This window comes from uncultured Microbacterium sp. (assembly GCF_937927635.1).
In the GTDB taxonomy this organism is placed as follows: Bacteria; Actinomycetota; Actinomycetes; order Actinomycetales; family Microbacteriaceae; genus Microbacterium.
Genome location: NZ_CALBRW010000007.1, coordinates 1 through 55,884, shown reverse-complemented (window position 1 = coordinate 55,884; position 55,884 = coordinate 1). Strand labels below are relative to the sequence as shown.

At 69.0% G+C, this 55,884-nt stretch carries 56 protein-coding genes and 1 tRNA gene (1 of these 57 only partly in view); 19 read left to right on the top strand and 38 right to left on the bottom strand.

What is annotated here, in order from left to right:
• The 9 genes in view from Q0568_RS02040 to Q0568_RS02000 are tightly spaced (at most 52 nt apart) and all read left to right on the top strand, a layout consistent with a single transcriptional unit that may run on beyond the window.
• Window positions 1-695, top strand: the 3' portion of a protein-coding gene (locus Q0568_RS02040; RefSeq protein ID WP_298861430.1) for an MFS transporter. It extends 607 nt beyond the left edge of the window; 695 of the gene's 1,302 nt are visible here — the last part of the coding sequence; its start codon lies beyond the left edge, outside the window; the stop codon is at window positions 693-695.
• A gap of 8 nt (window positions 696-703) precedes the next feature.
• Entirely contained in the window at window positions 704-2,065 is a 1,362-nt protein-coding gene (locus Q0568_RS02035) for an FAD-dependent oxidoreductase (protein ID WP_298861426.1), read from the top strand.
• Window positions 2,062-3,252, top strand: coding sequence for a CoA transferase (locus Q0568_RS02030; RefSeq protein WP_298861424.1), 1,191 nt, complete (start codon window positions 2,062-2,064; stop codon window positions 3,250-3,252). The genes Q0568_RS02035 and Q0568_RS02030 overlap by 4 nt, the downstream gene beginning before the upstream one ends.
• The gene (locus tag Q0568_RS02025; protein WP_298861419.1) at window positions 3,249-4,076 is read left to right on the top strand and encodes an enoyl-CoA hydratase-related protein; all 828 of its coding nucleotides are present in this window, start codon (window positions 3,249-3,251) and stop codon (window positions 4,074-4,076) included. Before Q0568_RS02030 ends, Q0568_RS02025 begins: the two co-directional genes overlap by 4 nt.
• Complete coding sequence (locus tag Q0568_RS02020) at window positions 4,073-4,984, top strand: dihydrodipicolinate synthase family protein (RefSeq protein ID WP_298861416.1); 912 nt, start codon at window positions 4,073-4,075, stop codon at window positions 4,982-4,984. Before Q0568_RS02025 ends, Q0568_RS02020 begins: the two co-directional genes overlap by 4 nt.
• 1 nt (window position 4,985) lies before the next feature.
• On the top strand, window positions 4,986-5,759 hold the full coding sequence (locus tag Q0568_RS02015) for an SDR family oxidoreductase (protein ID WP_298861413.1): 774 nt from the start codon (window positions 4,986-4,988) through the stop codon (window positions 5,757-5,759).
• A 16-nt stretch (window positions 5,760-5,775) separates the two neighbouring features.
• A complete protein-coding gene (locus Q0568_RS02010) occupies window positions 5,776-7,227 on the top strand; it encodes an aldehyde dehydrogenase family protein (protein WP_298861410.1) in 1,452 nt (483 codons plus the stop codon).
• An 11-nt stretch (window positions 7,228-7,238) separates the two neighbouring features.
• On the top strand, window positions 7,239-7,646 hold the full coding sequence (locus Q0568_RS02005; RefSeq protein WP_298861407.1) for a hypothetical protein: 408 nt from the start codon (window positions 7,239-7,241) through the stop codon (window positions 7,644-7,646).
• A gap of 52 nt (window positions 7,647-7,698) precedes the next feature.
• Window positions 7,699-8,283: a hypothetical protein gene (locus tag Q0568_RS02000; protein ID WP_298861404.1), complete on the top strand. Its 585-nt coding sequence runs from the start codon at window positions 7,699-7,701 to the stop codon at window positions 8,281-8,283.
• A gap of 30 nt (window positions 8,284-8,313) precedes the next feature.
• Here the strand turns inward: Q0568_RS02000 and Q0568_RS01995 are convergent, their stop codons facing one another.
• On the bottom strand, window positions 8,314-8,784 hold the full coding sequence (locus Q0568_RS01995; RefSeq protein WP_366941314.1) for a nuclear transport factor 2 family protein: 471 nt from the start codon (window positions 8,782-8,784) through the stop codon (window positions 8,314-8,316).
• A 354-nt stretch (window positions 8,785-9,138) separates the two neighbouring features.
• On the opposite strand from Q0568_RS01995, the gene mgtE reads away from it, so the two are divergent.
• The gene (gene mgtE / locus Q0568_RS01990; RefSeq protein ID WP_298861398.1) at window positions 9,139-10,494 is read left to right on the top strand and encodes a magnesium transporter; all 1,356 of its coding nucleotides are present in this window, start codon (window positions 9,139-9,141) and stop codon (window positions 10,492-10,494) included.
• 55 nt (window positions 10,495-10,549) lie between these two features.
• Here the strand turns inward: mgtE and Q0568_RS01985 are convergent, their stop codons facing one another.
• The 5 genes from Q0568_RS01985 to dnaK form a co-directional block, all read right to left on the bottom strand.
• The gene (locus Q0568_RS01985; protein ID WP_298861394.1) at window positions 10,550-10,984 is read right to left on the bottom strand and encodes a hypothetical protein; all 435 of its coding nucleotides are present in this window, start codon (window positions 10,982-10,984) and stop codon (window positions 10,550-10,552) included.
• A gap of 90 nt (window positions 10,985-11,074) precedes the next feature.
• Window positions 11,075-11,554 carry a MerR family transcriptional regulator gene (locus Q0568_RS01980; RefSeq protein ID WP_298861391.1) on the bottom strand — a complete coding sequence of 160 codons (480 nt, stop codon included), beginning with the start codon at window positions 11,552-11,554 and terminating at the stop codon, window positions 11,075-11,077.
• Window position 11,555: 1 nt separating this feature from the next.
• Window positions 11,556-12,524, bottom strand: a complete 969-nt coding sequence (locus Q0568_RS01975) for a DnaJ C-terminal domain-containing protein (protein ID WP_298861388.1) — start codon at window positions 12,522-12,524, stop codon at window positions 11,556-11,558.
• A gap of 7 nt (window positions 12,525-12,531) precedes the next feature.
• The gene (locus tag Q0568_RS01970; RefSeq protein ID WP_298861385.1) at window positions 12,532-13,152 is read right to left on the bottom strand and encodes a nucleotide exchange factor GrpE; all 621 of its coding nucleotides are present in this window, start codon (window positions 13,150-13,152) and stop codon (window positions 12,532-12,534) included.
• A gap of 2 nt (window positions 13,153-13,154) precedes the next feature.
• Window positions 13,155-15,014: a molecular chaperone DnaK gene (gene dnaK, locus Q0568_RS01965; protein ID WP_298861382.1), complete on the bottom strand. Its 1,860-nt coding sequence runs from the start codon at window positions 15,012-15,014 to the stop codon at window positions 13,155-13,157.
• 197 nt (window positions 15,015-15,211) lie between these two features.
• On the opposite strand from dnaK, the gene Q0568_RS01960 reads away from it, so the two are divergent.
• Window positions 15,212-16,591, top strand: a complete 1,380-nt coding sequence (locus Q0568_RS01960) for a nucleobase:cation symporter-2 family protein (RefSeq protein WP_298861375.1) — start codon at window positions 15,212-15,214, stop codon at window positions 16,589-16,591.
• 1 nt (window position 16,592) lies between these two features.
• On the opposite strand, the gene Q0568_RS01955 is transcribed toward Q0568_RS01960, so the two are convergent.
• The gene (locus Q0568_RS01955) at window positions 16,593-17,054 is read right to left on the bottom strand and encodes a DUF3817 domain-containing protein (protein ID WP_298861373.1); all 462 of its coding nucleotides are present in this window, start codon (window positions 17,052-17,054) and stop codon (window positions 16,593-16,595) included.
• A 186-nt stretch (window positions 17,055-17,240) separates the two neighbouring features.
• Here Q0568_RS01955 and Q0568_RS01950 point away from each other — a divergent pair, with 186 nt between their 5' ends.
• Window positions 17,241-18,677, top strand: a complete 1,437-nt coding sequence (locus Q0568_RS01950) for an MFS transporter (RefSeq protein WP_298861370.1) — start codon at window positions 17,241-17,243, stop codon at window positions 18,675-18,677.
• Here Q0568_RS01950 and Q0568_RS01945 read toward each other — a convergent pair whose 3' ends face one another.
• Entirely contained in the window at window positions 18,678-19,193 is a 516-nt protein-coding gene (locus Q0568_RS01945; RefSeq protein WP_298861364.1) for a MarR family transcriptional regulator, read from the bottom strand. It abuts the gene before it with no gap.
• A gap of 85 nt (window positions 19,194-19,278) precedes the next feature.
• Between Q0568_RS01945 and Q0568_RS01940 the strand changes: the two genes are divergently transcribed.
• Complete coding sequence (locus Q0568_RS01940; RefSeq protein WP_298861361.1) at window positions 19,279-20,043, top strand: hypothetical protein; 765 nt, start codon at window positions 19,279-19,281, stop codon at window positions 20,041-20,043.
• Window positions 20,044-20,249: 206 nt separating this feature from the next.
• On the opposite strand, the gene Q0568_RS01935 is transcribed toward Q0568_RS01940, so the two are convergent.
• From Q0568_RS01935 to Q0568_RS01910, 6 genes are read right to left on the bottom strand one after another with little or no spacing between them, the layout of a single operon-like run.
• Window positions 20,250-20,960, bottom strand: coding sequence for a hypothetical protein (locus Q0568_RS01935; protein WP_298861358.1), 711 nt, complete (start codon window positions 20,958-20,960; stop codon window positions 20,250-20,252).
• A 1-nt stretch (window position 20,961) separates the two neighbouring features.
• Window positions 20,962-21,567: a dCTP deaminase gene (gene dcd / locus Q0568_RS01930; RefSeq protein ID WP_298861355.1), complete on the bottom strand. Its 606-nt coding sequence runs from the start codon at window positions 21,565-21,567 to the stop codon at window positions 20,962-20,964.
• A gap of 60 nt (window positions 21,568-21,627) precedes the next feature.
• Window positions 21,628-22,290, bottom strand: coding sequence for a response regulator transcription factor (locus Q0568_RS01925; RefSeq protein ID WP_298861353.1), 663 nt, complete (start codon window positions 22,288-22,290; stop codon window positions 21,628-21,630).
• Window positions 22,287-23,678 carry a histidine kinase gene (locus Q0568_RS01920; RefSeq protein ID WP_298861350.1) on the bottom strand — a complete coding sequence of 464 codons (1,392 nt, stop codon included), beginning with the start codon at window positions 23,676-23,678 and terminating at the stop codon, window positions 22,287-22,289. The genes Q0568_RS01925 and Q0568_RS01920 overlap by 4 nt, the downstream gene beginning before the upstream one ends.
• A 46-nt stretch (window positions 23,679-23,724) precedes the next feature.
• Window positions 23,725-24,534, bottom strand: a complete 810-nt coding sequence (locus Q0568_RS01915; protein ID WP_298861347.1) for an ABC transporter permease — start codon at window positions 24,532-24,534, stop codon at window positions 23,725-23,727.
• Window positions 24,531-25,475: an ABC transporter ATP-binding protein gene (locus Q0568_RS01910; protein ID WP_298861344.1), complete on the bottom strand. Its 945-nt coding sequence runs from the start codon at window positions 25,473-25,475 to the stop codon at window positions 24,531-24,533. Before Q0568_RS01910 ends, Q0568_RS01915 begins: the two co-directional genes overlap by 4 nt.
• Before the next feature lie 190 nt (window positions 25,476-25,665).
• Here Q0568_RS01910 and Q0568_RS01905 point away from each other — a divergent pair.
• Window positions 25,666-25,739 (top strand) — tRNA-Gly (locus tag Q0568_RS01905).
• Complete coding sequence (locus Q0568_RS01900) at window positions 25,739-26,209, top strand: ASCH domain-containing protein (protein ID WP_298861342.1); 471 nt, start codon at window positions 25,739-25,741, stop codon at window positions 26,207-26,209. The genes Q0568_RS01905 and Q0568_RS01900 overlap by 1 nt, the downstream gene beginning before the upstream one ends.
• A gap of 26 nt (window positions 26,210-26,235) precedes the next feature.
• Here Q0568_RS01900 and Q0568_RS01895 read toward each other — a convergent pair whose 3' ends face one another.
• Window positions 26,236-26,700 carry a LysE family translocator gene (locus Q0568_RS01895; protein WP_298861636.1) on the bottom strand — a complete coding sequence of 155 codons (465 nt, stop codon included), beginning with the start codon at window positions 26,698-26,700 and terminating at the stop codon, window positions 26,236-26,238.
• A gap of 38 nt (window positions 26,701-26,738) precedes the next feature.
• Between Q0568_RS01895 and Q0568_RS01890 the strand changes: the two genes are divergently transcribed.
• A complete protein-coding gene (locus tag Q0568_RS01890; RefSeq protein ID WP_298861339.1) occupies window positions 26,739-27,197 on the top strand; it encodes a phage tail protein in 459 nt (152 codons plus the stop codon).
• Here Q0568_RS01890 and Q0568_RS01885 read toward each other — a convergent pair.
• Window positions 27,181-27,666 (bottom strand): MarR family transcriptional regulator, encoded by a 486-nt coding sequence (locus Q0568_RS01885; RefSeq protein WP_298861336.1) that lies wholly within the window; start codon window positions 27,664-27,666, stop codon window positions 27,181-27,183. The genes Q0568_RS01890 and Q0568_RS01885 overlap by 17 nt on opposite strands.
• A gap of 84 nt (window positions 27,667-27,750) precedes the next feature.
• Here Q0568_RS01885 and Q0568_RS01880 point away from each other — a divergent pair, with 84 nt between their 5' ends.
• Complete coding sequence (locus Q0568_RS01880) at window positions 27,751-28,326, top strand: NAD(P)-binding domain-containing protein (RefSeq protein WP_298861332.1); 576 nt, start codon at window positions 27,751-27,753, stop codon at window positions 28,324-28,326.
• A gap of 46 nt (window positions 28,327-28,372) precedes the next feature.
• On the opposite strand, the gene Q0568_RS01875 is transcribed toward Q0568_RS01880, so the two are convergent.
• The 15 genes from Q0568_RS01875 to Q0568_RS01805 form a co-directional block, all read right to left on the bottom strand.
• Window positions 28,373-29,146 (bottom strand): aspartate dehydrogenase domain-containing protein, encoded by a 774-nt coding sequence (locus tag Q0568_RS01875; RefSeq protein WP_298861329.1) that lies wholly within the window; start codon window positions 29,144-29,146, stop codon window positions 28,373-28,375.
• Window positions 29,147-29,153: 7 nt separating this feature from the next.
• The gene (locus Q0568_RS01870; protein ID WP_298861326.1) at window positions 29,154-29,930 is read right to left on the bottom strand and encodes a DeoR/GlpR family DNA-binding transcription regulator; all 777 of its coding nucleotides are present in this window, start codon (window positions 29,928-29,930) and stop codon (window positions 29,154-29,156) included.
• Between the two features lie 84 nt (window positions 29,931-30,014).
• A complete protein-coding gene (locus tag Q0568_RS01865) occupies window positions 30,015-30,761 on the bottom strand; it encodes a sulfite exporter TauE/SafE family protein (protein WP_298861324.1) in 747 nt (248 codons plus the stop codon).
• 25 nt (window positions 30,762-30,786) lie between these two features.
• On the bottom strand, window positions 30,787-32,211 hold the full coding sequence (locus Q0568_RS01860) for an NAD-dependent succinate-semialdehyde dehydrogenase (RefSeq protein ID WP_298861322.1): 1,425 nt from the start codon (window positions 32,209-32,211) through the stop codon (window positions 30,787-30,789).
• Between the two features lie 29 nt (window positions 32,212-32,240).
• A complete protein-coding gene (locus tag Q0568_RS01855) occupies window positions 32,241-33,056 on the bottom strand; it encodes a carbohydrate ABC transporter permease (RefSeq protein ID WP_298861320.1) in 816 nt (271 codons plus the stop codon).
• Window positions 33,053-33,991, bottom strand: a complete 939-nt coding sequence (locus Q0568_RS01850; protein WP_298861317.1) for a carbohydrate ABC transporter permease — start codon at window positions 33,989-33,991, stop codon at window positions 33,053-33,055. Before Q0568_RS01850 ends, Q0568_RS01855 begins: the two co-directional genes overlap by 4 nt.
• A 4-nt stretch (window positions 33,992-33,995) precedes the next feature.
• The gene (locus tag Q0568_RS01845) at window positions 33,996-35,315 is read right to left on the bottom strand and encodes an extracellular solute-binding protein (protein ID WP_298861314.1); all 1,320 of its coding nucleotides are present in this window, start codon (window positions 35,313-35,315) and stop codon (window positions 33,996-33,998) included.
• A 40-nt stretch (window positions 35,316-35,355) separates the two neighbouring features.
• Complete coding sequence (locus tag Q0568_RS01840; protein ID WP_298861311.1) at window positions 35,356-36,240, bottom strand: aldolase; 885 nt, start codon at window positions 36,238-36,240, stop codon at window positions 35,356-35,358.
• A gap of 14 nt (window positions 36,241-36,254) precedes the next feature.
• Window positions 36,255-37,202, bottom strand: a complete 948-nt coding sequence (locus tag Q0568_RS01835; RefSeq protein WP_298861305.1) for a PfkB family carbohydrate kinase — start codon at window positions 37,200-37,202, stop codon at window positions 36,255-36,257.
• On the bottom strand, window positions 37,199-38,440 hold the full coding sequence (locus Q0568_RS01830) for an AGE family epimerase/isomerase (protein ID WP_298861302.1): 1,242 nt from the start codon (window positions 38,438-38,440) through the stop codon (window positions 37,199-37,201). Before Q0568_RS01830 ends, Q0568_RS01835 begins: the two co-directional genes overlap by 4 nt.
• A complete protein-coding gene (locus Q0568_RS01825) occupies window positions 38,437-39,588 on the bottom strand; it encodes a Gfo/Idh/MocA family oxidoreductase (protein WP_298861299.1) in 1,152 nt (383 codons plus the stop codon). Before Q0568_RS01825 ends, Q0568_RS01830 begins: the two co-directional genes overlap by 4 nt.
• A gap of 152 nt (window positions 39,589-39,740) precedes the next feature.
• Window positions 39,741-40,430 (bottom strand): GntR family transcriptional regulator, encoded by a 690-nt coding sequence (locus tag Q0568_RS01820; protein WP_298861296.1) that lies wholly within the window; start codon window positions 40,428-40,430, stop codon window positions 39,741-39,743.
• Between the two features lie 22 nt (window positions 40,431-40,452).
• A complete protein-coding gene (locus tag Q0568_RS01815) occupies window positions 40,453-41,685 on the bottom strand; it encodes a threonine synthase (RefSeq protein WP_298861293.1) in 1,233 nt (410 codons plus the stop codon).
• Window positions 41,686-41,791: 106 nt separating this feature from the next.
• Window positions 41,792-44,596, bottom strand: a complete 2,805-nt coding sequence (locus Q0568_RS01810; protein WP_298861290.1) for an FAD-binding and (Fe-S)-binding domain-containing protein — start codon at window positions 44,594-44,596, stop codon at window positions 41,792-41,794.
• A gap of 122 nt (window positions 44,597-44,718) precedes the next feature.
• Window positions 44,719-45,684: a LysR family transcriptional regulator gene (locus tag Q0568_RS01805; RefSeq protein WP_298861287.1), complete on the bottom strand. Its 966-nt coding sequence runs from the start codon at window positions 45,682-45,684 to the stop codon at window positions 44,719-44,721.
• Between the two features lie 82 nt (window positions 45,685-45,766).
• On the opposite strand from Q0568_RS01805, the gene Q0568_RS01800 reads away from it, so the two are divergent.
• Complete coding sequence (locus Q0568_RS01800; RefSeq protein WP_298861284.1) at window positions 45,767-46,834, top strand: putative sulfate exporter family transporter; 1,068 nt, start codon at window positions 45,767-45,769, stop codon at window positions 46,832-46,834.
• Here the strand turns inward: Q0568_RS01800 and corA are convergent, their stop codons facing one another.
• The 5 genes from corA to Q0568_RS01775 form a co-directional block, all read right to left on the bottom strand.
• Entirely contained in the window at window positions 46,835-47,851 is a 1,017-nt protein-coding gene (gene corA, locus Q0568_RS01795) for a magnesium/cobalt transporter CorA (RefSeq protein WP_298861281.1), read from the bottom strand.
• A 57-nt stretch (window positions 47,852-47,908) separates the two neighbouring features.
• Entirely contained in the window at window positions 47,909-48,481 is a 573-nt protein-coding gene (locus tag Q0568_RS01790; protein WP_298861278.1) for a copper resistance CopC family protein, read from the bottom strand.
• Window positions 48,482-48,598: 117 nt separating this feature from the next.
• On the bottom strand, window positions 48,599-49,189 hold the full coding sequence (locus Q0568_RS01785; protein WP_298861274.1) for a hypothetical protein: 591 nt from the start codon (window positions 49,187-49,189) through the stop codon (window positions 48,599-48,601).
• A gap of 26 nt (window positions 49,190-49,215) precedes the next feature.
• Window positions 49,216-50,502, bottom strand: a complete 1,287-nt coding sequence (locus Q0568_RS01780; RefSeq protein ID WP_298861271.1) for a serine hydrolase — start codon at window positions 50,500-50,502, stop codon at window positions 49,216-49,218.
• Window positions 50,503-50,565: 63 nt separating this feature from the next.
• Window positions 50,566-51,960 (bottom strand): AAA family ATPase, encoded by a 1,395-nt coding sequence (locus tag Q0568_RS01775; RefSeq protein WP_298861268.1) that lies wholly within the window; start codon window positions 51,958-51,960, stop codon window positions 50,566-50,568.
• Window positions 51,961-52,029: 69 nt separating this feature from the next.
• Here Q0568_RS01775 and Q0568_RS01770 point away from each other — a divergent pair, with 69 nt between their 5' ends.
• Window positions 52,030-53,103, top strand: coding sequence for a hypothetical protein (locus Q0568_RS01770; RefSeq protein WP_298861265.1), 1,074 nt, complete (start codon window positions 52,030-52,032; stop codon window positions 53,101-53,103).
• Window positions 53,104-53,118: 15 nt separating this feature from the next.
• Here Q0568_RS01770 and Q0568_RS01765 read toward each other — a convergent pair whose 3' ends face one another.
• Window positions 53,119-55,146, bottom strand: coding sequence for a cytochrome c oxidase assembly protein (locus Q0568_RS01765; RefSeq protein WP_298861262.1), 2,028 nt, complete (start codon window positions 55,144-55,146; stop codon window positions 53,119-53,121).
• A gap of 69 nt (window positions 55,147-55,215) precedes the next feature.
• Window positions 55,216-55,503 carry an HU family DNA-binding protein gene (locus Q0568_RS01760; protein WP_285638350.1) on the bottom strand — a complete coding sequence of 96 codons (288 nt, stop codon included), beginning with the start codon at window positions 55,501-55,503 and terminating at the stop codon, window positions 55,216-55,218.
• Window positions 55,504-55,884 lie beyond the last annotated feature (381 nt).

Below are 55,884 nucleotides of genomic sequence, written 5' to 3'. Positions count from 1 at the left end.
TCGTGGGCGCACTGCTCAGCGTCGTCATCATCTACCTGCGCAGCACACTCCCTGAGACCATGACCAAGGAGGAGCTCACCGAGACGACCACCGGATCCGTGTGGACGGGCGTGCGTCGCAGCTGGATCAGCGTTCTCGCGATCGTCTTCGTCGTCGGTGCTGTCCAGGCGTACAACTACGCCTGGAACGTCGGGCTGCCCAACGTCGCGAGGAGCACCATGAAGGAGGATTCGACCGCGGTCTTCGGCCTCACCACGCTGCTCGGTCTCATCATGGTCATCGGCAGCCTGATCGTCGGCAAGCTCGTCGACGGCCGCAGTCTGTCGCGCTGGTTCATCGTCACCAGGCTCCTGGCGATCCCTGCCGTGTTCATCATGCTGCTGTACGTCCAGCCCGGCATCGGAGGATTCGCCGCCGTCCTGCTGGGAGGATCCGTCGTGCTGGTCCTGAACATGACGCTCTACAACGTCGTCTCCGCATCCCTCATGCCCAAGGTCTACCGCGGCGCCGGCGCGTCGCTCGGCTACGGGCTCGGCGTCGCGATCTTCGGCGGAACCGCCTCCTTCCTCCTCGTCTGGTTCCAGAGCATCGGCCTGAACTGGCTGTTCCCCGCTTATGTCGCCGCCCTCTGCGCCATCAGCGTCGTCCTCTACCTCGTCGCCCGCCGTGTCAACGGCATCCACCTCGGAAAGTGATCCCGCCCATGTCGAACAGCACAGAACTCGCCGTCGCCAGCGACGCACTGCAGGCGCCCGTCGTCTCCCGCTCCGACGTCATCGTCGTGGGCGGGGGCCCCGCCGGAGTCGCCGCCGCGGTCACCGCAGCCCGCTCGGGGGTGTCGGTCACCCTCATCGAGCGGTACCCGGCCCTCGGCGGACTCGCCGCAGGAGGCATGGTCCTCGTCCTGGACGACATGATCAACGGACAGGAGATCACCGTCACCGGCATCGTGTCCGAGTACGTCGAGCGCCTGCAGAGGCTGGGCCTGGCGATCGTCCCGCCCAAGGAGGACCGCCGCCAGTCCGAGGAGCTGTGGAACAAGTGGGGCCGCTGGGGCACGTTCGACTTCCACAGCCATACGCAGCCCAAGCCGATCTGCTATGCCGCGGCGTTCGACCCGGATGGCTGGAAGCGCGTGTCGAACGATCTCGTCCGCGAGGCGGGCGTGAAGGTCGCCCTGCACTCCGTGTTCTCCCGCCCCATCGTGGACGACGGGGTCATGAAGGGCGTCATCGTCGAGACCAAGTCCGGGCCTCAGGCCCACCTCGGCGACATCGTGATCGACACCACCGGCGACATCGACGTGGCATCCCGCGCCGGCGCCGACTACACCCAGGGCAGCTACCTGACCACGCTCGTGTTCCGCCTCGGCGGCGTGGACACGGCGCGAGCCGAGGAGTTCGAGCAGCAGGATCCGAAGACGGCACGAGCCGTCAACCGGAAGATCAAGCGGATCCTCGGCGGGGCGTGGGAGCTGTGGTGGCTGAAGACGCCGCTCCCCGGGGTGGTGTGGTGCAACGCCCCGCACATGCGCGGGTTCGACGGCACCGACCCCCTCTCCCTCACCGAGGCGGAGTTCACCGCACGCGACCGGATCGCCGAGGCCGTCGACTACGTGCGTGAGAACCTCCCCGGCTTCGAGAGCGCCTACGTCCTCGACACCGCGCCGCAGATGGGCGTCCGCCAGACCCGCCTGCTTCAGGGGGAGTACGTGATGACCAAGGATGACGTCGTGCAGCGCCGCCACTTCGCCGACAGCGTCGCCCGAGGCCGCGACTACTACTACCCCTACCGCTCGCTGCTGCCCACGAAGGTGGACCAGCTGCTGGTCGCAGGACGCCACTACTCCGCGACATCCGAAGCGCAGAAGTCGTCGCGCGAGATCCCGCCGTGCATGGCGATGGGCCAGGCCACCGGCATCGCCGCGGCCCTCGCGCTTTCGCAGAACAAGCTGGTGCGGGATGTGGATGCCGTCGACATCCAGGCGGGGATGCGCCGACACAACGCCGACCCCGGCGACCACCCGTCCGCCAACGCCACGATCGACGCTGCGGTGCTGGTATGACGTCGGCCGCGCTCCCCCTCGACGGGATCACCGTCGTCGATTTCACTCAGGTGTTCATGGGCCCCAGTTGCACGCAGCTGCTGGGCGACTTCGGCGCCGACGTCATCAAGATCGAGCGCCCGCACACCGGCGACTCATCGCGTAACTCGTACCCGGATCGGGACGGTCAGGACAACCCGATCTTCCAGTCGATCAACCGCAACAAGCGCGGACTGTCCATCGACACCAAGAGCGAGGACGGCCGCGACGTCCTCCGCCGTCTCATCGCCGATGCCGACGTGGTCGTGAGCAACTTCCGTGCCGGCGTGATGGAGCGGATGGGCTTCGGCTACGACGAGCTCCACGAGCTGAACCCCCGGCTCGTGTGGGCATCGGGAACCGGCTTCGGCACCACGGGCCCCTATGCGTCGCTCGGCGGGCAGGATGTCGTCAATCAGGCCTACTCGGGCGTGATGTGGCGGCGCAGCGGCACGGACGACCCCCTGTCGATCTACCCCACGACCCTGTGCGACTACACGACGGGCATGCACCTGTTCCAGGGCATCCTGCTCGCCCTCCGCGCCCGTGAGAAGACCGGCCAGGGGCAGAAGGTCGAGGTGGCGATGTACGACTCCATGCTGCACATGCAGATGCAGGAGGCGTGCATGCAGCTCAATCGCGGCTACGAGGTCAACTGGGGGCGGATGCCGCTGTCGGCCGTCTTCCCCACCCTCGACGGCGCGGTGTGCATGGTGGGCGGCTTCACCCCCGATCCCCTCACCCACATCTCCCGCGCGCTCGAGTTCGACGAGAACCTCACGGACCGTCCGGAGTTCGCGACCTTCGACGATCAGATGGCCAACCGCGTCCACCTGCACGAGGTGCTGGCCGCGCAGGTCGCCACGGGCACCACCGCGCACTGGACGCAGCGCCTCGAAGCGGAGGGCGTTCTCAACGCACCGGTCCGCACGCTCGCCGAGGCACTCGATGACCCGCAGACGCAGGCGAACGGCATGGTCGTGGAGGCCGAGCATCCGACCGCCGGGCGCTTCCGCATGCTGAACGCGCCGATCCATCTGTCCGACACGCCCGCCTCCGTGCGTCGCGTGGCTCCCCGCCTGGGCGAGCACAACGTCGAGGTGCTGCGTGAGAACGGCTTCGACGACGACACGATCTCACGACTCCAGGAACTGGGAGTGCTGCGATGACACCCGAGAACACCACAACGTCCGGAGCCCCCCGCGTCGACGAGGTCCGCCTCGTCATCGACGAGCGCAGGGTTGCGACGGTCACGATCGACCGACAGCACGTGCTCAACGCGGTGGACGGCCGCACCCTCGCCCGTCTCAACGAGATCTGGGCCCAGCTGGAGGCCGACGACACCATCCGCGCGGTGATCATTACCGGCGCCGGCGATCGGGCGTTCTGCGCAGGCGCCGACATGACGCCGGACGGTGTGGAGAAGACCGGGGTCGAGTACTGGGCGGACGGCGATCCGAACGGATTCGGCGGTCTCAGTCTGCGCTCCACCCTGGATGTGCCTGTGATCGCGCGCGTCAACGGCTACGCGCTCGGAGGCGGCATGGAGATGGTTCTCGGCGCCGATATCGTCATCGCCTCCGAGAACGCGCAGTTCGCGCTGCCCGAGCCCCGCGTCGGTCGGCTGGCGCTCGACGGCGGGATCCCGCGTCTGGTGCGCCGCATCCCCTACTCCCAGGCCATGGGCATGCTCCTGACGGGAAGGAAGGCGAGCGCCGCGGAGCTGGCAGGGTTCGGCCTCGTCAACGAAGTCGTCGCCCTCCCCGACCTCTCAGAGGCGATCGAGCGCTGGGTCTCGCAGATCCTGCTGTGCGCTCCCACCTCCGTGCGGGCCGTCAAGCAGATCGTGAACCGCACAGCGCATCTCAGCGCATCCGAGGCGCGCGGTGCGCGACTTCCCGCTCTGATGGCCTCGCTGGAATCGTCCGAGCAGCACGAGGGCGTCCGCGCCTTCCAGGAGAAGCGCTCCCCCGCCTGGGCGGTGCTCTCATGACGACCGTCGAACCGCTCACACCCGGAGTGTGGGGCGTCGTCGCCACGCCGTTCCACGGTGACGAGCAGAAGGTGGACACTCGGAGCCTGGCGAAGCTCGTCGAGCACTACGAGCGCATCGGGGCGACCGGCCTGACCGTTCTCGGCGTCTTCGGCGAAGCTCGGGCACTCACCGGTCGCGAGCGGGCGACCGTGCTCGCGACCGCTGCCGCGTACACCCGGTTGCCGATCGTCGTCGGCGTCACGTCGACGGCCACCGCACCCGCGATCGATGAGGTCAAGGTCGCGCGGCTGGCGGTCGACGACCGCATGGTCGCCGCGATGGTGCAGGTGAACTCGCCGGTCCCCGACGTGGTGGTGCGCCATCTCCACTCGATCCACGACGCCACGGGAGTCCCCGTGGTGCTGCAGGACTACCCGGTGGCCAGCGGTGTGACGATCTCGGCCGACGCCCTGCTGCGCGTAGTCGAGGAGTGCCCGTTCGTCAGCGCGGTGAAGGCCGAGGCCCCGCCGACGGCGGCGGCCATCGCCCGGATCTCGGCAGGTACGACTGCTTCCGTGTTCGGCGGCCTGGGCGGGCAGAGCCTGCTCGATGAGCTCGCCGCGGGTTCGGCAGGAGCGATGACCGGATTCTCCATCCCGGAAGCACTGATCGCGTGCGTCACGGCCTGGCTCTCAGGGGATGCCGACGGTGCACGCCTCGCGCTGACGCCCTACCTGCCCCTCGTGAACTACGAGCAGCAGCCGAAGGTCGCGCTGGCGCTGCGCAAGGACCTGTTCACCCGGCGGGGGTTCTTCGCCGAGCGGACCGTGCGCGCACCGGCGACGCCTTTCCCCGAGCAGATGGCCCCGATCGCCGCTTCCCATCTCGCACGCGCTGAGGCGCTGCTCGCCGGGGCGGAGCACTGAGATGGATCTGGGAATCGAAGGGCGAACGGCGTTCGTCGCCGCGTCGACGGCGGGACTCGGTCGCGCCGTCGCCGAGGCACTCGGACGCGAAGGGGCGAACGTCGTCGTGACGGGCCGGCGCGGGGAGGAGGCCGCGACGGTCGCTGCCGCTCTCCCGTCCGCCATCGGCGTGCAGGTCGACATCCTCGACGCCGTCTCCCGTACGGACGCGATCGCCGCTGCCGAGAGCGCCTTCGGATCCATCGACATCATGGTCGTCAACGGTCCGGGGCCGAAGCCCGCTGCGGCATCCGCACTCTCCCCCTCGGATGCCGAAGCGGCATTCACCCGGCTCGTCGCTCCGGGCCAGGATCTGATCGCCCGCACACTGCCCGGCATGCGGGAGCGCAGGTGGGGGCGGATCCTCGCCATCGGCTCCAGCGGCATCGTCGCACCGCTTCAGAACCTGGCGTCCTCCAATCTCGGGCGCGCAGCGCTGGCCGGCTACCTGAAGACGCTGGCAGGAGAAGTGGCCGCAGACGGAGTGACCGTGAACCTCCTGCTCCCGGGCCGGATCGCCACCGATCGGGTCGCAGCCCTGGATGCCGCGACCGCTGAGCGCACGGGCGCGGACGTCGACGACGTCCGCAGGGCCTCTGCGCAGAGCATCCCGGCGGGGCGCTACGGAGATCCCGGGGAATTCGGCGCCGCCGGCGCGTTCCTCTGCAGCGCTCCAGCCTCATACATCACCGGCATCGCGATGCGATGCGACGGCGGACTCGTCCGTTCGCTGTGAGATCGGAAGGACACTCATGACCACTCCCGCACCGACCGCTCCTGCACTGGCCAGGCACCTCATCGCCGGGGAACTCCTCGGCGCACCCGAGAAGGAGCGACGCAATCCCGCGCATCCAGGCGAGGTGGCGGTGCTCTCCCCTGCCGGCACCGCCCAGGATGCCGACGCCGCGATCAGCGCGGCCGTCGCCGCACAGCCCTCCTGGGCGAGCACGCCCCTTCCCGCACGCGGAGCAGTGCTGCTGAAGGCGGCGGAGATCCTCCGCACTCGAACACCGCAGGTCGCGGGCGACCTGGTGCGCGAGGAGGGGAAGACGATCGCCGAGGCGACCGGCGAGGTCGGCCGCGCCATCGGTGTGCTGCAGTTCTTCGGCTCGCTCGGTTGGAACTCCACCGGCAGCGTCTACGCGAGCGCCCTCCCCGGCACCACCATCTCCACTCGGCGCGAGCCCATCGGGGTGGTCGGGCTGATCACGCCGTGGAACTTCCCGATCGCGATCCCCGCCTGGAAGGCAGCGCCCGCGCTGATCAGCGGCAACGCCGTCGTCCTCAAGCCCGCGGAGCTCACCCCGATGTCGGCGACTCATCTCGCCGTCGCACTGCACGATGCGGGGCTGCCGGACGGCGTCTTCAACGTCGTGCACGGCAGCGGTCGGATCGTCGGCGATGCGATCGCGCGGGATCCGCGTGTCGGCGCGCTGTCCTTCACGGGATCCACCGCCGTCGGGCTGGGACTGGAGAAGACCCTGCAGGCGCGCCGCGCACGCGTGCAGCTGGAGATGGGCGGGAAGAACGGCGTGCTCGTCGTCGACGACGCCGACCCTCGGCGCGCCGCCCAGGTGGTCGCCGCCGGAGGCTTCTCGCTCACCGGTCAGGCGTGCACCGCCACCTCACGCGTCTACGTCACGCCGGGCATCCGCGAGGCGTTCCTCGCCGAGCTCGCCGGCCTCGCCTGCTCGTACGTGCCCGGAGACGGCCTCGACTCTGCGACGACGATGGGCCCTGTCGTCAGCGAGGACCAGCTGCACCGCGACATCTCGGCGGTCCAGCAGGCCGTCGACGGCGGGGCGCGCCTGCTCACCGGCTCTGCGGATGCCGACGGGCTGCGCTTCTCCCCCGTGGTCGCGGTGGATGTCGAGCACTCCGCTCCGCTGGCCACCGAAGAGATCTTCGGACCGGTGGTGGCCGTCATCGACGTCCCCGACTACGAGGCAGGTCTCGCGGCGCTCAACGACTCGCCCTACGGCCTCACAGCCGGGATCTGCACGACCAGCCTGAAGCACTCCACCGATTTCGCGGAGCGCGTGCAGGCCGGAGTCGTGAAGGTGAACCGGCCCACCTCGGGCCTGGATCTGCACGTGCCGTTCGGCGGCATCAAGGAGTCCTCGTCGAACACGTTCCGCGAGCAGGGGCACAACGCCACCCAGTTCTACACCTGGGAGAAGACGACCTACACCGGGGCGGAGTGAGCATCGTGGACATGCTGACACCCGACGACCACGAGCTGGTGCGCGCGGCATCCGAGCTGCTGCTGCGCGCGTACGACGAACGGGACCACCGCGTGGCCGCGGCGGTGCGCGGCGGTTCGGGGCGGGTGCACCTCGGACTGCATCTGTCCTCGAACCGGGTGGACATCTGTGCGGAGCCGAGCGCGATCGCGGCCGCCCGGATCGCCGGCGAGGAGCAGGTGACGACGATCGTCGCCGTCGGCATGGACGCGGCGGGCACACCGCGCGTGATCAATCCGTGCGGCGTGTGCCGGGAACTGGTGCCGAACTACGGGAAGGACACCCGGGTCATCGTCGACGACCGAGGCGAGGTCGGGGTGGTCTCGCCCGCCGACCTTCTCCCGATCCCCTGGGTGCGCGCGCAGCCGTACGATTCGTGAGCCGCGGCCCCGCTCCCAGCCCATCCCCCGCGACCGGCCGTACGGTGGTGGCATGCGCCTGATCTCCTCCGCCGACCCGTCGCTGTGGATCCCCGTCACCGGCTCGCTGGGCTTCACCGGCCGCCGGCACCGCAAGGCCGCCATCCGGATGCTGATGGCGCAGGCCGGCGCGGCTCTCGGCGGCGAAGGCAGGCCGGGGTCGCGGATGGGTGCGTGGCTCGCCAGCCAGGCGATCCCGCTGGCCATGCGCAGGGCCGACGGCCGTGTGCTCGCGTGGATGTGGAAGGCCGAACCCGAGCTGGTCGTCGCGATGGCGACCGTGCAGGAGCTGACCCCGCAGCTGCGCACCATGCGGGCGATGATGCCCATCGAGTACGACGACACCATCAGCTTCCCCACCGCGCTGGGCGTGGGAGAGAAACTGCTCATGCCGGTGCCGCCGACCCCGGCATCCCCGCCGTCGGCGACCTACACGTGGGACACCGGCACGCATCTGATCACGCTGACCGCCGTCAGCCGCGATCGCGAGCGCTTCGGCACGCTGGAGAAGCCGCTGGATGACCTGGCCCGCAGCATCCGCATCGCCGACGACCTGACCGGCGGCGAATCGAACACCCTGCGGCTGCCGCCGGCCTGATGCGCCGGCTCCAGCCCCCGGGAACGCGGGCTACAGCCCGAGGTCGGTCAGACCGGGGTGCCCCTCCGGTCGCGGCCCCGGAGCCTCCCAGTGATACAGCCGTTCATCCTCGCCGATCTGCAGGTCGTTGATGCTCGCGTGCCGGAACAGGCAGCGTCCGTTCTCGTCGAACTCCCACTGCTCGTTGCCGTATGAGCGGTACCAGAGTCCGTCCTTGCCCATCGACTCCGAGGCGAACCGCACGGCGATTCGGTTGCCGCCGTACGACCACATCTCCTTGATGAGGCGGTAGTCGCGCTCCCGATCCCACTTCTGCGTCAGGAAGGCGACGATCTCGTCGTGCCCGCGCACCCAGGTGGTGCGATTTCGCCACCGGCTGTCCGGAGCGTAGGCGGCTGCGACCTTCTCGGGGTCTCGCGTGTTCCACAGGTCTTCAGCGGCGCGCACCTTGGCCACGGCATCCGCTTCGCTGAACGGTGGGACGATCGGCTTTCCTGCCATCGTCATCTCCTTCGTCGACGGCTGTGCGCGTCCGCGGCCGCACCGATGCGACAGCGCTGTCGGCGGCGACAGCCCTATCGCCAGGGTAGACCCGGCGCACGCTGCCGCGGCCGGTCGCCGGATCCTCCTGGCCGAACGTCACCGCGAGTCAGGAACGCCGTGCACCCGGGTAGAATCTCCCTTTGGAGTCCTTCCCCGAGCACCAGGAAGCGAGGTGGTTCATCATGTCGAGTGACAGTCATAGTCGCAGACACGTCATCCCCTCCGCTTCCGCACCGCTCGGCTGAGCGGCGGCGTCTGCTGCGACGCGCGCCCCGCTCCGGCGTTCCGGCGGTGCCCTGATAAGGCACGCCCATGACCCCCATTCAGATCCAGACCGTCTCCGAGGCCGCTGACGACATCCGTCGGCTCATCGCCCAGGGCGATCTGCCCGGCGCATCCGCCGCGCTGACCCCGCTGACCGTCCCCGAGGTGGTCGAGCTCATCGACCGGCTCGGCATCGAGGACGCCGCGATCGTCTACCGCCTGCTGGCGAAGTCGCGCGCGCTCGACGTGTTCGAGGCGCTCTCACCCGGCACCCGGGGCGAGCTGGTGCAGGCGCTGCGCAACGTGGAGATCACCGCACTGTTCGCCGAGATGGACCCCGACGACCGGGTGTGGCTGCTCGACGAGCTGCCGGCATCCGTCGCCCCTCAGCTGCTGCGCGGGCTGACCCGCCAGGAGCGCGACCTCACCTCGAGCATGCTCGGCTACCCGCAGGACTCGATCGGCCGCCGCATGAGCCCGGAGTTCATCACCACGCATCCTGACCTCTCCGTCGCGCAGACGCTCACCCGCATCCGGGGCGCCCTCGACAGCGCCGAGACCGTCTACACGATCCCTGTGACCGTGCACCGCCGCATCGTGGGCGTGGTCAGCCTGCGCGAGCTGATGGCGGCATCCGAGGACGACGTCATCGCCGATCTGATGAGCGAGGCGCACGTCGCCGAGGTGACGGAGGATGCCGAGACCGCAGCCCGCCGCACCACCGACTTCGGCCTGCTCGCGCTGCCCATCGTGGACAGCGAGCAGCGGTTGGTCGGCATGCTCACCGTCGACGACGCGGCGCGCATCCTCAAGCAGGAGGAGAGCGAGGATGCCGCACGACAGGGCGGTGTGGAGCCGCTGCGCCGCTCGTACCTCTCCACCCCGATCCGTCGCCTGGTGCGCTCGCGCGTGGTGTGGCTGCTGGTGCTGGCGGTGGGCGCGAGCCTGACCGTGCAGGTGCTGGATGCGTTCCAGGCCACGCTCGCACAGCTGACGGTGCTGGCGCTGTTCGTGCCGCTGCTGATCGGCACCGGCGGCAACACGGGCAACCAGGCAGCCACCACCGTCACCCGCTCCCTGGCGCTCGGCGAGGTCACCCCGCGCGATGTGCTGCGCGTGCTCTCCCGAGAGATCCGCGTGGGATTCTGCCTGGGCCTGCTGCTGGGATCGTTGGGACTCCTGTTCGCCGGACTGGTCTACGAGTGGCAGATCGGCCTGGTGATCGCGCTGACGCTGGTCGCGGTGTGCACGGTGGCGGCATCCGTCGGCGGGATGATGCCGCTGATCGCCCGCGCCATCCACGTGGACCCCGCGGTGTTCTCCAACCCGTTCATCTCGACGTTCACCGACGCGACGGGACTGGTCATCTACTTCCTCATCGCCAAGGCCGTGCTGGGCATCTGAGGCCGGTACGCAGAACGGCCCGCCTCCGAGGAGACGGGCCGTTCGTGAAGCGCGATCACTTGCAGAGCTTGTCGAGCGCGTTGCCCTTCTCCGTCAGCGTCTTGGCGGAGTCCTGCACCTTCGTGCTGAAGTCGGCGGCCTTGTCCTGGTCCGTCAGGATGCTGGGGTCGCCGGCCACGGTGTCGATGAGCTCGCTGAAGCCGTCGTACGAGGTGACCAGTCCGTCCCACGCCTTCTTGACGTCGGCGTTGGTGACCTTCTTGCCGAGGTCCTTCATCTGACCCGAGATCGACTTGAGCGTCTTGGCTGCGGCGGACGGGTCGGAAGCGACGTCGCCCATCGCGCTGTTCGAGTCGCTGATGATCTTCTGGCCCTCGGTGTTGATGACCTTGCAGGCGTCGACGACGGACTGGCCGCCCGAGCATGCCGACAGGCCGACAGCCAGGGCGATGGTGGTGATGGCGACGGCCATCTTGGATGCTGTGCGCATGGGTTCCCCTCCGGTGGGCGCGGAGAGAAGAACGTCCCCCCGACACCATCGATCCTATCCGACACCTGGGAACGGCCTGAGCACGAGCTGTCAGTCGGCGTCGCCCGACGCGCCGCCGGCCGACGCGTCATCGTCTGACGCATCACCATCCGAGGCGGATGCCCGGCGCGGATGCCACAGCACCACCTCGGTGGACCGGCGGATGCGCCGGCCCGACGACAGCGTGACGACCTGGCCGCTGGCACCGGCGGCGAACACCCGCACACCGGGGCGGCTGGCGCGCTCAGCGCGCAGCGCGCCCTCCAGCTCGGAGACACGGCTGCGCAGCATCCGCACCTCATCCTCCAGATCCAGCAGCCGCGCGATGGCCGGCAGGCTCATCCCCTCGCTGGAGAGCTGCGACACCTCCCGGAGCTGCTCGATGTCGCGCATCGAGTAGCGCCGCGAGCCCCCGCGCGTGCGCCCGGGCACCACCAGGCCGATGCGGTCGTACTGCCGCAGGGTCTGGGGGTGCATGCCCGAGAGCTCGGCCGCGACCGCGATCGCGAACAGCGGGGATCCGGCATCCATGTCAGGCCTTCGCCTTCGCCATCATCTCGGCGCGCGGGTTCTCGGCGGGCTCCAGCTCGTGGAAGCGCTCCAGCGCCTCGCGCGCGGCAGCGTCCAGGTGCGCGGGTACCGCCACCTGCAGCTCCGCCAGCAGATCACCGGTGCCCTTCTTGGCCGAGACGATTCCCCGACCCTTGACCCGCAGCACGCGGCCCGAGGGTGTGCCGGGGGCGACCCTCAGCTTGACGGTGTCGCCACCCAGCGTGGGCACCTCGATGGTGGCGCCCAGGGTCGCCTCGGTGAACGTGACGGGCACGGTGAGTCGCAGGTTCAGCCCGTCGCGGGTGAACACCGGATGCGGCCGAACCGTCACCTGCACGACGATGTCACCGGGCTCCCCGCCGTCCGGCGAGGGGCGGCCGCGACCGCGCAGGCGGATCTTCTGCCCGTCGGCGACGCCCGCGGGGACCTTGATCTTGAACGGCTTGCCCTCACCGGACTGCAGGGTGATGGTGTCGCCCTTCGCAGCCGTGGCGAAGTCCAGCGTGGTGCGGGCGGTGACGTCGGCGCCTTTGCGCGGCCCGCCGTAGCCCTGCTGCCCGAACCGGCCGCCGCCGAACGAGGAGCCCCCGCCCTGCGTGAACATCGAGAAGATGTCGTCGAAGTTCGCGGACTGACCGCCCTGCCCGAATCGGCTGAACACGTCCTCGAAGCCGCCCGCCCCGCCGGAGCCGGGCGCGGTGAAGCGCGCGCCCGATCCCATGGCGCGGATCTCGTCGTACTCGCGACGCTGCTCGGCGTCGCTGAGCACGCTGTACGCCTCGCTGATCTCCTTGAACTTCGCCTCGGCCTTGGCATCACCCGGGTTGGAGTCCGGGTGGTACTTGCGAGCGAGCTTGCGGTACGTCTTCTTCAGTTCCGCATCGGAGATGTCCTTCGAGACGCCGAGCGTCTTGTAGAAGTCCTTGTCGAACCAATCCTGACTGGCCATACGCCTCCTACTCGGCCGGAACCGCGACGACGACCTTCGCCGGGCGAAGCTCGACGTCGCCCAGCCGGTAGCCGACCTCGACCACCTCGAGGATGGTGGAGCTCGTGGCACCCGGAGTGGGCTGCTGGAAGACCGCCTCGTGCTGCTGCGGGTCGAACTCCTCGCCCTTCTCACCGTACGAGACGACACCGAGGCGCTCGACGACGCCGCGCAGCTTCTCGGCGATCACGGCGAAGGCGGAGCCCTCTTCGAGATCCCCGTGCGCACGCGCGCGATCCAGATCGTCCAGCACCGGCAGCAGTCCCTTGGCGACCTCGCCCTTGGCTCGAGCGATCTCGACGTGCCGCTGCTCCTCGGTGCGCCGACGGTAGTTGGCGTACTCGGCGGTCAGGCGCTTCAGGTCGTTCAGCAGCGCGTGCTCGGCGTTCACGAGCCCGGCATCCGATCCGTCCTCGCTGGACGCCTCGGGCGTCTGCTCGGCGTTCAGGATGTCATCGACCGTGAAGTCGTCGTCGGAGCCCTCGGCAGCAGCGGCTTCCGTGGAGTCCTGATCCTGCGGCGCGGGGCCGGATGCCGCAGCATCCGACCCCTCGTCCTCAGGAACCTCATCGAAGTTCTTGTCCGTCATGGTTACTTGCCTTCGTCCTCGTCGTCCACGACCTCGGCGTCGACCACGTCCTCATCGGAGGCGGTGTCACCGGTGGGCGCGTCGCCCTGAGCGGCGCCGGCTGCGGCATCCGCCTGGGACTGAGCGTAGATGGCCTCGCCCAGCTTGGTCTGCGATGCGTTGAGCTTGTCGAACGCGGCCTTGACGGCGTCGTCGTCCTCGCCGGCGAGGGCCGTCTTCAGAGCGTCGACATCCGCCTGCACCTCGGTCTTGACGTCCTCGGGCAGCTTGTCCTCGTTCTCCTTGATGAGCTTCTCGATGGAGTACGACAGCGACTCGGCCTGGTTGCGCTGCTCGAGGGCCTCGGCGCGCTTCTTGTCCTCGGCGGCATTCTCCTCTGCCTCGCGCACCATGCGCTCGATGTCGTCCTTCGACAGCGACGAGCCGCCGGTGATGGTCATCGACTGCTCCTTGCCGGTGCCCTTGTCCTTGGCGGACACGTGCACGATGCCGTTGGCGTCGATGTCGAAGGTGACCTCGATCTGCGGGATGCCGCGGGGAGCCGGTGCGATGCCGGTCAGCTCGAAGGTGCCCAGCGGCTTGTTGTCGCGGGTGAACTCGCGCTCGCCCTGGAAGACCTGGATCGCGACCGACGGCTGGTTGTCGTCGGCGGTGGTGAAGGTCTCGCTGCGCTTGGTCGGGATGGCGGTGTTGCGGTCGATGAGCTTGGTCATGCGGCCGCCCTTGGTCTCGATGCCGAGACTCAGCGGGGTGACGTCGATCAGCAGCACATCCTTGCGCTCGCCCTTCAGGACGCCGGCCTGCAGGGCGGCGCCGACGGCGACGACCTCGTCGGGGTTCACGCCCTTGTTGGCGTCCTTGCCGGTCTCGCGCTTGACGAGCTCGGCGACGGCGGGCATGCGTGTGGAACCGCCGACCAGCACGATGTGGTCGATGTCGGCGACCTTGACGCCGGCCTCGCGGATGACGTCGTCGAACGGCTTCTTGGTGCGGGCCAGCAGGTCCTTGGTGAGGTCCTCGAACTTCGCGCGCGTCAAGGTCTCGGACAGGGACACCGGTCCCGACTCGGTCAGCGACAGGTACGGGAGGTTGACGCTGGTGCTGGTGGAGGAGCTGAGCTCCTTCTTGGCCTGCTCCGCAGCCTCCTTCAGGCGCTGCAGGGCGATCTTGTCACCCGAGACGTCGACGCCGGTGGAGTCCTTGAACTGCTTGATCAGGTAGTCCACGACGCGCTGGTCCCAGTCGTCGCCGCCGAGGCGGTTGTCACCGGCGGTGGCGCGCACCTGGATGGTGGAGAAGTCGTCGTCCTTGCCCACCTCGAGCAGGGACACGTCGAAGGTTCCGCCACCGAGGTCGAAGACCAGGATGAGCTCGTCCTCCTTGCCCTTGTCCAGTCCGTAGGCCAGGGCCGCGGCGGTGGGCTCGTTGATGATGCGCAGCACGTTCAGGCCGGAGATCTCGCCGGCCTCCTTGGTGGCCTGGCGCTCGGCGTCGTTGAAGTATGCGGGCACGGTGATGACGGCATCCGTCACGGTGTCGCCGAGGTAGGACTCGGCGTCGCGCTTGAGCTTCATGAGGATGCGCGCGGAGATCTCCTGCGGCGTCCACTTCTTGCCGTCCACGTCGAACGACCAGTCGGTGCCCATGTGGCGCTTGACCGACGAGATCGTGCGGTCGACGTTGGTGACGGCCTGGCGCTTGGCTGTCTCGCCGACCAGCACCTCGCCGTCCTTGGTGAATGCCACCACCGAGGGGGTGGTGCGGAAGCCCTCGGCGTTGGCGATGACCTTGGGCTCGCCGCCCTCGAGGACGCTGACGACGGAGTTGGTGGTTCCGAGGTCGATTCCGACAGCACGTGCCATGTGATTCTCCTTGTTCATGGTTGAGGAAGTCTGATTGCGGATCAGTAAACCTGAGTCGCGATGACTCAAGTGTAAACACGAGATCGGATGCTGTCAAGAAAGTTGATAGGAGACGACTCAGGTTTGCGTTCGCGAAGGTTCACCCAGTCAGAGGGATACCCTGGATTCCTCCCCTTCTCCCGCAGAAATCCGAGGGCATGAGCGCGACCGCATCCTCCACCATCCGCCCCGAAGACGCCCGGCTCGGCCTGGGCCCGAACCTCGCCTACGGCTTCCAGCACGTGCTCACCATGTACGGCGGCATCATCGCACCGCCGCTGGTGATGGGTCAGGCGGCAGGGATGTCGCAGACCGACCTGGGGATGCTGGTGGCCTGCTCCCTGTTCATGGGCGGGCTGGCCACGCTGCTGCAGACGCTCGGCATCCCGTTCTTCGGGTCCAAGCTGCCGCTGGTGCAGGGGGTCTCGTTCTCGGGCATCGCCACCATGCTCGCGATCCAGGGAGACGGCGGCATCCAGGCCGTGATGGGAGCCGTGATCGCGTCATCGGTGATCGGCATCTTCCTCGTGCCGCTGTTCGCGATGGTGCTGCGGTTCTTCCCGCCGGTCGTGACCGGCACCGTGATCACCTCGATCGGGCTCTCACTGCTACCGGTGGCCGCCGGCTGGGCGATGGGGCCGGATGCGAAGGATCCGTCGTTCGGGTCCATGGGGAACGTGGGCCTGGCCGCGGCGACCGTGGTGATCATCATCATCCTGACCAAGCTCGGCACGCCCTCGATCGCTCGTCTGAGCGTGCTGCTGTCGCTGGGGATCGGCACGGTGCTGGCGGTGTTCCTGGGCGTCGCGGACTTCTCCAGCGTGGGCGACGGGCCGATCTTCGCGCTGCCGACGCCGTTCGCGTTCGGCCTGCCGACGTTCGACGTCGCGTCGATCCTGTCGATGCTGATCGTGATCCTGGTGACCTTCACCGAGACCACCGCCGACATCCTCGCGGTCGGCGAGGTGGTGGGCACGAAGACGGATGCCAAGCGCGTCGCCGACGGTCTGCGCGCCGACATGGTGGCCAGCGCCGTCTCCCCGATCTTCAACTCGTTCACGCAGAGCGCGTTCGCGCAGAACGTCGGCCTGGTCGCGATCACCGGCGTGAAGAGCCGCTTCGTGGTGGCCACCGGCGGCGTGTTCCTGATCGTCCTCGGCGTGCTGCCGGTGCTGGGCCGCGTGATCGCCGCCGTGCCCACCCCCGTGCTGGGAGGCGTGGGCATCTTCCTGTTCGGGTCGGTGGCCGCCAGCGGCATCGCGACCCTGGCGAAGGTGGACTACCGCAACAACCTCAACCTGATGATCGTGGCGGGGTCGCTCGGCGTCGGCCTGCTGCCGCTGATGCGCCCGGACTTCTACGCGGGCTTCCCGGACTGGTTCTCGGTGATCTTCAACTCGGCGATCAGCTCGACGACTCTCACCGCGGTGCTGCTGAACATCGTCTTCAACCACTGGGTGCGCCGCTCGAAGAACGACGGCCGCAGCGAGTTCGCCGCAGCCGCCGAGCATCCGAAGGCCGTGGCCGCGGAGGACTGACTCACTTCCCGCCGGGAGGGCCGATCAGCAGCAGGATGCTGAAGATCGCGACGATCAGGACGAGGATCAGCACCGCGAGCACCCAGGGACGGTGCAGGAACCAGCGCATGGTGCGGTCGTACCAGGTGCGATCGCGCGGGTCGTCGGTCTCGGTCATGCGCCAGGCACCCTCGAGGCGCCCGGTGCGGTGCAGCCAGATCTCGACCGGGATGGTCATGTACGGCACGATCGCGCTGGCGATGGTCGTGACGGCCACGCCGACGTGCCAGCGCTGATGGAAGGCCAGCAGCACGGCCGTCGCACCATAGGAGAGGAACACGAAGCCGTGGATGCCGCCGGCGATCGTCACCACGATCGGGTTGACGCCGACGGCACGGGCGATGAGTCCGCCGATCAGCAGGGTCCACGTGATCGCCTCAGCGATCGCGAGCACGCGGAACAGTCGGGCAGGGCTGCGGAACATGCGTCTCCTCGGGTAGGACTTCCTCAACGCTAGGCGACGGCTTCCCAGGATCCGCTGGATTTCCGGCTCACAAGGCCCCTCAGAGAGGAAGATCAATCGAAAGGTGGAGATGCCCGTGCACCCTCTGAGCATCGGCCCACGGCGCGCCGTCACCCGTCGTTCACCGTGCCCGGCCAGACTTCGAGCATGAGCGACGATCACTCAGCATCCTCGGCAGAGCGGCCGATCAACACGGCCGCGATGACCGCGTTCGGCGGCGAGGGCGACGGGCCCGGGGCGCACGCCACCAAGAAGCAGGTGGTCTCGTGGGCCATGTGGGACTGGGCGCTGCAGCCGTTCAACACCGTGATCCTCACGTTCGTGTGGATCGCGCTGTATCTGACGTCACGGATGTTCCTCGACCCGACGGTGCGCGAGTCGGGCCTGATCGGCCCCGACACCTACATGAGCTGCACCGACAAGCAGTACATCGACTCCGCGTACTGTCAGGGGCTCACCGACCTGTCGGAGTGGTGGGGCTGGGCCAACTTCGCCGCCGGCATCCTGATCCTGCTGCTGGCACCCGTGCTGGGTCAGCAGGCCGACGCTCGCGGCAACAAGAAGAAGTGGGTCATCGGCGCGACCATCGCGATCGCGCTGTTCCAGTTCGCGCTGTTCTTCGTCGAGGCCGACCCGAAGTACTTCTGGTTCGGCGCGCTGGCCGTCGCGATCGGCGCGGTGGTCAGCGAGATCGGCAACGTGAGCTACTACGCGATGCTGTCCGAGGTGTCCACGCCGAAGAACGTCGGCCGCATCTCGGGGCTCGGCTGGGGCCTGGGCTACATCGGCGGCGTGGTCGCGCTGATCGTCTGCATCCCGGTGCTGTTCCTGGTCGGCCAGGACAATCCGCTCTCGTTCAAGCTGGTCGCGGTCATCTGTGCGGTGTGGACGCTGGTGTTCTCGATCCCCATGTTCCGCAACGTGCCGGAGTCGCCGGCGTATGAGACGTCGGAGAAGGTCGGCTTCCTCCGCTCGTACGTGGTGCTGTTCCACAACATCGTCAAGCTGTTCCGCACCAATCGCCCGACGTTCTGGTTCATGCTGGCGGCGGCCGTGTACCGCGACGGACTGGCCGGCGTCTTCGCGTTCGGCGCGGTGCTGGCCGCCCAGGGCTTCGGGTTCTCGTTCCTCGAGGTGATCGTCTTCGGCCTGGCGGCGAACCTGGTCGCCGGCGTGTCCACGCTGCTGGCCGGGCGGGTGGACGACGCCATCGGGCCTCGACGCCTGATCACGATCACGCTCGCGGGCCTGGTGGCGATGGCGTTCGTCGTGTTCGCGCTGCGTGACCTGGGCACGATCGTATTCTGGATCTGCGGGCTCGCGCTGTGCGCGTTCGTCGGCCCCACGCAGGCCGCCAGTCGCAGCCTGCTCACCCGCCTCACGCCCCCGGATCAGCAGGGCGAGATCTTCGGCCTGTACGCCACGACGGGCCGGGTCGCGTCGTTCCTGTCGCCGCTGGCGTGGTCGCTTTTCCTGGCCTGGTTCGGCGCCATCATCTACGGCGTCCTGGGGATCGGGCTGATCCTGCTGATCGGCCTGGTGCTGCTGCTGTTCGTGCGGTTCCCGAAGAACGTCGGGGTCTGATCAGCCCCAGTTGTCGGCGAGCTTGGTCAGCAGTCGGGCGAGTTCGGCGCTCTCCTCGTCGGTGAAGGCGGCCAGCGCCCTGCCCAGCGCTTCGCGCCGCTCGCCGCGAACGCCGCGGAACAGGCGCGCCCCCTCGTCGGTGAGGGCGATGCGCGTGCGGCGGGCGTCGTCGGGGTCGGCCTCGCGCCGCACCCAGCCGCGATCGACGCCCTGCTGCACCAGCCGCGAGGCACGCGGCTGATCCACTCCGATCGCCTCGGCGAGGCCGCTCACGCTGAGCGGCTCGGATGCCTGCGCCAGCGCCTCGACCATGCGGATCACGGCGGGTGCGCCGTGCCGCATGCCGCCGTCGGGGCCCCACGGGCCTCGCCCGCCGCGCCCGCGAGGGCCGAATGGTCCGTGCTCGTGCGGCCCGTGCTCGTGCATGGCATGCGGATGCTGGTGCTGACGTCGCCCGCGAAGCCGCGACAGCGCGGCGGCGATGGCGTCGACGGGGTTCACGGGCTCTGCGGTCATGGCTCGATTTTACATGTGACTTGACATGCATGTGTTATTCATGTCACACTGCATGCATATGCAACATGACATGCAAAGGAATCCCATGAACACCACTGACACTCATCCCTTCGGATACTGGATCACCGCGGTAGACCGCCTGATGCGCGCCGAGTTCGCCACCGTCTTCGAGGACGAGGGCATCACCCGTCGCGACTGGCGGATGCTGAACCGCCTCGACGGCACGGTTGCCGATGACCGTCCGCTGCGCGGCCCCAAGCTGCGCCGTCTCGTCGAACTCGGCTGGGTGCAGCGCACCCGCGACGGCTGGGAGCTGACGGATGCCGGCACTCTGGCCAAGCAGCGCCTGAGCACCGCCGTCGACGAGCTGCGAGCCCGCGTGGCCGGAGCCGTCTCCCCCGAGGAGTACGCCACCATGACGGCGTCTCTGGAGAAGATCGCCCGCGAGTTCGGCTGGGCCGAGGGCAAGCCCCTGCCCCGCCGCGAACGTCGCGGACACCGTCACGGCTTCGGCGGCAGGGGCCACGGACACGCCTTCGGTCGCCGCGGCCACCATGGCTTCCGTCGTGACGGCTTCGAGCGGGACCGCTTCGAGCGGGACGGCTTCGAGCGGGACGGCTTCGAGCGGGACCGCGGATATGGCCTTCACGGCGACCACGGCCACGAAGGCCACCGCGATCACGGCTTCCACGACCACGGACGCCGACCCGGCGCTGACCCCCGCCTCGGCGACCGCTTCGGCGAGCGCGGCGACGGTCACCGCGACTTCGGCCCGCATGCCCGCCGCGGCCACGGCTTCCATCGCCACATGACCCCCACGACGCACGTCCACATCCACACGCACGGCTGAGCCGCCCGTGTTCACCCGCGAAAAGCATCCGGCCCCCTCGGTCCGGATGCTTTTCGCTGTTCCAGCGCGCCCCGCACCAGCGCTTTCCGTCTGGCCCGCGTCACCCAGACGGAAAGCGCCCGACAACCGGCCTCCCCACCAGCGGATACCATCCGACTCACGGCTCCCGCCCCGACCGGATCACTCTTCCCCTCGGCCGAGAGCTCTCAGACGCGCAGGCCGAGCACCGGCACCACGGCAGCGGCGAACGGGGTGCTGCCATTGCCCAGCAGCACAGCGATGGTGACGATCGCGCCCACCAGCAGCGCCAGCAGGAACAGATAGATCACGACGGTCGCCGCGCGGTAGCCGCCGGAGGTCGCGCCGGTCGCCGGCGGGACGACGTCCGGATCGGGTTCCGGTGCCGTCAGGTTCGGATCGGATGCCGGTGCAGCGGCCTGCCCTGGCGCGGTCGAACCAGCGGATGCCGCGCGAAGGGCCGCGCGCGTGGTGTGCGGGCGGTCCAGGTCGGCGCTCCAGTTCGACCGGTTCCCCGACCGCGACTTCAAGCCCGGCTTGGGCTTCGGCAGCAGGTCGTCCAGCCCCTCGGGCGCCGGCGGGATGATCGGATCCGGGATGACGGGCTCGGCGTACAGCGACGCGGGGATCTCGGCATCCGGGATCTCCGGCTCGGGGAGGTCGGCGTCAGCAGCGTCGGCATCCGGAATCTCGGCATCGGGGATCTCGAGCTCCGGAACGTCGAGGTCGGGGACGTCGGCATCCGGAGTCTGCGGATCGGGACCATCGCCGCGGGCAGGGTCGCCACCGAGAGCGTCACCATCGGGAACGTCACCATCGGGAGCGGCGTCCGGGGTTCCCGCGTGTCCGGCATCCGGAACCTCGGGAATCTCCTGCGCGCCCTCGTCGGGATCAGCCATGTCAGCCTCCGATCGCTCCTGCGTCTGTCGTGCTCACATCGATGCGGTGGAAGTTCAGGTACGAGCGGGATGCCGTGGGGCCCCGCTGCCCCTGATAGCGGTTGCCGTACGCGCCGGAGCCGTAGGCGTGCTCAGCCGGCGAGGTCAGCCGGAAGAAGCAGAATTGGCCGATCTTCATGCCCGGCCACAGCTTGATCGGCAGGGTCGCGACGTTGGCGAGCTCCAGCGTGACGTGCCCGGTGAAGCCGGGGTCGACGAAGCCGGCCGTGGAGTGCGTGATCAGCCCCAGACGGCCCAGCGACGACTTGCCCTCCAGGCGCGCGGCGATGTCGTCGGGCAGCGACACCTGCTCGAAGGTGGCGCCCAGCGCGAACTCTCCGGGGTGCAGGATGAACGGCTCGTCGGGCGCCACCTCGATGAGCCTGGTCAGCTCGGGCTGCTCGACCGACGGGTCGATGAACGGGTACTTGTGGTTGTCGAACAGCCGGAAGTACCGGTCCAGCCGCACGTCCACGCTGGAGGGCTGCACCATCTCCTCGTCGTACGGGGACAGCCCGATGCGGCCCGATGCGAGTTCTGCCTTGATGTCGCGGTCGCTGAGAAGCACGTCTTCAGCGTAACGGTGCGGATGCCGGAGCGCGGGGGTGTGTCCCACTGCGGCCGATGGTCAGGCCAGCCCCCACTCGTACGCGAGGATCACGACGTGCACGCGATCGCGGGCGCCGAGCTTCTGCAGCACCCGGCCGACGTGCGTCTTCACGGTCGACTCGCTGAGGAACAGCTGCTGGGCGATCTCGGTGTTGCTGAGCCCCTGCGCAATGGCGCCGAACACATCGCGTTCGCGATCGGTCAGCTCTGCCAGCGGATCGGATGCCCGCGCCGCGGGCCTCGGCTCGTCGAGGTGCGGTGCCAGATGATCCAACAGCGCCCTGGTGGCACGGGGTGCGAGCGCACCGTCGCCGCGATGCACGGCCCGCACGGCGGAGATGAGCTCGGCGCGCTGGGCGTCCTTCAGCAGAAAGCCGCTGGCACCCGCGCGGATGGCGCCGAACGCGTACTCGTCCAGGTCGAAGGTGGTCAGCACGAGCACGCGCACATCCGGATGCCGACGTACGATCTGCGCGGTGGCGGCGATGCCGTCCATACCGGGCATCCGCACGTCCATGAGGACGACGTCGGGATGCTGCGTGGCGACCTGGGCGATGGCATCCGCCCCATCACCGGCCTCGCCGACCACCTCGATGTCGTCCTCGGCGTCGAGCACCAGTCGGAAGCCGATGCGGATCAGCTGCTGGTCATCGACCAGCAGCACGCGGATGGGGTCTGTCATGTGTGTCCCTCCTCCGCTCGCCCCGCCAGAATGTCTGCGCCGCCGCCCTCCCGATCGCCGCCCCTGCTGGCCGCCTTCGCCCCTGCTGAGTTTCGTCCACCAGCAGGGGCGGGGGCGCTGAGCGGGGGCGGCGACGCCGCCACTTCGGATGCCTGGGTCGCTGAGCCCGCCGAAGCGTGCGGCAGCTCGGCGCGCAGCATCCATCTGCCGTTCCCGGCCGGGGCCGACACCAGCACCCCGCCCAGCAGCGAGGCCCGCTCGGCGAGGCCGCGCAGCCCGAAGCCACCCTCCGCGGCGGCATCCGGTGCCCCGTCGTTGACGATCTCGATGATCAGCGGCGACGCGTCGTAGTCGATGCGCACGTCGATGCCGTGGGTGGTGGGCGCGTGACGGATTGCGTTGGTGACGCCCTCCTGCACGATGCGGCCGACGGCGAACCGCAGCGCGGGCGCAGCATCCGGCTCCCCACGCACGGCGAGGGATGCTCGGAAGCCGGCGCGCTGAGCGGTCTGGACCGTGGCCGCAGGGCTGGTGGGCTCCAGCGGCGCGAGCGGGGCATCCGCATCGCCGTCGCGGAGCACACCCAGCATCGAGCGCATCTCAGTCAGCGCGTTGCGCGCGGTGGCGGCTGCGGCCATCGACGCGTCGCGGGCGCGATCCCGGTCGTCGGTCGCGGCGGCGCCCTCGGAGAGCGCCACGACGACGGTCAGCGAGTGCGAGACGATGTCGTGCATCTCGCGGGCGATGCGGTCGCGCTCGGCGGCGGCGGCCAGCTGCGCCTGCTGATCGCGCTCCACCAGCAGCTGGCGGGAGCGGTCGATGATGGCCTCGACATAGCGCTTGCGGTTGCCGACGTTGATGCCGATGAGGGCGGCGATCAGACCGGGGATCGCGATGGCCAACAGGATGTTCATCGCGGTGCCGAGAGTGATCCCGCCGGCGCCGAACCAGGCGAACGCCAGGCTGCCGGGGATCAGGACTCCGGCGCCGAGCCCGATCCAGCTCGCACGCATCGAGCGGTACACGGCCAGCGCATATATGGCCAGGCTGAGGATCGGCAGTCCTGAGGACCGCATGAACAGCATCACGGTGACATCGGCGAGGATGCCGGCGGCGAGCACGAGCACCGGCCACCGACGCCGCCAGACCATCAGCACGCAGCCGCCGAGCACGATCAGCAGCATCACCGTCATCGCCCCGAACGAGGGCTTCGGCGCGCCCGGCTCGGGGATCGTGCTGGTGCCGACCGAGACGAGCAGGCAGAAGAACGCGATGAGGATGTCCGCGAACAGCGGATGCCGTGCCCAGAACCGCCGGATCACACCGGGCGGACGCGGCAGCCGCAGCTCCTCGTCCCGGAGGACGGCGGAGCTGCGGCTGGTCGTCATGCTGTCGAGCCTACTTATGGGTCCCTGAGCCCGTCGCTTGCCCGGGTCACACATCCCGCGCGCGCAGCACGGCCCACGAGCCGAGCAGTGCCACGGCCGGCCAGGCGGCCAGCACGCCCCAGGATGCCGGGCCGTTGAGGGCGCCGCCGTCGGAGGGCAGGATCACGTCGGGTGCGGCGGAGGTGGGCAGGTAGTCCACCATCGAGAGCACCCAGGGCAGGTCGTGCAGCCACATGCCCAGCAGCTGCAGGATGATCGGCAGCACGAACATGATGCCGACGGTCACCGCGATGGCCCCGGCGCCGGAGCGCACCAGGAATCCGATGCCCACGCCCAGCAGCGCGAACAGCGCCATGACAGCCGAGGCTGCCAGGATCGGCAGGATCGTCTTCGCCGGATCGGCCCAGTCCACGGCGATGTCCTTCGCGGCGGCGATGGGGCTGATCCCGATCGCGGCGACGGTGAAGACGACCAGCGAGACGACGAACATGAACGCGGCCATCACCACGGCCTTGGCCGCCAGCACCGAGCCGCGCACCGGGTCGGCGGTGAACGTGGAGCGCACCATGCCTGTGGAGTACTCGCCGGTCACCGAGATCACCCCGAGGATGCCGGCGATCAGCATGGTCAGCTGAACGGGCATGAGCACGGCCATCATGATGTTGTCGACCGGACCGGACATCGCCGAGGTCACGGCGAACGCGATCGCCACCGTGATGACCGCGACGATCCCGACCGACCACCAGGTGCCGCGCACGGTGGTGAGCTTGATCCACTCGCTGCGCAGCTGGCGCACGAAGGTCAGGTTGCGGGCGGGTGAGGGGACGTGGGTGGCTCGCGCCTGGATGGCGGTCATGCGAGTGCTCCTTCCAGCGCGGCATCCGTCTGCGGGACGGCGCGGGTGCGGTATTCGACGGAATCGCCGGTGAGGGCCAGGTAGGCATCCTCCAGCGATCCGCTGGTGGGGGTGAGCTCGTGCACGGCGATGCCGCGTTCGGCGGCGATGTCGCCGATGCGGGATGCGGGCAGCCCGGTCACGTCGAGCGTGAACTGATCGGTGGTGACGACCTCCACGTCGCGGCCGGCGACGGCATCCGCCAGTTCCGCGGCGCGCGGGCTGCGCACGTGCACGCGGGCGGTGGTCCACTGCCGCACCAGGTCGCTGAGCGGCGCGTCGGCGAGGATGCGGCCGCGCCCCAGCACGATCACGTGGTCGGCGGTCTGCGACATCTCGCTCATCAGGTGGCTGCTGAGCAGGACGGTGCGGCCCTCGGATGCCGCGTGGCGGACGAACTCGCGCACCCAGCGCACGCCCTCGGGGTCGAGGCCGTTGACGGGCTCATCGAGGATGAGCGTGTGCGGGTCGCCGAGCAGGGCGGCCGCGATGCCGAGGCGCTGGCCCATGCCGAGCGAGAAGCCGCCGGCGCGCTTGCGGGCGACGGAGCCGATGCCGGTGATGTCGATCACCTCGTCGACGCGGGAGTTCGGGATGCCGTGCGTGGCAGCCATGGCACGCAGATGGTTGCGTGCGCTTCGTCCGGTGTGCACCGCCTTCGCGTCCAGGAGCGCGCCGACCTCGGTGAGCGGCGAGGTCAGCTGCCAGTAGTCCTTGCCGTTGATGGTGACGCCGCCGGTCGTCGGACGGTCCAGGCCGACGATCATGCGCATCGTGGTGGACTTGCCGGCGCCGTTGGGTCCGAGGAACCCCGTAACGCTCCCGGGGCGCACCGTGAACGAGATCCCGTCCACGGCGACCTTGTCTCCGTACCTCTTGCCGAGGCCCTCTGCTGTGATCATGCCTACGACGCTATTTCGCCGGATGCCGCCGGCGCGTCCGCCCGCAGGATGAACCTGCGCGGGCCCGGTGGCACTTTGGTGCCATGCTCGGCCTGGTACCGGGTTCTCACCGGTCGTTGAGCGAGCGAAGCGAGACGAAACGGCAAGCCCCCGACCTTTGTTATGCTTGCCAGGCGCCTTCAGGCGCAGCGGGGCTGTAGTTCAATGGCAGAACTTCTGCTTCCCAAGCAGACAGCGCGGGTTCGATTCCCGTCAGCCCCTCCATGATCACCGCAACGCAAGAGACGCTCGTCGCGTTCTGGTCCGAGTTGCGCAGCCGGATGCCATCGCTGCCTGACGCCGTGCCCGAGGCGTGGGCGTTCGGCGCGACCCCCGAGCACGCCGATGGGCTGCTCGATCTCGTCCTGTCGGGCACCAAGACGGGTACGGCATCCTCCATGTGGGACTACGAAGCGTCCGGCGAGGCGCTGCCGCAGGTCGGCGATCTGAGCATCATCCTCGACGGCGCCGGTTCGCCGCGCGCGGTGATCCGCACCACCTCGCTGCGCACCATGCCGTTCGACGAGGTCGACGCCGAGCACGCGCACGCCGAGGGCGAGGGCGATCGATCGCTGGACGCCTGGCGCGAGATCCACGAGAGGTTCTGGCGCAACCACTCCGAGAGCCCCCGCGGATGGGCGCCGGACATGCCGGTGCTCTGCGAGCGGTTCGAACTCGTCCACCCGGTCGGCTGACCCATCCGAACGGCGCCTTCGGCTGGTCAGCGCGGGAACGCGGCCAGCTTCACGCCGAAGCCGATCAGCACCACGCCGGTGATCCGATCGATCACGCGCACCGCGCGCGGGGTGCGCAACCATCGCGACACGGCTGCGGTGGCGACGATGATCAGGGTGAACCAGACGATCGACAGCAGCGCGTGCACCGCGGCGAGCGCCACGCCCATCAGCGCCGGCGAGGTGCCGTGCGGGATGAACTGCGGGATCGTGGCCAGGTAGAACACGCCCACCTTCGGGTTGAGCAGGTTGGTCCCGAAGCCGGTGAGCCATGCTCGGCCGAGGGAATCGGATGCCCGGGAGACAGGCAGCCCGTGGCCACCGGCATCCGCTCCCCGGCGGAACGACTTCCAGATCAGCGACCCGCCCTGCCAGACCATGTAGGCGGCTCCGGCCAGCGTCAGCACGCGATAGGCGATCTCGGATGCCGCCAGCAGGGCCGACGCTCCGATCCTAGTTCGGCGCGCCTCGCCGGTATAGCGTGATCCCCATGTCGTACGTCGTCGATTTCACCACCGTCTCCACCGTGGGCCTGGAGTCCTCGCCCGTCGCCGAGGCTCTCGCCGGCCTGCGCGCGAATGAGGCGCGGTACTTCCACAACAAGTACGACATCGACTTCACCACCGAGCCCGCAGCGGGCACCGACACGCTGGCCTGGGTCACGAGGATCCTCAAGGACGAGCGCGGCATCGTCATCGCCTCCCCCGCGCTCGAGGTCGCCGAGCCGCCGGTTCCCGGCATCCGCTGGGCGTACGTCTTCTACGAATCGGGCCTGGCGATCAACGTGCTCTACGAACTGGCCGAAGGCGGCAAGCACGCGGTCGGCTTCAAGCTGTCCGACGGCATGGAGGTGCCCGACGAGCTCGGCGCCTTCAAGTTCGCACGCCAGAAGTCCAAGCTGGCGGGCACCATCCGGGGCTCGTACTTCGTGATCAAGGGCGAGTACTGACCCCGCCCGAATCCTCCAGCGACTCCAGCCGCGCGTTGAGCTTCTCCGCGATGACGGCGAGCTGAGCCGCCTCGTCGGAGCTCAGCACCGCGAGCAGCGGATCCCGCACGGTGCGCATCTGCCGCGGCGCCGCGTGACGCACCGTCGCGACGCCCGCGGGCGTGAGCACGGCATCCCACGACTTCCCCCGCACCTCGCTGTCGACCCGCTGCAGCAGCCCCAGCGACTCGAGGCGCTTGATCGCATGGCTCAGCCGGCTGGGCGAGAACCGCAGGTCCCGAGCCAGGCGCTTCAGGCGGATGCGGTGCTCCGGCGCGTCGTACAACAGCGCCAGCACGGTGTACAGGCCGTGCGGCAGTCCGGCATCCGCACGCGTCGACCGGTCCAGCGTGGCCTGCAGCAGGTGGGACAGCATGACGAGCGACCTGTAGGCACGCTTATCGACGTCGGAGGGAGGATGAGTCGACATGTTCTCAGGCTAGCGGGAATATCCCGAGTGACTTGAACATTGAAGTCACTGAGGGCATTCGGCCCGTACAGACAGGAGCAGCACATGACCACGGTCACGATCTTCGGCAACGGCAACATGGGGCAGGCGATCGCGGGTGTTCTCGCCCGCGGCGGCGCCGACATCCAGCACATCGCCAAGGACACCACCGCCACCATCGAGGGAGACATCGTCGTCCTCGCCGTCCCGCACGCCGCGCTCGCGCAGATCGCGGCCGACTACGCCGACCAGCTGACCGGGCGCACCGTCGTGGACATCACGAACCCGGTGAACTTCGAGACGTTCGACAGCCTTGTCGTCCCGGTGGGAAGCAGTGCGGCCGCCGAGCTCGCCGCAGCGCTCCCGGGCGCCAAGGTGCTGAAGGCCTTCAACACCACCTTCGCCGCCACACTCGCCTCCGGCAAGGTCGGCGGGCAGACGACCACCACCGTTCTGATCGCCGGTGACGACACCGACGCCAAGACTCAGCTCGCCGGCCTGATCACCGCCGCGGGCCTGGGCGCCATCGATGCCGGCAGCCTCGCCCGCGCCCACGAGCTCGAGGCCCTCGGCTTCCTGCAGCTCTCGCTCGCTGTCTCCGAGAAGGTCTCCTGGACCGCCGGTTTCGGCGTAATCGCCTGACCGCACGGATTCTCGGGAGCACAGCCGCCCACAGCACGGCACCCGCTCAGAGGAACGCGGCACCCTCCGCGTCGAACCCGCGCAGCCGCGCGTAGTCGTCGAGCGAGCGCAGAGCGGCCCACGCCACCACGGCGCTGGACCGCGGGCGCTCGCTCGACGGCGTGTTGACGACCACCGCGCGCACCTCGCCGAGCTCGCCCACAGCGTGGATCTCGTGCCGGGTCTGCACCGCGTCGGGATCGGCGATCACACGCGCGGTGGCGAAGTCCCAGGCATCCGCGGCGAGCGCGAGAGACGCCGCGACGTTGGCGGATGCCGGGAACCGCCGCGCGACGTCTCCTGCGGGCCCGTCGGCCAGCAGCAGCTCCGTGGTGCGGGTGCGCAGGTCGTCCTTCAGCCCGTCGGGCATCCACGACTGGATGAGGGATGCCGGCAGCTTGCGGCTCTCTATCGACACCTCGCTCAGCGGTCCTGCGGCTCGCAGCGCACGCACCTGGTCCAGCCCGCCGATGGCGCCCGTGCAGGCGATCAGCCTCCCCCTGTTCCCCTCGAGCAGTCGAGAGCGCAGCCCGGGATCGGCGAGCGCCCCGACGGAGAGCAGGATGACGTCGACGCCGGCCTCCAGCAGGCCCGGCACGCGCTCGCGCACGGCCTGCTGCGTGGCCGCCTCGACGATCACGTCGACATCCGCGTGATCCGGCAGGACATCGTCCCGCCCGTATGACCCGACCACCTCGTAGGACCGCGAGGCCTCCACGGCCCTGCGCAGCACCCCGTTGATGTGCCCGTCACCGAGGAATCCCACCCGCAGAGCAGTCAATAGATCCTCACTCATCGGTGACGATGACTTGAACGTTCGCCTCTGCGAGCGCGGCCGCGATCGAATCCGGTGGTAGCCGATCCGTCACCAGCACGTCGATGTCCCCGAAGTCGCCCAGACGCACGAGATCGCTGCGTCCCATCTTGCTGGAGGCGGCGACCAGGACGACTCGATCGGAGGCCGCCATGATCGCGCGCTTCGTTGAGAGCTCAAGATTCCGCTCGATGTAGAGGCCGTTCTGGTCCACACCCGCTATCCCGATGAACGCCGTCTCCGCGCGAAGTTCCCGGAGGTTGGCGATCGCGAGGTATCCCACGAACGCCTGACTGTCGTGCAGGAGCTGGCCGCCCAGCGAGATTGTCGTGGCATCCGGCAACTGCAGCGCGATCTGCGCAACCGGGACCGAGTGCGTAATCAGCGTTCCCGCGAATGCCGCAGGCAGTGCACGCGCAACGCTGTACGCAGTGGTGCCGGCATCGATGAAGACACGTTCATGAGGCCCGATGATCTCCACACACGCCGCGGCGATGCGGTGCTTGGCGTCGCTGTCGTTGTTGGCGCGCGCCGCGAAACCTACGCCGTGCATGGTGTCGTGCGGGAGCATGAGGCCACCGTGCACGGAGCGAGCGATCCCCTGCTGCTCGAGCCGTCGGGCGTCGCGCCGGATCGTCATGTCCGACACCTGATATTTCTCGGCGAGGGCAGTCGTCGAGACGAAACCGCGCTCCTTAAGGTCCTGCACGATCGCGCGCTGGCGCGACGTCAAAGCGTCATTGCTTGCCATGTTCACCTGCCTCCACACCGACCCGCCGGCGCCGTGCGCGCCTCGCCTGCTTACAACATAGGTGCCTGACGGCCCCGAGCGGACTCACAACGCCCCCAACTCCAGCAGTCCCTTGATGATGATGACAGCGGCACCCGCGAAGGCCAGGACGATGACCATCGCCCGGGCTGCCCGCGGCTTCACGACCCGTGCGAGGAGCTGTCCGGCCACGATACCCAGAGCGAGCGCCGCTCCGCACGCCGTCCAGTCTGCCCATGTCAGCTGCGGCAATGCTCCCTTGAACACGAGCGACGTGATCGCCAGAGCGCAGAAGTACGGCTGCACCGTCACGGCGAAGGCTGGTTGCGGCCATCGGATCGCGATCGCATATGCTGAAATCGCGGGTCCTCCCACTCCCGCCGATGCGCTCATGAACCCCGAGATGCCACCTGCCAGCACCGCCCCTCCCCGGCCCATCACCCGCACGTTACTCACAGCGAAGAAGCTCCCCGCCAGGGTGAGCACGACCAATCCTCCTACGACGATCGAGAGGATCGCCGAGGGTACCAGCCGTGCCACCAGCGCGCCGGGAAGGGCCATGACGACCGCCGGGACCAGAAGCTGTCCGACCCGCCGGTATTCGACTCGCCGCCACTCTGTCAAGAACAGCGTGAACGCAGTCACGGCGCCGAGCAGATTGATCAGCACAACGCCTTCGAACGGACCGAGCAGCGCCACCAGGAATGGCGAAGCTACCAAGGCGAAGCCCATACCGGAGATTCGCTGCGTCGTAGCGCCGAGGAACACTGCGCCTCCCAGCGCTAGATGCGCAAGCCAGCCGGTCACCGCCACGGCTGGCCCTGGCCAGTCAGCATGATCACAACCGCCATGCAAGGTACTTCGGCTCAGTGAACTCCTCGAGTCCGATCGTCGATCCCTCGCGTCCCAGTCCCGACTGCTTCACTCCGCCCATGGGTGCGAATGCCACGGATGGCAGGGGATCATTGATTCCGACAATGCCGGCCTGAAGCCTCTCCGCCACGCGCCAGCATCGCGACGCGTCTTTAGAGAAGACGTAGGCTGCCAGTCCCATCTCCGTTCCGTTGGCGCGCGCGATCGCCTCATCCTCAGTGCGGAACGGGAAGACACCCGCAACAGGTCCGAAGACCTCCTCCCGTGCCATACGAGCGTCGTCTGGAACGTGCGTGAACAGCGCCGGCTTTGCGAAGGTCCCGCCCGAAGGAACCTCGCGAGGCGCAGTGGCCTCATGGGCCCCCCGCGCAAGGGCATCCGCCACGATCTCGTTCACTGCGAGCACGCCCTTCGCGTCGATCATCGGCCCGAGATCCGGCACCGGATCGGCGAGGCCGTCTCCAATGGTCAGCGCGTCGAGCCGTGCCGCGAGCTTGGCCACGAACTCGTCATGGACGTCCTCGTGCACGATGAAGCGGTTGGCCGCCACACAGGACTGTCCAGTGTTGCGCGTCTTCGCCAGCAGTGCCGCCTCCACGGCTTCGTCGACATCCGCGTCGTCGAAGACCACGAACCCCGCGTCGCCGCCCAGTTCGAGCATCGGCCGCACCACTCTCTCAGCCGCCTTGGCCATGATCGCGCGCCCCACCGCCGTCGATCCTGTGAAGGTGACCACCCGCACAGCCGGATGCTCGAGGAGGGCGTCCGTGATCTCGCGTGACGGCCCGTGGACGAGCCCGAGCACCCCCGCAGGCACTCCCGCATCCGTGAACGCGCGGATCATCTCGGTCACCGCCAACGGTGCCCGTTCGGACGCGCGCACGACGACGGGGCACCCCGCGGCGAGCGCCGGCGCCAGCTTGCGCGCCTGCAGCGAGCAGGGGAAGTTCCACGACGTCAGGCTGACGACCACGCCTGCGGCGCTGCGGATGCTGAGATGCCGGCGCGCCGGATCCTCCTGCGCGTACACGCTGCCCTGGGGTCGGCGGACCTCCTCGGCGAACCAGCGTACGTACTCGGCCGAGAACGTCAACTCGCCCACTGCCTCTGGGAGGCGCTTACCCGCCTCCGCCGCGAGCATGCGCGCGATCCCGTCACGTCGCTCGGCGAGCAGATCGGCCGCCCGCAGCAGGATGTCGGCGCGCGCCCGCCCTGGCATCCCCGCCCAGGACTCGAACGCCGCGGCCGCGGCATCCGCCGCCCGGCGGGCGTCGTCCGCGGTCCCCCAGCACACGCTTCCCACCACTTCTCCGGTCCCCGGCGAGGTGACCTCGCGACGACGCTCTAGCGCCGTCCAGACGCCGTCGATGAGGGTGGTCCTGGTATCCATGTGTTCTCCTTCTCCGGCATACGCCGATGTCAGCCCTTGACGGCCCCGCTGGTCATGCCCGCCACGAAGTACCGCTGCAGGAACACGTACGCGATCACGATCGGCACGGATGCCAGCACCACGCCGGCGAACAGCACCGGATAGTTCGTGAGGTACTCGCCCTGGAAGCGCAGCAGCGCCAGAGGCAGGGTCACTTTCGAATCTGAGGAGATGAACATCAACGGATAGAGCAGCTCGTTCCAGTGCATGACGAACAGGAACGTCGCGGTTGCCGCGAGCGAGGGCGCCGAGAGCGGCATCGCGATGGAAACGTAGGTGCGCCACGCACCCGATCCGTCGATCTCGGCGGCCTCGTACAGTCCGGTCGGCAGGGTCTTCATGAAGCCGCCAAGGATGAACACCGCCACGGGCAGCGTCATCACGATGTTGATGAGGATCAGGCCGAACTGGCTGTCGAGCAGACCCAGCTGCCCGAACTGCACGTACTGCGGGATCATGTTCGCCTGCGTCGGCACCGACATCCCGACCACGAAGACACCGAGCAGCACGACGCCCTTCCACCCCGGGATCCGCGAGATGCCGTACGCCGCCAGAGACGCCAGGAACAGGGTCAGCACTACCGAGCACACCGTGATCACGGCGCTGTTGGCGAAGGCGGTGGCCAGGTTCCCGCCGGTGAGCACCTCGTGATAGTTGTCCAGGCTCGGCTTCGGCGGGAATCCGAACGAGTTCGCGAAGAGCTCGCTGGTGGTCTTGAAGCTCCCGGAGAAGACGACGATCAGGGGGATGGCGATGAGCAGTGCATAGATGGTGAGCACGACACCGCGCGAGAGCTTTCCGATCATGATTCGCCCCTCTGGATGAGTCGGAGGAACCGGCGCAGCACGAACACGGCCACGAGGATGAAGATGATGAACAGCACCGACTCGGCCGCGGCGTACCCGAACTGAGAGTTCGCGAAAGTGGAGTAGATACGGGTCGACAGGATGTCCAGCGCCCTGCTCGGCGGGTTCCCCGAGATGCTGAGCACCACGTCGAACGCCTTGAAGGACTGGATGGTCGTGTAAGCGACCACGATCGACATCGCGGGCGCGATAAGCGGCCAGGTGATCGAGGTGAACCGCTTCCACGGGCCCGCCCCGTCGACCTCGGCCGCCTCGTAGAGCTCCGCCGGGATGGCCTGCAGGCCTGCGACGAAGATCACGATCATCATGCCGGCGTGGAACCAGATCTGGGTCACCGCCAGCCAGTAGATCGCGGTCGTTGCATCGCCGAGGAAGCCAGGCCCCTGCACCCCGACCGATCCCAGGATGCTGTTGATCACGCCGTAGTTGGGGTCGTAGACGAACTTCCAGATGAACCCGACCGAGACCGAGGACAGGATCGTCGGGAAGAAGTACAGCGCGCGCAGGAACACGTTCGTCTTCGTGTTCTTCATCAGGAGCACGGCCATGGTCAGTGCCACCGCCGTCTGGCCGACCACCACGACGCCCATGAACTTCATGTTGTTCGTCAGCGCGTTGGTGAACAGGGTGTCACCGGTGAGGGCCCGGCCGAAGTTCTTCAATCCGACGTAGTCGAACGCCGCGCTGTAGCCGTCCCAGTTCGTGATCGAGTACTGGAAGGTCTGCAGCGTCGGGATGATGAAGAACGCGACGTAGATGATCAGCGCGGGCACCGGGAAGAGGTACAGCGCTGGCGCTGTCCTCCTCCCGGCGCGCCGCACGCCGACCCGCCGCTTCTTCGCCGTCGCCGTGACGATGAGCTCGGTCGTGGTCACGGTGCTACCCCTTGGCTGCGATTCGCTCGTCGACGATCTTCTGCGCGTCCTCGGCGGCCTTCTCGGGGCTGGTACCGGTCATGGCCGCGAGGCCGGACGCCTCGACCGCATTGCGCATGTCGAGGTCGAGGAACTGGAAGCGGGGTGCGATGACGAGCTTGCGATCCAGCCACGGCGCGATGCGCTTCAGGTCGGGGTTCTTGTACTCGACCCCCGCCACCGACGTGTGCTGGGCGGTCGCGTCGCCGTACTCGCCAGCGTTCTTCGCGTCGCTGAGGAACTCCAGCCAGGCCAGCGCGGTCGGCTTGTTGGCGCTCTTGGAGTTGATGCCCAGGATGAAGGTCGCGTTGTAGATGCCCTCGTACTTGCCCTCGCCCTTCGCGTTGGTGCGTGCGGGCACGAGGTCGATCGGGAACTTCGCCCCCAACGCGCGCACCGCGGCGATGTGGTAACTGCCGGTCGACAAGATCGCGGCCTTCTGCGTCGCGAACATCTGCTGGGCGGGCTCCACTGCGGTGCCGGCGGCGTTGGGCTGGATGTACGCGCCGAGCTGCTGGTATTTGCGCAGCATCTCGATGAACCAGTCATCCGTGCACTTGTACTCGCCGTTCTCGATCTTCGTGAACATGTCATCGGACGGGGCGATGTTCATGACCATCGAGTTCATCAACTGGCCCGCGTTGCCGGCATCCGCCCCGGGGAACGCGATCGGCGTGAGTCCCTTTGCCTTGAGCTTGTCGAGCATGTCGATGTAGGAGTCCCAGTCGGCGGGTGCCTCGGTGACGCCGACACTGCTGAGCAGGTCCATGTTCGCGATCGGCACGTTGTAGACGATCTGGTACGGGTAGCCGTACTGCTTGCCGTCCTTCGCGCCCTCCGTGATGAGGCTGGCCTGGTACTTCTCGGTCAGTCCAGTGTCGTCCAGGGGGATGAACAGGCCGGTCGAGGTGAACTGCTCGAACTGATCGCCGCGCCCGGCCACCGCGACGTCGCCGATCTTCCCGTCGCGCAAGCGTCGGAAGGCCTGCGCGGCGTAGTCGTTCGAGGTCGAGATGTCCTGGCTCACCGAGGTGCCGGGGTACTTCTCGACGAACTTCTTGATCAGGTCAGCGAACGCCTCGCGGTCCTCGCCGCGCCAGTGCGCGAACGAGATGTCGCCCTTGACCTTGCCGCCGGGCTTGAGGCCTCCTCCGCTGCCGGCCGTACTCGTGCCCGCGCCTGTACCGGGTCCTGCGCACGAGGCGAGGACGGCGCTCAGGCCCAGTGCTCCTGCGGCTCCGAACAGCTGGCGGCGCGTCGGCTGCCACTTCTCAAATGCAGACATTCCCATTACTCCGTTGTGTTGGTGGTGTGTTGCTGGGTGGTCATCGTCCGACCGCACGGTCGGCGACGTCGCAGAGCCGCCGCAATCGTGCGACGGCATGGGTCTCGAGGTCGGCGGTCACGTCGTCGGCGCCGAGGGAGGGCGCCCAGACGGCACGGCCGGCGAGGAATCCGGACGCGCCGGCGTCGCAGGCGATCCGCACCGCCTCGGGAAATAGATCCGGGGAGACGCCGGATGACAGAATCACCCAGGGTCCGTCGACGGCTGCGGTCAGCCGTGCGCATTCCGCGCGCAGCACGACCTCGTCGCCCTTCCCGTGCAGGGGCATCTCCGCCTTGTACAGGTCGGCGCCGAGCCCTCCCAGCTCCGCTGCTGCCTGGTGAATGCCCGCGTTCCAGTCCCAGTCCCCACCCGCGAGCGGGGCGCGCGAGACCGGCTCGATGATGCTGGCCAGCCCCGCGTCGGCGCAGATGCCGATGAACTCGCGGGTCATCGCCACGCGCTCAGCGGGATCCTCATCCGGACGGTGCAGCACGAGCAACTTGAGCGCGACCACGCCCCGGGCTTTGAGCGCGCGCGCGTCGACGAGCCGGTCGATCGTGACCTCGCCCACCAGCTCGCCGTGCGCCGACTCGAAGTGGTCGGCGGAGCCGATCAGACCGCAGCCCGAGTCGACGATGCCCTGAGAGATCGCCTCGTCGAGCGCGAACTGCCGGTCGATCAGGACCGCGGACGCGTACGGGGTGAGGATACGGGCCGCATCGAGCTTGAAGGCCGTGACCTGCTCGTCCGTTACGGGGGTGTCGCTGTGCTCGGCGAGCATGTTCCGCAGCGCCTCCCGCTGGTCGACTGCCAGCATCGCGAAGGCTCCGGACGGTCTGCGCAGGGGTGCGAGACGGTCGGTGTCGGTACTCGTGTCGGTCATTCGTGTTCCTCTTCTCAGACGGCTTCTCGGACGGTCCGGGCATCCGCTTCGGCCGCCGTCAGCACCCGCATCGTCTCGTCGTGGTCGGGTATGCTCGATCTCCCGTCGATGCCGCGGCAGGAGAGCGTGGCCACGACGGTGGCGTAGGCCACCGCCCGTTCGAATCCGCCCTCGAGCGTGCCGTCCTCGTTGCGGATCAGGGCGGCGATCAGCGCTCCATGGAAGACGTCGCCCGCGCCGAGAGTGCTCACGAGCTGGACCGCAGGAGGGGCAGCGAAGACAGCGGTGCCGTCGGCGCGCAGGCCGTGGGACCCGCGACCTCCGTCGGTGACGACCACGGCTCCGGCGCCCTCGGCGAGTGCGCGGCGCATGCCGTCGGCGATGCCGACGGCGCCGTAGCGCCGCTCGAGCGCCTCGCGGGTGGGGGCGTAGAGGGCGGTGTCGTGCAGGTTGAGGCCGGGGATGTGGTTGCCCGCGTCGATCGACAGCCGGATGCCCGATCCGACCCGCTCCCGCGCGTTGTGCACCGCACGCCAGCCGTGCTGATCGACGTGCACCCACCTCGCTCCGGCCACCAGCTCGAGGGCGCGCGGGTCGCCGGAGACCTCGAGCGCGGGCCCGACGCGATTCACGATCGCCCTGGACCGCTCGGCGCCGCTGATCACGACGATGCTGCGCGAGGTCTCGGCCCCGGGCACGGTCACGATGCCGGAGATGTCGACGCCCTCGGAGCGCAGTCGCTCGCGCACGCGATCGGCTGCCTCATCCTCTCCCACCGCTGCGATGGCGGCACTCGGCACGCCGAGGCGTGCCGCGGTGACCGCGGCGGTGGCCGCCGGACCTCCCCCGCCGAACACCATCCCCGAGGCGACGATGCGCTCGTCGGCGCCCGGGTACCGGTCGACGACCGCGATCGAGTCCTCGGTCGCGACGCCTACGAAGACCGCGAGTGCCGATGTCATGACGTCACCGAGTCCAGCAGGCCGGCGGCGAGTGCCGGTGCCATCGCGGGAGCCAGGGGCAGGCGCGGCACCAGCAGGCAGTGCATCAGGTGGTAGATGTCGGGCTTACCGTCCCAGACCTCGGTGGAGACGACGTTCTCCGGGGAGAGCTCCTGCCACCATGAACCGTTCTCAGTGTCCATCAGGTGGTTCTTCGCATAGTCCCAGAATCGCTGGTACCACTGCTCGTACTGCTCCTCGCCGGTGACGTTGTACAGCGCGGACGCGCCGCCCATCGCCTCGACCACGACCCAGCGGATGCGCTCGCGCACCACCGGCCGCCCGTCCCAGCCCACCGAGTACACGAATCCGGGGTTCCCGTCCGGCTCCCATGCGTCGCGCACCGCCGCCTGGAAGACGCCGACAGCATCTTCGAGCAGCCATTCGGGGGCATCCAGGCCACGATCCAGGAGCGACGCGCGCAGCGACAGCAGCAGGCGGGCCCATTCGGTCCAGTGACCCGGCGTCCCACCGTAGGCGCGGAAGCGGTGCGCACGGTTGTCGGTGTTGTACTCGAACAGCGGGTCGAGGTTCTCGTCGAAGTGCTCCACGACCCGGTAGCTGTTGCTGCGGGCGACGTCGTGGATCACCCGGGCCGAGATCGCGAGCGCGCGGTGCAGCCACACATCATCGCCGGTGACATCCGCGATCACGAGGAAGGCCTCCACCGAGTGCATGTTGACGTTGCCGCCGCGGTACGCCTCCGTCTCGGTGAAGTCCGCGTTCCACGACTCCAGGCTGACCTGGTTCTCGTCATCCCAGAAGCGCTTCTCGAACAGCTCGATGGCGTCGTCCAGCAGCTCGCGCGCGCCCGGCCGGCCCGCGGCCGTGGCGCTCGCGGCACCGAGGAGCACGAAGCAATGGGCATAGCCGGCCTTGGTGTCATCGACCGGGCCCGCCGCATCCACCTCGGCGAACCATCCGCCGTTGACGTGGTCGCGCAGCACGCCGTTCAGTGCCCGGATGCCGTGATCCACGTACGAAGCCGCGCCGGGACGACCCATGAGTGCTGCCAGCGAGTACACGTGCACCATGCGGCTGGTGATCCAGAGCTCGGTGTTCTTGTCCTCTCGGACCGCGCCCTGGTTGCTCAGCCAGCCGAATCCGTTCGACACCTTAGCGGCACGGCCGAATTCGAAGGTCCGGTCGGCCTCCGCCTCCAGCCAGCGGGCGTGCGCAGGGGTGTTGAGCCACTTCATCCGAGGACCTCCTGTCCGAGCCTGGCCGAGGTGAGGTCGAGCTCGACGGGCGCGTGCTCGACGACGGAGCGCTCGGCGGCCATACCCATCAGCACCGCGCGGAGCCCGTCCTCGACCGTGACCTCCACCTCGGCCTGTCCGCGCACCACCTGCTGGAACTTCCGGTGCTCGAAGTACGTGGATCCGTAGTGCCCTCCGGCGAGCAGCAGCTCCTGGTCGACGACCACGTCCTCGCGCTGCGGACCCTGCGGGTCGCGGGGGCTGAACTCGATGTAGGCCGGGGTCTCCGCGGCATCCCAGTGATGAGCCGACACCGGGACGCCGATCTCCACCTTCGCGATGTCACCCACGACGGACATGTGCTCCTGGTACCGGCTGCCCTCCGCGAACATTGAGAGGTTCAGCATCGCTCGGCTGCCGCGCGAGAAGTCGACGACCACGAAAGCGTTGTCGAGGATGTCCGGCACGTGGCCGTCGTACTCCTCGTCCTTGTGGTTCACGTCCGCTGCGCCCGACGCGTACACCCGCACCGGCTCATCCTGCAGGATCAGGCGCATGAGGTCGAAGAAATGGCAGCACTTCTCGACGAGGGTTCCGCCCGTGCGGGCCGCGAAGCGGTTCCAGGCATCGACCTTGTGCAGGAACGGGAAGCGATGCTCGGTGATCGCCAGCATCCGCGGCGTTCCGACCCGGCCGCCGTGGACGTCCTTAAGGAACGACTGCACGGGCGGCATGTAGCGGTACTCCATCGCGACCCAGACGGGCGCCGGATAGGCGGCAGCGGCCTCTCGGATGCGCTCGACGTCCTCGACCGAGGTGACCAGCGGCTTCTCGACCAGGATCGGCAGGTGCGCACCCGAACCGAAGACGTCCAGCAGGATGCCGGCGTGGGTGTCGTTCGGCGTGGCGATGAGGAGTGCGTCGAGCTGTTCGCTCGCGAGCATCTCGAGATGAGAGTCGTAGGTCGCGACATTGCGGGTGAGCATGTCGCGGGCCCTCTCGATCGACGGGGCGTGCGGGTCGGCGATCGCGACGATCTGCGCGCCGTCGATCAGCTCGGTGTAGCGGATGTGCTCCTGACCCATCGTGCCTGCGCCGATCAGCCCGTACCGCAGTACCCTCGACGAGTCGGTCCCGGTCCCTGGCATCGTGTCCATCCTCTTCCTGATGTTCTATTTCCAACATTTTCTGTCGGAATGCGAACAACGATAGCCAGAGGAGAACAGCCCGTCAAGAGTCATCCCCGAGGTGGCCTTCGGGCCCCGCGGCGCGGCATGCCGGAACTCCCGCGGGTGAGCCGCTACTGCGCCGTCGCAGCGAGGAAGCTCCGGTGCGAGTGCCGGATGTGCTCACGGGCGAGCGCCGACGCATCCGCGGCATCGCCGCGCGCGATGGCTGCCACGATCGCCCGGTGCTCACGCAGCGACTCGTCACCGCGACCCGGCCGGCGCGCGGAGAGGGCGTTGCCGAGCAGCATCTGGTCGAGCATCGGCTCACCGGCCCGGAGGATCCGGGAATTGCCGCTCGCCTGCCACAGGGCGCGGTGGAAATCGATGTCCAGGCGCCGGTAGCCGTCGATGTCCTGCGCCGCAAGGCGCTCCGCCTGCTCGTCGCACAGCCGCGCGAGCGCCGCCGACTCGGAACCGGATCGCGCATCCTCGGCCGCGAGGGCCGCCGCCATCCCGTCCAGCGCCTCCCGGAGCTGATAGATCTCGGCCGCGTCGTCCTCGCCGAGGTCCGGCACGAAGAAGCCGCGGTGCAGCAGGGAGGCGATCAGCCCCTCGCGCTCGAGTCGCACCAGGGCGGCCTTGATCGGCGTCGCCGACAGCCCCAGCCGATCCGCGATCGGTCGCACGGTCACCCGCTCGCCGGGGGCGATCCTGCCGTCCAGGATGCGCGCCCGGATGTCCGCATACGCGGCATCCGCAAGGCTGGAGCGCGGCAGCGGGACGTCCTCGCTGTCTGCGATCTGCTCCTTGTGCTCGCTCATCCGTCCCGATTCTAGACGCGGCCTAGAGCGACGTGCCGGTCGGCGCCCCCGAGCGGTCGAGAACGGGCAGCGTCACCCCGAGCACGTCGCCGTACTTGTTGCCAGCGCCGGTGTTCAGCAGCACCACCTCGTCATCCTCAGCGATCCAGCCGGAGCGTCGCAGCGCGCCCGCCGCCGCCACGGTCGTGGCGCCCTCCGGGCACGGCAGGATGCCCTCATCCTCCGCGATCGCGTGCAGCGCGGCCATGGTGTCCTCGTCGCTGACCCGCACCGCGACGCCGCCCGTGCTGCGCACGGCGTTCAGCACGCTCGGCGCCCCCAGCGTCGGCGACGGGACGTTCACGCCGAAGGCGATGGTCGACGTGTCGCTCAGGGCCTCGACGTTCTCCGCGCCGGACTCGAACGCCCGCACGATGGGGTCGCAGCCGGACGCCTGCACGCTCACCAGCCGCGGCATCCGCCCCGCCGGGATCCACCCCAGCTCCTGCAGCTCGAGTAGTGCCTTGTGGATGCCGATCAGGCCCACCCCGCCCCCGGTGGGATACAGGATCACGTCGGGGACGCGCCAGCCCAGCTGCTCGGCGATCTCCAGCCCCATGGTCTTCTTGCCCTCCACGCGGTAGGGCTCCTTGAGGGTGGAGACGTCGAAGTGATCGCCCTTCTTCACCAGTTCGGCGACAGCCCGGCCGGCATCCGAGATGAGCCCGTCGATGAGCGAGATGTCAGCGCCCGCGAATGAGGACTCGGACCGGTTGATGCGGGGCGCGTCGATCGGTTGGATCGCGGTGAGGTCGATGCCGTAGCGTGCGCTGTAGCTCGCCCAGGCCGCCCCGGCATTGCCGTTGGTCGGCATCGCGATGCGGGTGATACCCAGTTCCGCGGCTCGCGCGACACCGACGGCAGCGCCGCGGGCTTTGAAGGTGCCGGTCGGAAGCGCGGACTCGTCCTTGAACTTCAGGCGCGACAGCCCCAGCCGGCGCCCGAGGGCCGGCAGATCGATGAGTGGGGTCATGCCCTCCCCGAATCCGCGGACGGCATCGGCGTCCTGCACCGGCAGCAGCTCGTGATAGCGCCACAGATCGGGTTCACGCCGGGCGATGATGTCGGGGTTCACGTGCTCGCGCACAGCGTCGAGGTCGTAGCGGGCGAACAGGGTCGCACCCGCATCGGAGAGGTTCTGCGGCCTGGTGGGGTCGTAGACCCGACCCGTCCGACTGCAGGTCAGGGAGCTGAAATAGCTGAATCGTGACGACATCGTGAATCCTCCAATTTTTAGGTTTTAAATCCAATTTGGGAGCGTAGCACTCCCGGCATCCGCCGACCAGGCCCGCCTTCGCCGGCCGGACCGGCCGCGCGACAGCTCACCGACGCGACGCGAGCAGCTCCGCGAGATGCATGGTCGGACGACCGGTCAGGTCGCCCACCTGGATCCGGCAGCTCATCCCGTCCGCCAGGACAACGGCATCCGGGTGCTCGCGAAGGCTCGGCAGCAGGTGCGTCTCGGCTACCGCGACGCTCACCTCGTAGTGTCCCTTCTCGACGCCGAAGTTGCCCGCCAGCCCGCAGCAGCCGTCGACCCGGGTGACGGTGGCGCCGGCCCCGCGCAGCAGATCCTCGTCCGCGCTCCAGCCGAGGACCGCGTTCTGGTGGCAGTGCGGCTGCGCCACCACCTCGACCCCCGTGAGATCAGGGACGGGGAGCGTCAGCCGGCCGACCAGCTCCGCGAAGGTGAGCACACCCTCCGCCACCCGTCTGGCGCGGTCCGAGTCGATCAGCTCCAGCACGTCCGAACGCAGCGTCGCCGTGCAGGACGGCTCCAGACCGAGCACGGGCACCCCCGAATCGACATAGGCCGCGAGCCGCTCGACGGTGCGCTCGACCATGGGCCTGGCACGATCCAGCTGACCGGTCGTGATCCAGGTCAGGCCGCAGCACGCGTCGTCCTGGATCACCCGGGCATCGACTCCGTGCGCCCGCAGGTACTCCAGCGCCGCCACACCGGAACGCGGGAAGAAGTGATCCGTGAACGAGTCGGCCCAGATCCAGACATCCGGTTGCCCCGCATCGGTCGCCGACGCCGCGTCGGTCCCCCGCAGCGTGCGGGTGGCGAACGTCGGGATCGAGCGCCGCCGATCGATCCCGACGACCCACTTGCCGAACGCCGCCAGCGGAGGGATGCGCGCGCCGGCGTTCGCCAGGGCGGCGAACGGCGCGGCCAGCCGCGCCCAGAACGGCAGACGACCGAGAGTGATGTGCGTGCGAGGGCGCCGGATGCCACCGACATCGTGCTTCTGATGCAGCGCCTCCGACTTGTACGCGGCCATGTCGACCCCGGTCGGACAGTCTGTGGCGCACCCCTTGCACGCCAGGCACAGGTCCAGCGCCTCAGTCACCGCGTCATCGGCCAGCCCGCCGCGCAGCAACCCGCCGTCGAGCGCCTCCTGCAGTACGCGGGCGCGCCCGCGCGTGGAGTCCTTCTCGTTCTTGGTCGCCTGATACGACGGGCACATCACCCCGGCGGGATGCGGCGCGACGCACTTGCCCACGCCTGTGCAGCGGTGCACCGCTGCGCCCAGGTCGCCGTCGTCGTGCAGCAGCCTCAGCGCCGTGCGCGGCCTGGCACGCGGCCGGACGGCGCGCAGATCGTGGGTGATGTCGGCCACGCCCTGGCCGGATGCGTCGGCGATGACTTCGGGGTTCATCAGTCCGCGGGGGTCGCAGATGCGTTTGACCTCGCCGAACAGGCTCAGCGCGGCGGGGTCGTACATGTAGGGCAGCAGCTCCGACCGGGTGCGTCCGTCGCCGTGCTCGCCGGAGATGGTCCCGCCGTACTTCCGCAGCGCGGCCGCGGCGGCATGCATGAAGTCGCGGAACACACCGGCGGATGCCGGAGCACCGGCGTGGAACGGGAAGTCGATCCGCACGTGGATGCACCCGTCGCCGAAATGCCCGTACGGTATGCCCTGCAGTCCGTGCGCGACCAGCAGCTCCTCGAACTCCCGCAGCCACGCGCCGAGGTGCTCGGGCGGCACGGCGGAATCCTCCCAGCCGGAGTAGGCGGGCGTCGCGAGGGAGCGCCCCGCGAGGCCGCCGCCGTCCTCACGGATGCGCCAGAGCACGTCCTGCTCGGAGGTCGCGGTGACGATCCGGGACGCGAGACAGTCCGAGGCTCGGATGACGCGGAGGGCGGCCGCGTCCACCGCCCCCGGATCGCCGCCGAGTTCGGCGAACAGCCAGCCGCTGCCGCGCGGCAGCTCCGGGACGATCACCCCCTGACTCCGCACGAGATCGAGGATGCGGGAGTCCATGCCCTCGAGCGCCGTGAGCTTCAGCTCCGGTCCTTCGTGGGGTGCGACGGCGCTGCGGATCTGCGGGACGACGTCCGCCGCATGCGCCATGTCGGGGTAGCCGAGCGCGACGAGCACACGGGTGGCGGGCGCGGACACCAGACGCACGGTCGCGCGGGTCACTGTCGCCAGGGTCCCCTCGGTTCCGACGAGGAATCTCGGGATGCTGCGCCGCTCGGGGAGCAGATGCTCCAGGGAGTAGCCCGAGACCTGCCGCCCGAATCTGCCGAACTGCGTGCGCAGCACGGCGAGGTTCTGGTCGGCGAGCGCCGTCAGCCGCCCCGTGATCTCCTGCGGGGCGGCGTCCGAACCCCAGATCACCTCGAGGTCCTCGACGTTGTCGACCGTGCGCCCGTAGCCGAGCGCACGCGACCCGCAGGCGTTGTTGCCGATCATCCCGCCGATCGTCGCGCGGGTGTGCGACGACGGGTCCGGCCCGAACCGCAGTCCGTGCGGGGCCGCCGCGCGCTGCAGATCAGCATGGACGACACCCGGCTCGACGACGGCCGTTCGCGCGTCGGGATCGACCTCCAGCACGCGGGAGATCGCACGCGTGTCGACGACGATACCCGCGCCGACGGCGTTCCCCGCGATCGAGGTGCCCGAGCCGCGCATCGTCAGCGGCACACCGAGCAGTCGGGAGACCTCGTGCACAGCGTGCAGTTCGTCGACGTGCCGCGCACGCACGACCACCTGGGGGACGACGCGGAACAGCGAGGCGTCGGACGAGTACATGGCCCGGTCGATGTCGCTGACCGAGACGTTTCCGACTCCTCGACCGCGCAGTTCGCAGACGATGTCGGCGGCGATTCCCACCACGGCCCGCTCCTTCTCCGGTGGATACCCGGCTTCGGGATCATACGCGCATCAAGGCGCATGATGTTGATTTCTCAACATTCAATGTTGCTTATCCGACACGGTAGGCGGCCGTGAGGTGGTGGTCAAGTACGTCTCGGCACCAGCCGCAGTGAAGTGGTCTCTAACCGGCCTCCTCCTCGCGACGCCGCCACTTCCACTAGCTCGCGACTCGTCAGCCCCAGGTCGCGGGAGCCGCCACGCCACAGTGCGGTGATCGCCCGCTCCACGGCTGGCCCCTCGATCGGAACCTCGACCAGACGACCGAGCCGGATGTCATCCGCGACTGCCAGCCTCGACAGCATTGCAGGCGCGATCCCTTCCGCGACGGCCAGCCTTACAGCGGCCGAGGTGGGGAGCACGACGACGGGCGGGGTCACGTCGCGGCCGAGCGTTGCGCGCGCAGCATCCTCCCAAGTACGACGTGTGCCACTCCCAGCCTCCCGCGCGACCAGGCCGGTTTCGGCCACTTCGGCGGAGCCGACACCGTCGCGTCCTGCCCAGGGATGGCCCGGCGCGACGACGAGTGCAAGGGCATCCACCCCTACGGTGCTGTGCGACAGTCCAGCAGGGATCGACGACGATTCGATGAAGCCGAGATCCGCGGTGCCGCTGCGGATCATCTCGGCCACCTCGACGCTGTTCCCGGTGATCAAGCGCACAGCGGTGGGCGCCAGCCCCTCCTGGATCTGCCGCTCGCGAAGCGCCACGAGCCACGTCGGCACCATGTGGGCGGCGACAGTCTGACTCGCGGCAACGGTCAGCTCACGACGACGCTCGTCGCGCAGAGTCTCGATGCCGACTTTGAACCGCGCAGCCCCGGCGAGCACGTCCGATGCCCAGGATGCGACCGTCTCACCTTCAGGAGTGGGCGAGACGCCCGACGGCGAGCGCAGGAAGAGTTCCATGCCGAGCTGCCGCTCGACACCCCGCAGTCGCACCGAGGCGGACTGCTGCGAGACGCCACACTCGCGCGCCGCGGCCGAGATCGAGCCGTAGCGTACGGCGGCTACGAGCAATTCGAGCGCATCCAGTTCCGGGACATCGCGCACTCACACACCCACAATCCAGTCCTGTACCCCTATCGACGATAGACCGGTACCGCGCATGCCAGCCATAGGACAGGCTGGAACAATGCAGCTCTCCCCCGTCCAGACCCTGCCCACCCGGCTCACCCGCCGAGGCGGCGACGTGCTCCCCGGAGTGATCATCACCGCCGCCATCGCCCTGGTCTCCACCGGCATCGGCGCGGTCCTCCCCGTGCTGGGCTCGGCGGTGCCGGCCATCATCATCGGCGTGCTGCTCTCGCTGGTGCGCCCGCGCATCATGGCCGGCCGCGAGCAGCTGAACACCCGCATCCAGCCCGGCATCGCCTACTCCGGCAAGTTCCTGCTGCAGCTGGCGGTGGTGGTGCTGGGCGTGCAGCTCTCGATCGGCGCCATCGCGAAGGTCGGCCTGGAGTCGCTGCCGATCATGCTCACCACCCTCACCGTGTGCCTGGTCGGTGCCTGGCTGCTGGGGCGGATGCTGCGCACCGAGCGCCGGCTGACGACGCTGATCGGCGTGGGGACGGGCATCTGCGGGGCATCCGCGATCGCCGCCGTCTCGCCGGTGATCGGCGCGGCCAGCGCCGAGATCGCCTACGCCGTCTCCACGATCTTCCTGTTCAACATCCTCGCCGTGCTGATCTTCCCGCTGATCGGCCACGCGCTCGCGATGGACCCGCACACGTTCGGCCTGTTCGCGGGAACAGCCGTCAACGACACCAGCTCGGTGGTGGCCGCCGCCGGCGTGTTCAGCACCGCGGCCCTCGGCTACGCGGTGGTGGTCAAGCTCGTGCGCACCCTGATGATCATCCCGATCAGCATCGGCCTGTCGGTCTATGAGGCGAAGAGGGATGCCGCCGGCCAGCGTCTGACCGGCCGCCGCATCGCGAAGCTCGTGCCGTGGTTCCTGATCGGTTTCGTGATCGTGGCCATCATCAACTCGCTGGGCGCCATCCCACCCGGCCCGCGCGAGTTCCTCGTGCACGCCAGCGTGTTCCTCATCGCCATGGCACTGGCCGGCATCGGCCTGTCCACCGACATCCCCGCGCTGCGCCGCGCCGGCTGGCGTCCGCTGGCGCTGGGCGGGATGCTGTGGATCCTCGTGACGCTCACCTCGCTGGCCACCATCGCCGTGACCGACGCGATCGGCGCCTGACTACAGCCATCCCTTGCGCTTGAACACCGCGTACAGCACCCCGCCGAACGCGACCATCCCCAGGATCGCCATGGGGTACCCGAACGTCCAGTGCAGCTCGGGCATGACGCGGAAGTTCATGCCGTAGATGGCGCCGATCAGCGTCGGCGCGAACAGGATGGCCGCCCAGCTGGAGATCTTCTTCATCTGATCGCCCTGGCGGACGCTCTCCTCGGTCATCCGCTTCATCTCGTCGTTCTGCCGGCGCGCGACGATCGTGGACGCCACGGTCAGGGCGTTGTCGAGGATGGTGCGGAAGCTCGCCGCACGCTCGGCGATGCGGATCGTGTGGTCGTGCACGTCACGCAGGTGCCGCTGCAGCTCCTCGTCCACGGCGGGCCTCTTCCCGCCGTGCAGCAGCGCCTCCACCATCGCGGTCAGCGGCTGCACGGCGCGTTGGAAGTCGATGACCTCGCGACCGAGCTCGTAGATGCGCTGCGTCGCGTCGACATCCTCCACGAACAGCTGGCTCTCGATCTCGTCGATGTCGTTCTCCAGCCCCGCCAGCACCGGCGCGTACTGGTCCACGACCTCGTCGAGGATGGCGTACAGCACGGCCTCCGGCCCGCGGGCCAGCAGTTCGGGATCGGACTCGAGGCGGTGCCGCACCCGGCCGAGGTTCGGCGCCTCGGCGTGCCGGACGGTGACGACGAAGTCCGGTCCGACGAAGACGTGCACCTCGCCGAACTCGACCTCCTCCTCGGCATCCAGATACCGGGCAGGGCGCAGCACGACGAACAGGTGCTCGCCGTACTGCTCGATCTTGGGCCGCTGATGACCGGCGAGAGCATCCTCCACGGCCAGCTCGTGCAGCCCGAACTCGGTGGCCACCTCCTGCAGCTCCGGCTCGCCGGGCCGATACAGGCCGATCCACCCCATGCCGCCGCGGGAGCGCATCAGCTCGAACGTCTCGTTCAGGCTGGCCGGGTTCTCGGTGCGGACGCCGTCCACGTAGATCCCGTTGTCGATGATGGCCATGCGGCACCTCCCGGCCCGACGGTACCAGCCGCCGGCCGGGAGGAGCGGATGCCGGCGTCAGCGCTTCTTGCGCGAGGCGAACACGATCACCAGAATGATCGCGATCAGCAGCACGACGCCCAGCCCGATCAGCAGCGGCCACTGCAGCGCGCTGGTCTCCGAGGGCGCGGGGGCGGGGATCTGCGACGGGGTCGCGCTGGGCGATGCGCTCGCGCTCGGCGCGGTGCTCGCCGTCGGCGCCGGTTCGGGCGCCGCCAGTGTGAACGAGAACTCACCCGAGGTGGGATGCCCGTCGGCGGAGACGATCTTCCAGGTCACGTCGTAGGCGCCGTTCGGCATCCCGGGCTTGAGGGGCACGGTCACCGTGTCGGCCAGGATCGCCGGATCACCGCCGACCCAGTCCGTCCCGTCGGCGCCGACGACGGTCATGGCCGTGCCGCTGTTGTCGGAGAGCGACAGCACGTTGTTCGAGAACGTCAGCACCACCTGCTCGGGAACGGTGGTCACCTCCGATCCCGCAGCGGGTGTGCTGGAGACGAGTTGGTCGTGGGCGGATGCCGGAGCGGCGATCATCAGGATGGCGGCAGCGGCCACGACGACCCCTGCCAGGGCTGTGCGGATGCGGAACATGGGAAACCTCTCTTCGCCGCCGAGCGGCGTCTGTGTCTGTGTGGGCGCGCGTGCACGCCGGAGTGCCGCGGGTGCGGCGGATGGCCGGGATCGTGAGTGCGACCCGGCATCAGGTGATCAGACCAGACGAGGAGGTCCTCGCCATCGCAGCGCGGAGAGGTGCGACTCGCGCCTGCGCGGCGCGGGGGTCATCGCCCAACGGATGCTGACGGGTTCGGCCTCGAGCGCGGGGAGCAACACTGGGACGGCCCGGGAGAACCATGCGGCCACGGCGCGTGCGACGGCCAGCAGCGCGTGCAGGGCGAGCTCGCCGCGGTGCAGCAGGCTGATGGTGACGATCGCGGCGATGCCGTGCCCGATCCACATCCCGGCATCCTGCGGCACGAGTACGGGTGTGTCGGAGAGCACGATCGGCAGGGCCTCGTGCACATGAGGGGCGATCACGCCGCGCGGCGTGATCGAGCCCAGCACGAACAGGCCGTGGAAGAGCAGCTGCGAGACCAGCACCGAGGCGCCCAGGCGCAGCAGCGAGAGCCGGCGTCCGGCCAGCAGCGTGCAGACCATCAGCGACAGCAGCCACGGCACGGCGATGCCCAGCATCCCGGGCATCCCGCCGCCGGAGAAGACGTGCGATGCCAGCGCGACGAACGTCGCGACGCCGGCAGCGATGAACCCGCGCAGCAGCGGGGTTCTCCGGGAGGGGCGCACCCCTCCATCCTTTCACGCGCTGGGCGTCACTGCGCGGGTGGCTGGCAGATCGCGGCATTCGCCATCTGCTGCGCATACTGCTCTGCCGTGAACGGCAGGCCGAACTGCGGCGCGGTCTGCCCCTTGGCTGCCGGCGCCTTCGACGCGATCGCCGCGAGCTCCCATGCGAGGTACGCGGCCGGAGCGCTGCCGGCGCTGGAATCGTTGAGCGTGACGGCCACCGTGAAGCCCGTCGCAGGGTCGGAGTACGCCGACGTCGCGTAGCCGGGCACCCAGCCGTGCTGCCCGATCATCGAGCCGACCAGGTACGCGCCGCCGGTGGCCTGGTACCAGGCCGGAGCGCCGGGTGCTGCGGGCAGGGGCGACGCGAAGCGGGCGGGCTTGGCATCCTTGGCGCGCAGCGCCTGACGAGCCTCGGCCTGCGCGTACCGCCCGAGGTCGGTGATCGTGGAGACGACACCGGAGTCCGTGTAGCCGATGCTCGCCGAGCTCTCGGTGATGTCGACGGGCTTGGCGCAGTCGTAGGTGCCGTCCTCGGCGAGCGGCAGATAGGCGCCCTTCAGCGCCGGAGCAGGCTTGGGCACGGCGCCGGCGGCACCCGGCAGCGACGTGGACTTCAGGCCCAGCGGCGTCGTCACGTACTGGCTGATCAGCTGCGATGCGGACTCGCCGGAGATGCGCTCCAGCGCCATCCCCAGCATCAGGTACCCGGCATCCGAATCGCGGTACGCGGTGTGCGCGGGGCCGCGCTGCTGCCCCAGGCCGAAGCTCGCCAGCTGCAGTGGCGCCCACACGCGGTCGGGGGTGTTCAGCAGGTACGGCTTGACCGCGGCCTCGGACGAGCCCACGCCGCTGGTGCCGTTGCACAGGTCGAGCAGCGTGATGTCGCTGAGATCGGCGACCCCCGACACGTACTTCGTGACGGGCGCGTCCAGCTTCACCTTGCCGTCGTCGGCCATGCCGTACAGCACGTCGCAGGTCATCATCCGCGTCACGTCGGCGATGCGGAACGACATGTCCTTGGTGACCTTGGTGTCATCGCCCTTGGCCTGCGTGCCGAAGCCGGTGACCCACTCGCCGCTCCATGGCACCCAGACGCCCACGATGGCGCCGGAAGCCCCTGTGGCCGTGATGGCCTGCTCGACGGCGGCCTGCATCTGCGCGGTCAGGTCGTCGGGAAGCTGCCCGTTGACCTGCTGCGGAGGGTCATATGTGAACTCGGGGGCGGATGATGTGCAGCCGGTGAGTGCCACGATCAGCGCGGTCGCGCCGACGACGGCTGCGCGCAGACGGCGCGACGAACGAAGATGCATGAATCGACTCTCCCTGAGGCGGACCCTCCGAGTCTAGAGTGCGGATGCTGGGAACCTTCCGGCTCAGCCCTCCACGGCCTGAGCCTTCTCGGCCTGTCTGGCCTCCCACGCCTCGCGCATGAACCGCCGCACGTCTTCATCGACGCGGATGTCGGACGGCCGCAGCGGCCGCGTCAGGTAGAGGCCGTCCAGCGCGGTGAGCCTGGACAGCGCGACGTACGTCTGCCCGGGGGCGAACGCCCCGGAGCCCAGATCGATGACGGCCTGGTCGTAGGTCTTGCCCTGCGACTTGTGGATGGTGACCGCCCATGCCAGCCGCAGCGGGAACTGCGTGAACTCCGCCACCACCTCCCGCGAGAGCGTCTTCGTGCCGGGGTTGTAGGCGTAGCGCAGCCGCTCCCACACGGCCGGCTCCACGTCGAACTCGTCTCCGTCGATGTCCACGCGCACGGTGCCGCCGAGGATGCGGGTGACCGTGCCGATCGAGCCGTTCACCCAGCGCGGGGGCTCGCCCTGCATGTTCACGTCGTTGCGCAGGAACATCACCTGCGCGCCGACCTTCAGCTTCAGCTCGGCGTCGGCCGGATAGTTGCTCGTGCCGCGGCCGAAATCCCCGTTCACCTCGGCGTGCGCGGTCTGCTCGCGGCCCGGGAGTGCGGCCAGGTGCCGGCTGTTGATGCTGTTCACGATGTCGTTGCGCGTGGCGAGGGTGATGACGGGAACCTCGCCGGGTTCGGGTTCCGGGGGCTTCCGGGCGCCCTGAGCGTTGAGCACGTCGGCGATCTCCTTGGTCACCCGCCCGTATCGCACGGCGTTCAGCATGGCCTTGAAGCCGTCGTCGGACTGCCGGTGGATGTGCACGAGCTCGTGCACGTGCAGCCGGGCGCCGTGGGAGCCGAGGTCCAGCATCCCTCCGCCGTCGGCCAGCCCCCCGGTCCACACCTTCGCGTCGAAGAACCAGAAGGAGCGGTAGTGATCCTGGATGTAGCGCAGCTCGTCGCCTCGGGGCGGCACGGGCGCCAGCTGGTACGGGTCGCCGAACATGACCACCTGCACGCCGCCGAACGGCAGCCCGCGCTTGCCCCTGGCCTGCCGCAGCGAGCGGTCGATGGCGTCCATCAGATCGGCGTTGACCATCGAGATCTCGTCGATCACCAGCGTCTGGATGGCGTTGAGGATGCGCCGTGTGGCATCCGACTGCTCGATCTCGCTCTCGGCGATGAGCCCGATCGGCAGCCGGAACAGCGAGTGGATGGTCTGACCCTCCACGTTCAGCGCCGCCACGCCTGTGGGCGCGCAGATCGCGATCTGCTTCTGGGTGTTCCAGGCGAAGTGCTGCAGCAGGGTGGACTTGCCGGTGCCGGCGCGACCCGTGATGAACACGTGCTCGTCGGTGTCCTCGATCAGGCGGAACAGCGCCTGCTGTTCATCGGAGAGGGTCACGGGCACGCACCCCATGTTAAGCGGACTGGCGCCGCGGTGCCGCCGCTCGGCGCCATCCCAGTCCCGATCCCTAGACTTGTCGGCATGATGCAGGGGCGGGGGGTCTCACGGCGGCGGTCCACGCTCCGCTCCGACCTGACCATCCTCGGCCTGGTCGGAGTGCTGCTGATCGCCGCCCTCGGCGCGGGCGGCATGTCGCTGTACCAGCAGGTGTACAGCCCGTCCGCCTTCGTGCAGCGCTATCTGGATCTGCTCTCCGCCGGCCGCGCTGCCGACGCGCTGCGGGTGCCGGGGGTCCCGCTCCACCTGGCGACGGCGAAGGACACCGGCATCGACGCGACGGCATCCGAGGCGCTGCTGCGCACTGCCGCGCTGGCGCCGCTGACCGACTACTCGATCGCCTCGGAGAAGCGCAGCGGCGACGAGTACAGCGTCAAGGCGGAATACCGCGCCGGAGGGGTGCGCGGCACCACGACATTCCGCGTCGTGCAGGACGGCTGGGCCGGCGTGGTGCCGAACTGGCGGTTCGAGCGCAGCCCGCTCGCCGAGATCGAGCTGACCGTGCGCGGCTCCGACTCGTTCAGCGTGAACGGGTTCGCCCTGCAGCGCGGCCAGGTCTCGCCGCAGGGAGCAGAGGCGAAGCCGCTGGATCCCCTGCACCTGCTGGTGTTCACGCCCGGGGTGTACTCGGTGAGCGTGGACACGGCGATCTCCGCCACCCCCGGTGTGCGGGTGCTGGCAGACGAGGCGCTGGCGCGCACCCCGGTGGACGTGCAGGCGCAGCCGACCAAGAAGTTCAGCGCCCTCGTGCAGCAGAAGGTCGACGAGTTCCTCACCGCGTGCGCCACGCAGGAGGTGCTGCTGCCCACGGCCTGCCCGTTCGGACTCGAGGTGCAGAACCGCATCGCCGACGGCACGGTGCCGAAGTGGTCGATCGCACAGCAGCCTGTGGTGACCATCGAGCCCGACGGCGCGAGCTGGCGGATCCCGGCGGCGGATGCCGTCGCCCACATCGACGTGTCGATCAAGTCGGTCTTCGACGGCTCGGTGCGCAAGGTGTCGGAGGACGTGCCGTTCCAGGTGGACGGCACGATCACCATCCAGCCGGACGGCACGGCATCCATTCGCGTCGGCTCCCCCGACGTCGACACCGACTGACCCGCTGCACGGGCGTCAGTGCGCGGACTCGGCCTCTCGGTCGTGCTCCGCCAGCTTCGCGAGCCTGGCGTTGTACTCCTCGAGCTCGGCGTCGCCGTCGCGGTCGGCCGCCCGATCCCGGCGGCGCTGCAGCTTGTCGTCGGAGCGGGACCACTGGATGCCGACGATGGTCGCCAGGATCAGCGTGGGGATCTCGCCCACCGACCACGCGATGCCACCGCCGATGTACTGGTCGTCCAGCGGAGACGGCCCCCAGGTGCGGCCCATCGACCCGAACCACTCCGCGACGAACAGGCCGTTCTGCATCATGATCGCCATGCCGAAGAACGAGTGCATGGCCATCACGGCGATGAGTGTGATCAGCCGGCCCGCGTACGGCAGGCGGTACGGGACCGGATCGATGCCGATCAGCGACATCACGAACAGATAGCCCGAGATCAGGAAGTGGATGATCATCCACTCGTGCCCGAGGTGGTCGTACATCGACCAGCGCAGCAGGTCGGTGAAGTAGAAGGCCCACAGCGAGACGATGAAGATCGCCGCAGCGACGATCGGATGCGTGATCACGCGCGAGAAGGGTGTGTGCACGGCCCACATGATCCACTCGCGGCCTCCGCGCGTGCCGTCGTCGCGCTTGTGGATGGCGCGCAGCGCCAGAGTGATGGGAGCGCCGCTCACCAGCAGCAGCGGGATGGCCATGGTGAGGATCATGTGCTCGGCCATGTGCACGCTGAACAGGTACTCCTGGTACTCGTTGAGCGGTCCGGACGTCACCCACGCCAGCAGCAGCAGCCCCGACACCCAGAAGATCGTGCGGTGGATCGGCCACGCGTCGCCGCGACGGCGCAGCCGCACCACCCCCACGACGTAGAAGATCACGCCGAAGCCGACGGCGACCAGCCACAGGATGTCCAGGTCGTATCCGGTGAACCAGCGGTCGAGCGTGAGCTCGGGCGGCAGCGGGGAGTCGGTGAGTCGCTGCGCCGCGGTCGGGTTGACCGGCGGGATCTCGCCGATCGGCGGGGGCGTGCGAGCCAGTGCGGCCGCCGCGCCGGATGCCAGCCCCATCAGCATCAGTTCGCCGAGGATCAGTGTCCAGAACGAGCGCTTCTCGTTCTCGCCGTCGAGGGCGGGGATGATGCGGCGGCGGTACCAGGCACCGAACAGGCCGAGCCCCATCAGCAGGATGGCCTTGCCGACCACGATCAGCCCGTAGGGCGCGAGCAGCTCGCTCCAGGAGCCGAGCGCGACGACGGTGCGTGCGACGCCGGACACGGCCACCACCACGAAGGCCGCCAGGGCAAGCGTGGAGTACCGGCTCACCAGCAGCGGCAGGTCGAGGGCATCCCTCTTCGAGACCCTGGCCGGCGTGCCCTGCCGGCCCGTCTTCTTGGCGGCGTTCGAGCCGCGCAGGACGATCAGCAGCAGGAGCCCGCCGATCCAGACCGCCGCGCCGAGGGTGTGCAGCAGGATGGCGTTGACAGCGGTGGTGTGGCCGGCGACGTCGCCGGAGTGGCCCTGCGTGGCCAGCGGGAGGAAGGATGCCGCGGCGAGCCCGGCCGTGATGAGGGTGCCCGTCCAGCTGCGCCACCCGAATGCCATCAGCGTGATGACCGCGCCCATGAGCACGGTGATGAGCCAGGCCTGGCCGAGTGGCAGGGTGAGCAGGAATGTGCCGAGCTGCTCGCCGAAGGTGCTGTCAACGGAGAGCTTGGGGTTGAAGGCCGCCAGCAGGGTCATGCCCGCAGCCATCGCGGAGGTCACGGTGAAGACGGCGGCGCCGATGGATGCCGTGTCCAGGGCGATGTCGAAGTGCCGCTCCCCGCTGCGCAGACCGAACAGCGCCAGCACCAGTGAGCCGAGCATGGCAGCACCGGAGAGGTTGGCGACCATCTTGACCGCGGGGAGCCCCCACATGACCACGGGACCCGGGTCGAGGAGCTTGGGCGGGATGGCGCCCCCGCCCACGACGAGGGCCACCAGCAGCCCGGCGGCCGCGCTGGCGATCAGGATCGCGAGGCCCGCGAGGCGGTATGACTTCACCCCTCCAGCCTACGCGGGACGCAGGAAGGCCGCCCCCGAGGGGACGGCCTTCCTGCGCGCTGTGCAGTCTTACTTGACAGCAGCCTTCAGCTTGGAGCCGGCGGTCACCTTGACGCGCTTGCCAGCGGGGATCTTGATCTCGGCGCCGGTCTGCGGGTTGCGGCCGGTGCGGGCGGCGGTGGCCACCTGCTCGAACGAGATCCAGCCCGGGATCGAGACCTTGCTGCCCTTGGCGACGGCGTCGGAGACGGTGCCGAAGAGCGAGTCGAGGACGCGCGAAACGGTCGCCTGGCTCTCGCCGGTTGCGGAAGCGATGCTCGCGACGAGCTCGGTCTTGGTGATGGACTTGTCAGCCATGTCATCCTCCAGCGACGACGGTCCGTCGCATCGTGTTGAGTGCGGGGGAGGTTCCCCCGTCGGTCGAACGACCGCCTCGAATGTACCAACCACAGCCGACAAAACCGCGTCATTTCGCGGGTTTTGGCGTGTTTCTCAGCGATCTCACTCACTTGAGCCCCACCAGCCACGTCTGCACCGTGCTACGGGCGCCTCACTGAGGGATCATGGACACCGACACGACCCCCGCGCGGGCTCGCACCGTGCTGCTGGGCCGTGCCCCCGCGCGCTCACGCACGACGGTTAACGCAAAAGAGCCACCCAACGATGGGTGGCTCTTTCACAGAAGAAGTCCGGCGGTGTCCTACTCTCCCACAGGGTCCCCCCTGCAGTACCATCGGC

Bases quoted from the DNA above. Each gene is read 5' to 3' on its own strand.
- Q0568_RS02000 (WP_298861404.1), top strand. From the start codon at position 7,699: ATGCGCCTGATCTCCTCCGCCGACCCGTCGCTGTGGATCCCCGTCACC.
- Q0568_RS01790 (WP_298861278.1), bottom strand. From the start codon at position 48,481: ATGTTCCGCATCCGCACAGCCCTGGCAGGGGTCGTCGTGGCCGCTGCC.
- Q0568_RS01780 (WP_298861271.1), bottom strand. From the start codon at position 50,502: ATGCATCTTCGTTCGTCGCGCCGTCTGCGCGCAGCCGTCGTCGGCGCG.
- dnaK (WP_298861382.1), bottom strand. From the start codon at position 15,014: ATGGCACGTGCTGTCGGAATCGACCTCGGAACCACCAACTCCGTCGTC.
- Q0568_RS01885 (WP_298861336.1), bottom strand. From the start codon at position 27,666: ATGTCGACTCATCCTCCCTCCGACGTCGATAAGCGTGCCTACAGGTCG.
- Q0568_RS01955 (WP_298861373.1), bottom strand. From the start codon at position 17,054: ATGTTCCGCAGCCCTGCCCGACTGTTCCGCGTGCTCGCGATCGCTGAG.
- Q0568_RS01950 (WP_298861370.1), top strand. From the start codon at position 17,241: ATGAGCGACGATCACTCAGCATCCTCGGCAGAGCGGCCGATCAACACG.
- Q0568_RS01900 (WP_298861342.1), top strand. From the start codon at position 25,739: ATGATCACCGCAACGCAAGAGACGCTCGTCGCGTTCTGGTCCGAGTTG.
- Q0568_RS01870 (WP_298861326.1), bottom strand. From the start codon at position 29,930: ATGGCAAGCAATGACGCTTTGACGTCGCGCCAGCGCGCGATCGTGCAG.
- Q0568_RS01915 (WP_298861347.1), bottom strand. From the start codon at position 24,534: ATGACCGCCATCCAGGCGCGAGCCACCCACGTCCCCTCACCCGCCCGC.
- Q0568_RS01770 (WP_298861265.1), top strand. From the start codon at position 52,030: ATGATGCAGGGGCGGGGGGTCTCACGGCGGCGGTCCACGCTCCGCTCC.
- Q0568_RS01945 (WP_298861364.1), bottom strand. From the start codon at position 19,193: ATGACCGCAGAGCCCGTGAACCCCGTCGACGCCATCGCCGCCGCGCTG.
- Q0568_RS02015 (WP_298861413.1), top strand. From the start codon at position 4,986: ATGGATCTGGGAATCGAAGGGCGAACGGCGTTCGTCGCCGCGTCGACG.
- Q0568_RS01925 (WP_298861353.1), bottom strand. From the start codon at position 22,290: ATGACAGACCCCATCCGCGTGCTGCTGGTCGATGACCAGCAGCTGATC.
- Q0568_RS01815 (WP_298861293.1), bottom strand. From the start codon at position 41,685: ATGTCGTCACGATTCAGCTATTTCAGCTCCCTGACCTGCAGTCGGACG.
- Q0568_RS02005 (WP_298861407.1), top strand. From the start codon at position 7,239: ATGCTGACACCCGACGACCACGAGCTGGTGCGCGCGGCATCCGAGCTG.
- Q0568_RS01880 (WP_298861332.1), top strand. From the start codon at position 27,751: ATGACCACGGTCACGATCTTCGGCAACGGCAACATGGGGCAGGCGATC.
- Q0568_RS02020 (WP_298861416.1), top strand. From the start codon at position 4,073: ATGACGACCGTCGAACCGCTCACACCCGGAGTGTGGGGCGTCGTCGCC.
- Q0568_RS01975 (WP_298861388.1), bottom strand. From the start codon at position 12,524: ATGGCCAGTCAGGATTGGTTCGACAAGGACTTCTACAAGACGCTCGGC.
- Q0568_RS01845 (WP_298861314.1), bottom strand. From the start codon at position 35,315: ATGTCTGCATTTGAGAAGTGGCAGCCGACGCGCCGCCAGCTGTTCGGA.
- Q0568_RS01855 (WP_298861320.1), bottom strand. From the start codon at position 33,056: ATGATCGGAAAGCTCTCGCGCGGTGTCGTGCTCACCATCTATGCACTG.
- Q0568_RS02010 (WP_298861410.1), top strand. From the start codon at position 5,776: ATGACCACTCCCGCACCGACCGCTCCTGCACTGGCCAGGCACCTCATC.
- Q0568_RS02030 (WP_298861424.1), top strand. From the start codon at position 2,062: ATGACGTCGGCCGCGCTCCCCCTCGACGGGATCACCGTCGTCGATTTC.
- Q0568_RS01800 (WP_298861284.1), top strand. From the start codon at position 45,767: ATGCAGCTCTCCCCCGTCCAGACCCTGCCCACCCGGCTCACCCGCCGA.
- Q0568_RS01935 (WP_298861358.1), bottom strand. From the start codon at position 20,960: ATGGCTGATCCCGACGAGGGCGCGCAGGAGATTCCCGAGGTTCCGGAT.
- Q0568_RS01835 (WP_298861305.1), bottom strand. From the start codon at position 37,202: ATGACATCGGCACTCGCGGTCTTCGTAGGCGTCGCGACCGAGGACTCG.
- Q0568_RS01840 (WP_298861311.1), bottom strand. From the start codon at position 36,240: ATGACCGACACGAGTACCGACACCGACCGTCTCGCACCCCTGCGCAGA.
- Q0568_RS01775 (WP_298861268.1), bottom strand. From the start codon at position 51,960: ATGGGGTGCGTGCCCGTGACCCTCTCCGATGAACAGCAGGCGCTGTTC.
- Q0568_RS01890 (WP_298861339.1), top strand. From the start codon at position 26,739: ATGTCGTACGTCGTCGATTTCACCACCGTCTCCACCGTGGGCCTGGAG.
- Q0568_RS01860 (WP_298861322.1), bottom strand. From the start codon at position 32,211: ATGGATACCAGGACCACCCTCATCGACGGCGTCTGGACGGCGCTAGAG.
- Q0568_RS01960 (WP_298861375.1), top strand. From the start codon at position 15,212: ATGAGCGCGACCGCATCCTCCACCATCCGCCCCGAAGACGCCCGGCTC.
- Q0568_RS01980 (WP_298861391.1), bottom strand. From the start codon at position 11,554: ATGGATGCCGGATCCCCGCTGTTCGCGATCGCGGTCGCGGCCGAGCTC.
- Q0568_RS01995 (WP_366941314.1), bottom strand. From the start codon at position 8,784: ATGGCAGGAAAGCCGATCGTCCCACCGTTCAGCGAAGCGGATGCCGTG.
- Q0568_RS01920 (WP_298861350.1), bottom strand. From the start codon at position 23,678: ATGACGACCAGCCGCAGCTCCGCCGTCCTCCGGGACGAGGAGCTGCGG.
- Q0568_RS02035 (WP_298861426.1), top strand. From the start codon at position 704: ATGTCGAACAGCACAGAACTCGCCGTCGCCAGCGACGCACTGCAGGCG.
- mgtE (WP_298861398.1), top strand. From the start codon at position 9,139: ATGACCCCCATTCAGATCCAGACCGTCTCCGAGGCCGCTGACGACATC.
- Q0568_RS01940 (WP_298861361.1), top strand. From the start codon at position 19,279: ATGAACACCACTGACACTCATCCCTTCGGATACTGGATCACCGCGGTA.
- Q0568_RS01830 (WP_298861302.1), bottom strand. From the start codon at position 38,440: ATGAAGTGGCTCAACACCCCTGCGCACGCCCGCTGGCTGGAGGCGGAG.
- Q0568_RS01985 (WP_298861394.1), bottom strand. From the start codon at position 10,984: ATGCGCACAGCATCCAAGATGGCCGTCGCCATCACCACCATCGCCCTG.
- Q0568_RS01910 (WP_298861344.1), bottom strand. From the start codon at position 25,475: ATGATCACAGCAGAGGGCCTCGGCAAGAGGTACGGAGACAAGGTCGCC.
- corA (WP_298861281.1), bottom strand. From the start codon at position 47,851: ATGGCCATCATCGACAACGGGATCTACGTGGACGGCGTCCGCACCGAG.
- Q0568_RS01970 (WP_298861385.1), bottom strand. From the start codon at position 13,152: ATGACGGACAAGAACTTCGATGAGGTTCCTGAGGACGAGGGGTCGGAT.
- Q0568_RS01760 (WP_285638350.1), bottom strand. From the start codon at position 55,503: ATGGCTGACAAGTCCATCACCAAGACCGAGCTCGTCGCGAGCATCGCT.
- Q0568_RS02025 (WP_298861419.1), top strand. From the start codon at position 3,249: ATGACACCCGAGAACACCACAACGTCCGGAGCCCCCCGCGTCGACGAG.
- Q0568_RS01825 (WP_298861299.1), bottom strand. From the start codon at position 39,588: ATGCCAGGGACCGGGACCGACTCGTCGAGGGTACTGCGGTACGGGCTG.
- Q0568_RS01820 (WP_298861296.1), bottom strand. From the start codon at position 40,430: ATGAGCGAGCACAAGGAGCAGATCGCAGACAGCGAGGACGTCCCGCTG.